Below are 56172 nucleotides of genomic sequence, written 5' to 3' on the forward strand. Positions count from 1 at the left end.
TCTTCTCGCCCCATTCGGCACCGGTGTGGGCGCCGATCTCCAGCTCCATCAGGCGCTCCGCGGCGAAGCCGATCATCTCGCGCAAAACATCGGCGTCGGCGCTCTTCTCCACGAGCGTCCGTAGGCTCATCATCATGTCGGTCATCGGTGGCTCCTCGGTCGGGTTGGTTCTCGCAACTCCGACCATACCGCCGCACCGCCGATGACCACCGTTCTCGTCAGCTACACCACTTCATGGGACACGACCTTCGTCGCCCGGCGGAGCGCGGATCATCCGAACTACCCGAAGGCCAATCCGCGCAGCGACTGCAATGCCAAGAAGGTGCAGGGAGTCGTCGTCACCTATCGCGCCGCGCGCGACTGGATCGGCGAAGATCGTCTCGTCTTCGACATCTTCTTCCCCGGCGGCGCTCAGCGACATGTCGAAGTGGCGGTGAACGTGAAGTGACGCTCGCGCCGGAGCCCGGGAACCGATCGCGCCGGGGCGTCCGCACGGCCGTCCGCTCGACCCGGCCTCGCCCTCATGGCGCCGGGAACAGCGCGTCGGTGCGATCCTACAGCCGGTAGGCGACGAGACCGATCCATTCGCGGGCCGCCACGTCGAAGCGGGTGAGGCCGCCGCTGACCGGTCCGAGCGGGCTCAACCGATCGCTGGGCCCCCGTGTGCGGTAATCGACCGGATGGGCGACCACCCGGAACCCCGCCCGACGGAAGCAGTCGATCGAGCGCGGCATGTGCCAGGCCGAGGTCACCAGCCACCAGGTCTGATCGGGCCGCGGCTTCAGGATCTCGGCGGAGAAGCGGGCGTTCTCTTCCGTATTGCGCGACTTCGTCTCGATCTCCAGCCGATCGGAATCGAGCCCCAGCGCGCCGATCCGCGCCTTCACGATCTCCGCCTCGGAGATCTCGGGCCGGCCGTAATATTCGCCGGTGCCGCTGGTGAACATCAGCCGCGCCTGCGGGAAGCGGCGGGCGAGCTCGAGGAGCGCGGTCACCCGGTCGCCGGCTTCGTTGAGTTCGAGGAGGTTGCCGCGCGCCCGCGCCACCCGTTCGTCGACGGCGCCGCCCAGCACGATGATCCCGTCGGGCGCCGGCGCCACGGCGTCGGGGGCGGGGAACCGCTCCTCGAGCGGCGCCAAGGCGAGAGTGCCGACGGGTCCGAAACCGATCGCTGCGAGGAGAAGCGCCGCGGCGAAGGCGATCCGCGCCGGCCAGCGCCGCCGGCGGCGGCCGAGGCTCGCCGCGGCGGCGGCGACCAGCACGATCGTCAGCGCGTTCGACGGCGCTGCCAGATACCACAGCGGTTTGGACAGGAAATAGAACATCGTCGGCTCGCCCCGCTCCTCGGCGGCGCGCCGCCTCAGTTCACCGCGTGATGACGCGCCATGAAGCGGCCGTCGGCGGCTTCGATGAAGGCTTCTTCGATCTGGGGATGGCGCAGCGGTTCGCCGGTGTCGTCGGCGAGCAGATTCTGCTCGGAGACATAGGCGACGTATTCGCTCTCGGCGTTCTCCGCGTAGAGATGGTAGTAGGGCTGATCCTTGTTCGGACGAATGTCCTCGGGGATCGCCTCCCACCATTCCTCGGTATTGCAGAACACCGGATCGACGTCGAAGACGACGCCGCGAAACGGGTAGACCCGATGGCGCACGACCTGACCGATGCCGAACTTGGCGACCCGACTAATGGACCCTGACGTCAACGCCCGCCCCCATGCGATGCCGGCCCCGAGGGGGATCTGCGCGCCCCGCACCCCTCGGCCCGTCGAAATATCAGACCTGTCCAAGAGTCACGAGGCCTCGGACGGAGTCAAGATCGATGGGCAGGGATTCCGCGTATCGAACCGATTCGCACGGCCGATCCAGGCACCGAACGGCCGCGATCCTTCGCCGCGGCCCCGAAAATCGGGGTCGCGGCCGGTGCGATGCGGTATTCGGAGGCGCAAGGCTCAGAGGGCGTAGGCGGCGGCGAAGGCCGGGTCCTTGGCGGCCACCGCGCGGGCGAGATCGACGATCACCTTGGCCTGTTTCCAGGTGGCGTCGTCCTGCATCTTGCCGTCGATCATCACCGCGCCGGACCCGTCGGGCATCGCCGCCAGGATCTTGGCGGCGAAGGCGACCTCGGCCGGATCGGGCGAGAACACCCGCTTGGCGATGTCGATCTGGGTCGGATGCAGCGACCAGGCGCCGAGGCAGCCCATCAGGAAGGCGTTGCGGAACTGCGCCTCGCAGGCGGCGAGGTCGGAGAAGTCGCCGAACGGGCCGTAGAAGGCCTTGATCCCCGCCGATTGGCAGGCGTCGACCATCTTGGCGACGGTGTAGTGCCAGAGATCCTGCTGGAATCGAGCGCGCGGCGCCGCCCCGGCGTCGTCGGCGAGCACCACGTAGTCGGGATGGCCGCCGCCGACCCGCGTCGTCTTCATGCCGCGCGAGGCGGCGAGATCGGCCGGGCCGAGGCTCATGCCGTGCATCCGCGGGCTCGCCGTGGCGATCGCCTCGACGTTCTTGACGCCTTCGGCGGTCTCCAGGATCGCATGGATCAGGATCGGCTTTCCGACCCCGTGGCGCGCCTCGAGCTGCGCCAGCAACTGGTCGAGGAAATGGATGTCCCAAGGTCCTTCGACCTTGGGCAGCATGATCACGTCGAGTTTTTCGCCGACCGCCGCGACGATCTCGGTCAGATCGTCGAGCACCCACGGCGAATTCAGGCAGTTGATCCGCGTCCACAGGCCCGTGCCCAGCGCGGCGAAGTCGGTCGCCCGCGCCAGTTCGATGAAACCGGCGCGCGCCGCGAGCTTCTGGTCGGCGGGAATGGCGTCCTCGAGATTGCCGAGCACCACGTCGACCTTGCCGGCGAGTTCCGGGATCTTGGCGCGGACCTTGTCGAGATGGGGCGGCACGAAATGGATCATCCGCTCGAGCCGCACCGGCACCTCGCGAAAGGGCGTCGGCGCCCCCACCGCGAGCGGGGCGAAGAAGGCACGGGGAGTCTTGACGGTCATCGGAAGGCCCCTTCGATTTTGCACTGCGAAACGGTTCGACCGCTCTAGAGCGCCCCCGCCCGCCACGCAACCCATCGATAAGTCGCAAGCCGCGGGGCGGGGGCTCCGGCGCGGCGGCCGGAACGTCCCAACGGTCGGCGCAGCGCGGATCCACCGGCGCGCCGGGCACGTCATCGAGGCTGCGGTGCCGCCCCGGGGTCGAAGCTCGGAAACCGGAGACGACGTCGCGGACGACCCTGGCGACGGCCCCCGTCACGTCGAAGTCGGCCGAATCGCGCCGCGCCGATCACCGCATGGTCGACCGATCGCTTCGACACCCCGAGGCTTCGATCGCGCGGGACGTCCGATCTGGCCCGGGTGCGAGTGACGAGGCTGATCCCACGGGCGAGATGATCGCGCACCGGGCCGGGTGTCGACGTCACGCCGGAGCGGCGGGTATCTTTCGGGGCCTATCCGAGCGGTCCGCGCAGCTCGGCCCGCGGGCGAGGCGATGGCGCGCCGGAGAGGCCTCGGCATCCGCCGTCGAGAGGCGCCGCGCTCGCGCCGCCGCCCGATCGTCCCGGACGCGCGACACGGTGACCTTCGGCGGCTTCGACCGCCTGCGTCCGGCGAGCGGAGGCTGCGGCGACGGTGTTCGGCTGCGACCCGGCTCCGGTAGCCCTATCGGCAATCGATCGCCGCCGATCCTCGGGTCGGGCAGGGCGGTCGCGCGAAGGGCGCGCCGCGGTCTCCGCCTCGCGGGAGTATCGGCGTTGACGCCGCGCCGCCGCGCCGCCATTCTGCCGCGCCCCGATCGATCGCCCAGCCCGCGGCCACCGGCCATGCCACTCGGCCCCCGGTGCAGGCAACGTCACTCTGCCGCCGGCCGCCGGCCGCGCTGCTCGGATCGTCGGAGAAGGAATTCGATGCAACAGGTCCTGGCGCTCGCGTTGCCCTTCTTCGGTCTGATCTTCATCGGTTGGGCCTGTGGCAAGTGGCGCCGCCTGCCGGCCGAAGGCCTCGCCTGGCTCAACTTCTTCGTCGTCTGGGTGTCGCTGCCGGCGTTGTTCTTCCAACTCCTGTCACGCACTCCGATCGAACAACTGGCCAATTGGTCCTTCGTCGCCACCACCACTTTCTCGACGGCGGTGGTCTTCGCCCTCGCCCTCGGCGTCGGCCTGGCGCTCAATCGCGGAAACCTGCGCGAGGCGGCGATCACCGCGGTCGCCGGCGCCTATTCCAACATCGGCTACATGGGGCCCGGCCTCACTGCCGCCGCGCTCGGCCCCGAGGCGACGGTCCCGACCGCCCTGGTGTTCTGCTTCGACAACGCCCTCCTGTTCACGCTGGTGCCGCTCCTGATGGCGCTCGCCGATCGCAACCGCCGCGGCTTCCTGCCCACCGCCCGCGACATCGTCGGGCGCATCCTCCTCCACCCCTTCATCCTCGCCACCATCGCGGGGGTCGGCGCCGCCGCCCTGCAGATCCACCCGCCGGTGGTGATCGACCGGATGCTGACGTCGCTGATGCAGGCCGCCGCGCCCTGCGCCCTCTTCGCCATGGGGGTGACCGTCGGCCTGCGCCCGGTCGAGCGCATCACCGCCGAGATTCCTCTGGTCCTGACGATCAAACTGATCGTCCACCCGCTCCTGGTCTTTGCGCTGCTGGTGACGATCGGCGGCTTCCCCCCGATCTGGGTCGAGACCGCCCTGCTGATGGCCTGTCTACCGCCGGCCCTCAACGTCTACGTGCTCGCCCAGCAATATCACGCGCACCTGTCGGAGGCCTCGGCGATCGTCCTGATCGGCACCGTCGTCTCGGTCGCCACCGTCACCGCCTTTCTCTATCTCGTCACCCAGGGCCTGCTGCCGACGGCCTTCTGAGCCGAAGCGACGCCGAACCCGTCGAGGTCGAGTCCGCGCATCAGCCGCGGCGCCGCCACCGTCGGCCCGAGCCCTTCGCGCATCATCTGCCGCCGCAGCCCGCCGATCCGCAGCGCCAGATGCAGCCCGACCGCCCGCACCGCCTGCGCCGGCAGGCCGTCGGAGAGCAAGGTGCGATTGATCAGATCGACCCCGCGCGTGCGGGTCTCCACGTCGAGCCGCCGCGCCCGCTCGTGCGCCCGCATCACCCCGTCGCCGCCGATGTCCTCGCCCTGCCGTCGCGCCGCCACCACCACCTCGGCGAGGTCGGCGATGTCGCGCAGCGACAAATTCAGGCCCTGCGCACCGATCGGCGGGAAGGCATGCGCCGCCTCGCCGACCAGCGCGATGCGGTCGCGACCGCAACGGGCCGCGATCAGGCTCGACAGCGGCCAGATCCGCCGCTCCGAGACCACCCGCATCGCCCCGAGGATCGAATGGGCCCGCCGTTCCGCCTCCCGCGCCAGGGTGTCGTCGTTGAGCGCCGCCAGCGCCGCTACCGTCTCCGGCGTGTCGATCAGCACCGCCGAAGACCGATCGCCGCCCGGCAAGGGCACCAGCACGAAGGGACCGTGGCGGGCATGAAACTCGGTCGACACGCCGTCGTGGGGTTTGCCATGCGCGAAGTTCAGGACCAGCGCCGACTGCGGCAGTGCCCATTCGCGGGTATCGATCCCCGCCGCCCGCCGCATCGGCGATCCGCGCCCATCGGCCGCCACCACCAGCCGGGCGGCGAGCGACCCGCCCCCGTCGAGCCGCAGGTCGATCGCCCCGGCACCCGCCGCGACCGCCCCGACCATCGCTTCGATGCGCCGCAGACCGGCGGCGTTACGGGCGCGCGTGTCCAAGATCGCCGTCAGGTCGGCGTTGGCGATGTTCACCCCGAAGGCGTCGAGCCCGAGTTCGCGCGCCGAGAACAGCACTTCCGGCGCCCGCAACAGGCGTCCGGTGTCGTCGACGATGCGCATCGCCTCGAGGCCGCATCCCGCCGCGGCGATCGCCTCCCAGACCCCGAGCGCCTTCAGGAAGTCGCGCGAACCGCCCAGCAGTGCCGTGGTGCGGACGTCGTCGGGGCGGCTCGTCGGCGCCACCAGCACCGTCGAAAAGCCGAGGCCGGCGAACAGGATCGCCGCCGACAACCCGGCCGGCCCGGCGCCCACCACGGCGACTTCGCAGCGATCGTCGGCGATCGGGTTGGGCGCGCTCATCGTCTCGGTCTCCACTCGTCGGCCGCGGCGGTCGGTCGCGGCTCGGCCCGTCGTGTTCGACGGCTCTTGCGATATTGTTCGCATTATGTTCTCATCAAGGCAAGCGGAATCTGAAGGGTTGAGGCGAGCGGCGGAGGGGGGCATGAGCAGTCGCAGGGATCTCGGCGTCGTGCCGGGGACGCGGTTCCTCGGCGTGATCGATCTGGAGCGTGCCGCGCTGGCGCGCTGGTGCCGCGGCGATCCTTCGGGGTTTCTCGAACTCGCCGACCCCGAGGTCACCTATTTCGATCCCTTTCTCGCCCGGCGGCTCGACGGGCTGGCCGCCTTGACCGCCTATTACGAGGGCTTGCGCGGCCGCATCGCCGCGGCGAGTTGGGAGATGATCGATCCGCGCCTCGACGATCTCGGCGACGCGGCGATCCTGACCTTCCGCTTTCGGTCGCTGACCGCCGCCGGTTTCGAACACTTGTGGAATGCCACGGAAGTATGGGTGGCGGGCGCGAGCGGTCCGCGCCTGCGCCACACCCACTGGTCGATCGCCGCCGCGGTCGATGCCGCGCCGTGATCGGAATTCACCGTCCCGGCCTTGCAAGCCGGGCACGCCTGGGCCATGTCGGAACCATGAGCACGACGACGACCGAGCGGGGGAGCGGTGACGATGCGGCGATGCGGCCGCCGCCGCCGGCTGCGTTCGGCCGTACAGGTTTCGGTCCGCGCGTCGCGGTGCTCGTGGCGATCACCCTCGCGGTCGGCCTCGGTTGGGCGCGCCTGATCGCGATGATCGCCGCGGCGCTGCCGTCCGCGGACATGGCGGCCTTCGGGCCGGGTATGGGTGTTCTGAACTATTTCAATGGCTTCCAGGCGTTTCCTCCCGAGGTTCGGGCGGCGCTCGGGGCGCTGTGCGGGCCGGAGACGGGGGCCTGGACGGGAGCCGACTGGGGGCTCGCGGCGGCGATGTGGGTGGCGATGGTCGCCGCCATGATGCTGCCGACCGCCGTTCCGGTGCTCCTCGCCGCCGCCGATCGCGAGGCGGCCGCACGCGCCGCCGGCCGCCCGGTCGCCTCGACCGTGGCGATCGCCGCCGGCTATCTCGCTGTGTGGGTCGCCTTCGCGCTGGTCGCGACGGTGCTTCAAGGGGCGGCCACTGCCGCGCGACTGCTGACCCCGGCGGGGATGGCGGCGAGTTTCGGGCTGGCCGGAACCACTCTGATCGCCGCCGGTCTCTATCAGTTCACACCGCTCAAACGCGCCTGTCTGGCGCGTTGCCGCCACCCGGCGCCGCTTCTCGCCGAGCTCGCGCCGTCGTCGCTGCGCGCCGCCTTGCACCAGGGCGTCGTCCTCGGTGTCGACTGTCTCGGCTGCTGTTGGGCGCTGATGGCGGCGATGTTCGCGGTCGGCGTGATGAACATCCTGTGGATCGTCGGGCTCGGCGCCGTGATGGTCCTCGAGAAGACCCATCCGTCGCCGCGCATCGTGCCCGCGGTCGGTGTCGTGCTCGTCGTCTGCGGCCTCGCCGCGATCGCCGCCTCGCCGTTCGGTGCGGCCCTGCTCGCCCGATTCTGATGGTCCTCGTTTTCGAAGGTTGCCCATGTCGATTGTCGCCCTTCTCGCCGATCCCGCCGCCTGGCTCAGTCTGGTCACCCTGACGGCGCTCGAGATCGTGCTCGGCATCGACAACGTCGTGTTTCTGTCGGTGGCGACCGGCCATCTGCCGGCGGTGGAAGCGGCGCGAGCGCGCCGGCTCGGCCTGGCGCTGGCGCTCGGCTTCCGCATCGCCTTGCTCTTCGCAATCTCCTGGATCGTCTCGCTGAAGGATCCGGTGGTCTCGCCCTTCGGCCATCCTGTGTCGGTCAAGGACCTGATCCTGATCGGCGGCGGCCTGTTCCTGATCTGGAAGGCGGTCGGCCACATCCATGAAGAGGTCGAAGAACCGGTGCTCGCCACCGCGCGCCGCGCCGCGCCCTCGGCCTTCGCCGCGGTGGTCGGTCAGATCGTCGTCATCGACATCGTCTTCTCGCTCGATTCGATCATCACCGCCGTGGGTCTCGCCCAGGAGGTCGCGGTGATGATCACCGCGGTGATCCTGGCGGTTGGGGTGATGTACGTCGCCGCCGGACCGGTCTCCGGCTTCATCGCCCGTCATCCGACCACCAAGATCCTGGCGCTCGCCTTTCTGTTGCTGATCGGCGTGGCGCTGGTCGCCGACGGCGTCGGCTTCCACCTCGAACGCGGCTACATCTATGCCGCCATGGCCTTCGCGGCGGCCGTCGAAGGTCTGAACATCCTCGCCAAGGCCCGCCGCGAGGCGGACCGGCGACCCGACTGACCCGCCGGCGCTCGTCCGACGGCTCGGGCTGCGGCCCGAACCCTCGGGCGGCCGCCGGCGAAGTGCAGACGTCCGAGTGTCGCCGGTGTCCCCGGCGGCCGATCGAGGAGCGACGAAGATGATCCATGCGGTGCGCGTACACGAGACCGGCGGTCCCGAGCGGTTGATCTACGAGGAAGTGGCGATCGGTGCGCCGGGACCCGGCGAAGCGCGGGTGCGTCACCGGGCGATCGGCGTCAACTTCATCGACGTCTATTTCCGCACCGGCCTCTATCCTTCGCCGACCGGTCTGCCCTTCGTGCCGGGCAACGAGGGCGCCGGCGAAGTGGTGGCGGTCGGGGACGGCGTGACCTCCGTCGCCCCCGGCGATCGCGTCGCCTATGTTGGGCCGATCGGCTCCTATGCCGACGAGCGTCTCGTCCCCGCCGATCGTCTGGTCAAGATCCCCGACGGCATCTCCGACGAGATCGCCGCCGCCGCCATGCTCAAGGGCATGACGGTGCAGTATCTGCTCAACCGGACCTACAAGGTCGGGCCGGGGACCACCGTGCTGTTCCACGCGGCGGCCGGCGGCGTCGGCCAGATCGCCGGGCAATGGGCCAAACATCTCGGGGCCACGGTGATCGGCACCGCCGGCGGCCCGGAGAAGGTGGCGCTGGCCCTGACCCGCGGCTACGACCATGTCATCGACTACCGCGCCGTCGACTTCGTGCCGGCGGTCAAGGAACTCACCGGCGGCCGTGGCGTCGACGTGGTCTACGATTCGATCGGCCGCGACACCTTTCCGAAGTCCCTCGACTGCCTGCGCCCGCTCGGCACCTGGGTGTCCTTCGGCAACGCCTCCGGCCCGGTTCCGGCGTTCGAGTTGACCGAGCTGGCCAAGCGCGGCTCGCTCTTCGCCACCCGCGCCTCGCTGTTCACCCACATCGCCGCCCGCGCCGACCTCGAGGCGATCGCCGCGGATCTGTTCTCGGTGATCGCCGGCGGCGCGGTCGAAATCCCTCTGATGAAGGCTTGGAAACTGTCGGAAGCCGCCGACGCTCATCGAACCCTGGAGGCCCGTCTGACCACCGGCTCGATGATCCTTCTGCCCTGAACGGCCGAGGGTCGCGGCGACGGCGCTGAGGGAGCGGCGCACCGCGCTGCCGCGGAAGCACCGAGGATGGGGACCCTTGGCGAGGCGCCCGCGAAGGTTGCTGTGACGGCGCGGAGATTCCGGCGCACCGTGGCGGGCGCCGGAACCGCGATGGCGGGCGATCGTCACGGGACGTCCGCGAGGGTTTGACTACTGCGCGGAGGCGCCGGGCGCTACGGCATCCGCTCGGTTTGGTGCGCGCCGCCTGAGGGCGTGCACCGGAGGGGCAATGCGCCGGGCTCTGCCGCTGCCCGTTGCGGGGAGCGGCGGCGACGCGACGACGCGTGCGGCGGACCCTGACGCTCCGCACGCGGCGCGAAGGCATTGCGCGCGGTCACGCTCGGGCGGCGACGCCCGGACCGTCCGTCGTGCACGTGTGTGGGTTGCGGGATGCGTTGCGGGATCCGCCACGGCGCGCGGTCGCGGTTGCGCGGCTTCGGCGCCTCGGGCAGCATGCCGGCGAGGGGCCGCCGCCGATGGCGCGCGAAGGGGGAGCGGGCGCATGCACAAGGGACGTCTCGAAGCCTTCAGCGACGGCGTGCTGGCGATCGTCATCACCATCATGGTGCTGGAGCTGAAGGTCCCGCACGGCACCGATCCGGGGGCGCTCCTCGCGCTCGCGCCGGTGTTCCTGTCCTATGTCCTGAGCTTCGTCTATGTCGGGATCTACTGGAACAACCACCATCACATGATGCAGGCGGTGCACCGGGTCGACGGCGCGGTGCTGTGGGCCAATCTGCATCTGTTGTTCTGGCTGTCGCTGTTCCCCTTCGTCTCCGGTTGGCTCGGCGAGAACCATTTCGCCGGTCTGCCGGTGGCGCTCTACGGCGTCGTTCTGCTCGCCGCGGCGGTTGCCTATTACATCCTGGTCGTGACCCTGCGCCGGCTGCACGGCCCCGAGACCGAGTTCGCCCGCGCCGTCGGCGGCACCGCCAAGGAGCGCCTGTCGCTCCTGTTCTATTTCGCGGCGATCCCGCTCGCCTTCGTCGCCGCCTGGGCCTCGCTCGCGCTCTATGTCGGGGTCGCCGTGGTCTGGCTGATCCCCGATCGGCGCTTCGAGAAGGTGCTGCTCGAGGTCGAGGGCATCGACCCGCGGCCGTGAGCGATCCGGCCGGCACGGGGGCCGGCGACGCCGCTCAGCCGACCGCGGTGCCGACCAGATCGTAGGCGTCGGTCGCCTCGATCTTGACGGTGACGATCTCGCCGACCCGGAGCGGCCAGTTGGTGCGGACGTGGACCTTGCCGTCGATCTCCGGGGCGTCCCATTTGGTGCGCCCGCGCGCCGTGCCGACGCCCACTTCGTCGATCAGCACCGGCAGGCGCCGGCCGATCCGCGCCTTCTGGATGCGCGCCGCGATCCCCTGCTGATGGGCCATCAGCCGATGCCAGCGCTCGTCCTTGATCGCTTCCGGCACGGCGCCGGGCAGGTCGTTGGCGACCGCACCGCGCACCGCCTCGTAGCGGAACGCGCCGACCCGGTCGAGCTTGGCCTCGCTCAGCCAATCGAGCAGCACCTGGAAGTCGGCTTCGGTTTCGCCGGGGAAGCCGACGATGAAGCTCGAGCGGATCGCCAGATCCGGCACCGCCCGCCGCCACGCCGCGAAGCGCTCGAGCGTCTTTTCCTGCGACGCCGGCCGGCGCATCGCCCTGAGCACCGGCGCGGCCGCATGCTGCAGCGGAATGTCGAGATAGGGCAAGATCTTGCCCGCCGCCATCAGATCGATCACCTCGTCGACGTGCGGGTAGGGGTAGACGTAGTGGAGCCGCACCCACGCGCCCATCTCGCCGAGTTCGCGGGCGAGATCGACGAATTTGGCGCGGACCTCGCGATCCTTGAACGGCGAGGCGGCATAGCGCAGATCCTGGCCATAGGCCGAGGTGTCCTGGGAGATCACCAGGATCTCCTTGACCCCCGCCTTGACCAGCTTCTCCGCCTCGCGCAGCACCTCGCCGGCCGGCCGCGAGACCAGATCGCCGCGCAGATGCGGGATGATGCAGAAGGTGCAGCGATTGTTGCAGCCTTCCGAGATCTTCAGATAGGCGTAGTGGCGCGGGGTCAGACGGATGCCCTGCGGCGGCACCAGATCGAGGTGGGGATCGTGGGCCGGCGGGATCGCCGCATGGACCGCCGCCACCACGCTCTCGTAGGCCTGCGGCCCGGTGATCGCCAGGAGGTCGGGAAAGCGCTCGGTGATGTCGCCGGGCTCGGCGCCCATGCAGCCGGTCACCACCACGCGGCCGTTCTCGGCCATCGCCTTGCCGATCGCGTCGAGGCTCTCGGCCTTGGCGCTGTCGAGGAAGCCACAGGTGTTGACCACCACCACGTCGGCGCCGGCGTGCCCGCGGGTGAGCTCGTAGCCCTCCGAGCGCAGGTGGGTGACGATGCGTTCGCTGTCGACCAGCGCCTTCGGGCAGCCGAGGCTGACGAAGGAAACCTTGGGGGCGCCGGAGCGCGGGCGGGCGGCGAGGGGAGCGAGGGTTTCGGTCATGGCCGAGACAGATGGGAGAGACCGCGCCGGAAAGCAAGGCCTGCCGCCGATCTCCACCTCACGAACCGTTCGCGATTCCGCCCCGCGTCACCGCCGCGGCGACCAGATCGGCGACGCCGTCGTCCTCGCCGATCGCCGCGACGTGGTGAATCACCGACGGCCGCACCGCCACCGTCGCCGCCACGTCGTCGATGGCATGGGTACCGGCCGAGACGAACAGCCCGACCACGATCTCCGGCGGGCCGGCGCCGATCACCGTGTCGAAGCGCGGCGCCTCCTCGATGAAGCCGAGCTGCGGCGCGCGCCCGAGACGGGCGGCGAGCGCCGCGGCGATGTGCTCGCTCGACGTCCGACTGCCGGCGTCGCCGCTCGCCGAGCCGTGGGCGATCAACACGACGCGCAGGTCGTCGCGCCCGCTCGCCGCCGCGACCGCCGCGATCCGTGCCGCCAGGAGATCGATCAGCCCGGGATCGTGGCCGAACACCGGCAATCGCGTCGCCGCGGCGAGGCCCTGTTCTTCCAACACCCGCGGCAGCCGCACCCGGACGAAGCGGCCTTCGGTCATGAACAGCGGATAGATCACCGGACGCGCCGCAGCACTTCCCAGCCGTTCACGCGCCGCGGCGAAGCTCTCGGGGCGCTTCAGGGTCGCCCAGGCGACGGGCAGGGGCAGGCGGACGGCGAGCCGTGTCGCCAGCCGGCGCAGCGTCGCATCCTGCGGGTCGGCACCGCCGTCGCCGTGCGCGACGATCAGCAGGCCGGTCGCTGCGGGGGCCGGGGGCGCCGTCACAGCGTCCCGGGCTTGCCGCTGCCCGGCGTCGCCGGCGTCGCGCCGCCGCCCGTCGGCGGGGTCAGCAATCGGCCGTTGACCGCGACGCTGGCGCCGTCGATGTCGAAACGCCAGACCGAGGCGCCTTCGCGGCGGTCGGCGAAGCTCTGGGCGATCGTCAGCCCTTGGAGCACCGTCTGGCCCTGCGGCCCGGTCTTCGGGTCGGAGACCAGCCGCTCGACCGCGTCGAGGCCGGTCGCCCGCACCGTGACGTAGCCGGTGACGCCGCCCTTGCCCGCCGCCAGCCGACCGTCGACCTCGACCGCGTAGAGGCTCGAGCGGAGGCGGATGCCGGAGAGATCGATCTCGGCCTTGCCGCCCGGCAGGAACAGCGCGGTGATCTGCGCCGCCGTCGCGTCGTCGACCGGCTTCGCCGCGGCGAAATCGGCGCTGTCGAGGAACACCGACAGCGGGGTCGCCAGATCATAGCCGGTGACCACCGCGCCGATCGCCAGATCGGTGGGAATCAGCCGTCCGATCCAGCCCGGCACGACGATCGAATGGACCTCGAGCCCGTCGACGGTCATCCGCCAGTCGAATCGCCCGTCGCGGGCGAGGCCGCGCACATCGGCGCTCGCGCCGAGCGCCTTGGCGTTGCCGAAGCCGAACGGCGTCTCGATCGACAGGGTCTTGGCCGCCACCGTCTGACGCATCCGTTCGAACAGCGGCAGCAGGGCCTGCAGGCGGGTCTTCAGCGCCCCCTGGCCGACGGTGAAATCGTCATGGTCATGGTGGGCGACGAGATGACGCCACAGCGCCAGGAGTGGCTCGATCCGGAACCCGTCGATCGCCACGTCGGTGCGGACGTCGTCGAGCCCGACGGTGATGGTGATCTCCGGAACACCGGCCCCCGCCGCGCCGGTGATGTGAAACGTCTCGGTGAGCTTGGCGACGGTCTGGTTGGACACCACGTCGGATCCGACGCCGTTCGCTGCCGGACGTCCCTCGGCCCGCAGCGACAGGCCGCTGTCGGTCTTGACCACCTCGACGCGCTGCGGCTCGCCGGGCTTCTGCTGGACCGAGGTGGTGGTGGAGGTGGCGACCTCGGCGGTCGTGGTCGACGTGCCTCGGGTCGGATCGGCGACGGATTCCGAGCGGATGCCCTCGAAGCGCATCTGCATCGTCTGGTCGGCCACCGCCAGCGCGAAGGGGCCGACGGCGTCGTAGGTCGCCCGGATGCTGCCGTCGGCCCCGTGCGTCTGGGTCGAGCGCAGATGTCCGAGGCGCAGGTCGATGCCGAAGCTCTTGAGCGGGGCGGCGAGGGCGTCGCCGTCGACGTCGACGAGGTAGGACTCGCCCTGCGGCGCCACCGTCACGATTGCCGGGGCGCCCGGCGCAGCCCGGCCGAGATAGGCCTCGATCTCCGCCCGAATCGCCGCGGCACCGGCCGCCGTCGCTTCGATCGCATCGGCCGGCATCGCGGCTGCGAGCCCGAGGCCCAGCGCACCGAGGACCGAAACGGCGCGGCGACGCGCGCCGGAGCGGCGGCGGGACAGGCGAGATGCGGTCATGGAACCCTCCGCGGATCGAGCGATCGCGCCGATCCTACGACAGGCCGAGGGTCGGCGCGAGGGCTGCCGCGTCGCAGCGAACCCACAGATTCCAGGGTCCGTCGGCGGTGGGGGAGGGGGGAATGCGACGAAGGGCCCGACGCGCCGCGTCGGACCCTTCGAAGGAAACTGGCTCCGCGAGCAGGACTCGAACCTGCGACCATTCGATTAACAGTCGAACGCTCTACCAACTGAGCTATCGCGGAAGACGCCGTGTTCGGCGTGCGGCGCGGTCTATACCAAGCTCCCCCCCGCTTGCCAAGTCCGTTCGACGCCTCGAGAGTGCCTTTCCCTGTGGACGCCGTCGCGCCGCGGGCGTAGGCGAGGGGCGCGAGAGCGGAAATGCCCGCCGTCGCCCCCCATCCGCCGCGTTGCGAGGACCCCGCCATGGCCGATCTCCCGTCCCTGCCGCGCCGCGACTTCGTGTTCGGCGGCGCCCGCTCCGGCAAGACCGGCGTGGCGCTCGCCCGCGCCGAATCGAGCGGCCTCGCGCCGGTGATGGTCGCCACCGCCCAGGCCTTCGACGACGAGATGGTCGCCCGCATCGCCGCCCATCGCGCCGAACGCGGTGCCGCCTGGGGCCTGATCGAGGAGCCGCTCGACCTCGTCGGCGTGCTCGCCCGCGCCGCCCCCGACCGCATCCTGGTGATCGACTGCCTGACGCTGTGGCTGTCCAACCTGATGCTCGCCGAACGCCCGGTCGAAGCCGAGATCGAAGCCTTCGCCGCCGCGCTCGAAGCCGTCGCCGGGCCGGTGATCGCGGTGTCCAACGAGGTCGGCCTCGGCATCGTGCCGGACAACGCGCTGGCTCGCCGGTTCCGCGATGCCCAAGGCCGCCTCAACCGCAGCGTGGCCGCCGTCGCCGATCGGGTGACCTTGGTGGTGGCCGGCCTGGAATTGCGGATAAAGCCCGGCGGTCAACTCGGCAATTAGTCGAAAACGGCCGAATTCCGCCCCAATTCCTGCGTCATCTGGTCGTAGCCGATTTCCCCGACGGTGCCGACCCGAATGGGGCCGGTCCCGATTTTTCGCAATGCGAAAGCGTGATCCTATGATCGCCGGGCGCCGCATCGATGCCGTCGCTCGGTCACATCGTCGACCGATCGGCGCGTCCGGAAGAGCGAGGTTTCCACGGTGAGCACACTCCCCCCCGTCGGGCCTCTCCTCGGCGAACACGAGACCGCCTTCGAGCGCGCCGCGACTCGGCGCGCCGGCGAGGCCGACTGCCGGACCTGCGGTCTGCGCTCGCGCTGCATCTCCTACGGTTGGCGTTCGCCGGGCGGCCTGTGGTTCGAAAACGCCGTGGTGCTGCGACCGCCGCCGGGCTGCCGCGGCTATGTCGGCCTCGGTCCGGAGATCCGCAGCCGCTTCGTCGATCACTGACACCGGGTCCCGTCGCACCGCTGCAAGGGAAGCGCGCGCCGAGGGCGCGATCGCACAATCGTCGTCTCTACAGGGAGGAGATTCGGGGGAAGGGTGGAGGCCTCGTCCGGATTCGAACCGGAGTACACGGATTTGCAGTCCGCTGCGTGACCACTCCGCCACGAGGCCCCACCGAGCCGGTTCGATATCGGAACACGCCGCCAGGGGCAACCCCTGTTTTCGCCGCGCCCTTGCCGCGGGTGGGGCCGCGGGTCCACCGTGGCGGTGCCGCGAGGCCCACCGACCGGGCGAAACCGGTCGCGGAGCCTCGCCGGGAATGGCTGCCACGCGGTCGCCCCGATGTGCGCGCCCCTGCCGCACCCCATATGACACGAGGGGATCCCGCTCGGGATTCGGCTACGAAAGGATCGAGACCATGCGTGCGGAACAAGTCATGACGGCGGATCCGCTGACCATCGCGCCGGATGCTCCGGTGGCCGAGGCCGTGCGGATCATGCTCGATCGGCGGGTCAGCGGCCTGCCGGTGGTCGATTCCCGGGGGGGCCTGGTCGGTGTCATCACCGAAGGCGACCTCCTGCGCCGCTCCGAGCTCGGCACCGAGAAGCGCCGCGCCCGCTGGTTGGAGTTCCTGTTCGGCCCCGGCAAGTCGGCCGAGGAGTTCGTCCACAGCCACGGCCTCAAGGTCGAGGAGGTGATGACCCGCACCCCGATCACCGTCGCGCCGACCGCCGGCCTCGACGAAGTCGTGGACGTGATGACCGAGCGTCGCATCAAGCGCCTGATGGTCGTCGCCGACGGCCGCCTGCTCGGCGTGGTGTCGCGCGCCGATCTGCTGCGGGCGCTGTCCGGCGCCTTCGCCGCGGCGCCGATCCCGCTCGGCACCGGCAGCGACGCCGACCTCAAGGCGCGCATCGAACAGGTGCTCGCCGAAAAGAGTTGGATGCCGGTGTCGTCGATCAACGTCGAGGTCCAGGCCCGCACCGTCCATCTGTGGGGGTCGATCCTCGACGAGCGCCAGCGCGAGGCGATCCGCGTCTGCGTCGAGAACGTCCCCGGCGTCGCCGGCATCGTCGACCATCTGGTATGGGTCGAGCCCTTTTCCGGCACCGTGATGCGCGGTCCGGGCGAAGCCGTCGACTGACGCCGCGCCCGCGTCGTCGTGCGGCGTCCGATCGACGGCGGCGGGCGAAGGTTCTGGTTGTCTGACCGTCCCGCCGGGGCTAATGAAATTCCGTCGGCCGAGCGGCCGCGCCGTGCGTCTCTGCGCTTGCGAGACGCCGATCGAGGAGTGGGGGAGCCGATGGCCGATTTCGCCGGACAGCGCAAGACGATGGTCGACAATCAGATCCGCACCGTGGACGTCACCGATCCCGCCGTGCTCGACGCTTTCGGAACGGTGCCGCGCGAGATCTTCGTGCCGGCCGCCCTGCGCGACTTCGCCTATGTCGATCGCCCGATCGCGGTCGCCGCCGGCCGTTTCGTGCCCCAGCCCGCTCCCTTCGCCAAACTGGTCCAACTCGCCGCGCCCCGCGCCGAGGAGAGGGTCCTGCTGATCGGCGGCACCACCGGCTGGCCCGCGGCGATCCTTGCCGCGCTGTGCGGCCACCTGACCATGGTCGAATCGGATCCGACGCTGGCCGCCACGGCGACCGCCAATCTGGCCGGCACCGCGGTCTCGATCGTCGTTGGCCCGCTCGCCGCCGGCGCGCCCGCCGCGGGGCCTTTCGATCTGATCCTCGTCGACGGCGCCGTGGATGCGATCCCCGACGCTCTGGTCGACCAGTTGGTGGTCGGCGGCCGCATCGTCGCGGTGGTCGGTGACGGGCTCTCGGCCCAGGCCACCCTGATCGCCAAATCGGCGATCGGCGCCTCCCAGCGCACCGCCTTCAACCTGCCGGCCCTGCCGCTCGCCGAGTTCCGCCGGCCCAAGGTCTTCGCCCTCTGAGCGATCGTCGCCGTGGCCCAGCATCGCGGCGCTCACGGTCTGTTTGACGAGGGGCAGACAACACTCGAAAGGCGCCGCCGTCCTCGTGTCGGCGGCGTTTCCGTACCGGAGTCGGGCGTTCGGCCGCCCGGCGTTCGGCGCGCTGTTCGGCTGACATTCCGGCGTGGATGTGTCGAAGGGACGGCTTCTTCTTGTTGCGGTCTTGCCGCACGTGGCGAAAATCTGATCCCGAGCCCCTCGCCGAAGCCGGGGACGTTTGCCAAATCACGGGAATGATTGTTGGCTGTGCCGAACGGTCACGAGACGCGCGGTCCCGCCCGAAGCGATTCGTGTTCAGAACTCAGGAGAATGCCCCGTGCCGTCCACTCGTCGGTTTCTGTCTGGCCTGCTCGGCTCGGTGTGCCTGATCGCGGCATCGCTGCCCGTCCAGGCCCAGTCCCTGAGCGAAGCCCTGGCCCTCGCCTATGCAAATCATCCGCAGTTGAACGCCGCCCGCGCCAACGTCCGCGCCTCCGACGAGGGCGCCGGCATCGCCGCCGGAGCCGGCCGTCCGCGCATCAGCGCCTCTGGGACCATGGGCCTGCAGCGCACCGAAGGCATCTACAAGTCCGGCTCGACCTTCTACGCCAACGATCCGGCCAGCGTCGGCATCACCCTGGTCCAGCCGATCTACACCGGCGGGCAGGTCACGGCGGGCATCAATCAGGCCGAAGCGTCGATCCGCGCCCAGCGCGAGAGCCTGCGCGCCACCGAACAGCAGGTGCTGCTCGCCGCCGCGACCGGCTTCATGGACGTGATCCGCGACACCGCGCTGGTCGGCCTCCAGGAGAGCAACGTCAAGTTCCTCGCCGAGCAGGTCCGGGCCGCCAAGGACCGCTTCGGCGTCGGCGAAGGCACCCAGACCGACGTCGCCCAGGCCGAAGCCTCCTACCAGCTGGCGATCTCGCAGCTCAACGCCGCCCGCGCCCAGCTCAACGCCTCGCGCGCCGAGTTCCGTCAGGCCGTCGGTAAGGAGCCGGGCAAGCTCACCGGTGCCATGTCGGTCGAATCGCTGCTGCCGAAGTCGATGGAGGCCGCGGTCTCGGTCGCTCAGCTCGAAAATCCGCAGATCCTCGCCGGCACCCACAACGTCGACGTCGCCACCCAGAACGTGAAGTACCTGGAAGGTGCCCTGCTGCCGCAGCTCGGTCTGCAGGGTCAGGCCTCGCGCCAGTGGGACAATCCGTCGTTCAAGCGCTACGACACCGCCTCGGTCGGCCTGAATCTGACGGTGCCGCTCTACCAGGGCGGCGGCGAATACGCCAAGATCCGTCAGGCCAAGGAACAGCTCGGCGCCGCCCGGCTCCAGGTCGACATCGCCCGCGACACCGTGCGCGCCAACGTCGTCGCCGCCTGGGGCATGCTCCAGGCCGCCAACGCCTCGATCACCGCCTACAAGGCCCAGGTCGACGCCTCGCAGCTCGCCTTGAACGGCGTCATCGAGGAACAGCGGGTCGGCCAGCGCACCACCCTCGACGTCCTCAACCAGCAGACCTCGCTGATCAACGCCCGCTCCAACCTGGTCAACGCCGAGCGCTCGCGCATCGTCGGATCGTTCCAACTGGTCAACGCGGTCGGCCGGCTCGACGCCGATCGCCTCAAGCTGAAGGTGTCGTCCTACGATCCGAACCAACACTACGACGCGGTCCGCGACAAGTGGATCGGCCTGCGCACGCCGGACGGACGCTGACGGGGAGGGCGGGTTCGCTTCGGTGTCGACGGGGAGGGCGGCGAGCCGCCCGGTGTCGATGGATGAGGGCGGCGAGCCGCCCTCCGGCAATCTCGCCGGGGATAACTCGATTCGGACCCCGGCGACGCGTTTCGGTCCCCGCGGCTTCCATCTATAGTATCTCGATCGGTGCGGTCCCCCCATCCTGTTGATGCGCGTGCGGCCGACCGAACGTAGTCGGTGGAGGAAGTCCATGGCCAAGGCCCAAGCACAGGAACCCTCGATGGAGGAGATCCTGGCCTCGATCCGCCGGATCATCGCGGACGAGGAGGCCACCCCCAAGACCGCCGCCGCCAAGGCGCCGCCGCCGGCGGAAGCGCCCGAGCCGGCGATCGACCCCGACGAGATCATTTCCGAAGACGACCTCGACAAGCTCTTCGCCTCGGCCGGCAAGGACGAGCCGGAAGAGATCGCCCCGGCGATCGAAGAGGTCGAAGAGGACGAGGCGGACGACGACGTCCTCGAACTGACCGAGGATCTCGCCGAAGACGACTCGCCGCTGGTCGAAGGCTTCTCCGACGATTCCGATCTCGCCTTCGCCGCCCCGGCCCCGCCGCCGCCGCCCAAGGTCGAGCCGCCCGTCGCCGCGCCGGTCGCCGCCCCCGCGTTCGTCGCCCCGCCGCCGGTCGCCGCCGCGCCGCCGCCGCCGGCACCGGTCTACGTCGCGCCGCCGCGCCCCGCCGAGCCCGTAGTCGATGGTCCGCGGCTCCTCTCCGACGTCACCGATCGGGTGGTCTCCTCGGCCTTCAACGATCTGGCGCTCACGGTGTTGAACCGCAACGCCCGCACGCTCGAGGACCTCGTCCAGGACATGCTGCGGCCGATGCTCCAGGGCTGGCTCGACCAGAACCTGCCGCTGATGGTCGAGCGTCTGGTCAAGGCCGAGATCGAACGCGTCACCCGCGGCCGCTGATCGCCGGCCCGCCGCTCTCGAGCCCCATCTGCGCGTCTTCCGCCGATCCGCCGCCCGGCCGCGGCGGTTGACTCCATGCCTGTGCTCGAGGCTTATCGGGCGACCCCCGACGACGGACGTTTCGGGCCCGCGGCCCGTCCGCGCCCCGCCGTCGCTCCCGCCGCACGCAGACAGTTTCCGGATCCGCCATGCTCGAGAAGACCTACGAGGCCGCCGCGGTCGAACCGCGTATTTCCGCCGATTGGGACGAGGCCGGGGCGTTCCGGGCCGGGGCCGGCGCCGCGCCGGGGGCGGCGCCCTATGCGATCGTCATTCCGCCGCCCAACGTCACCGGCTCGCTGCACATGGGCCATGCGCTCAACAACACGCTGCAGGACGTGCTGGTGCGCTTCGAGCGGATGCGCGGCAAGTCGGTGCTGTGGCAGCCCGGCACCGACCACGCCGGCATCGCCACCCAGATGGTGGTCGAGCGCCAGATGATGCAGCGCCAGGAGCCCGGCCGCCGCGACATCGGCCGTGCCGCCTTTCTGGAGAAGGTCTGGGCCTGGAAGGCCGAGTCGGGCGGCACCATCGTCAACCAGTTGAAGCGGCTGGGCGCCTCGTGCGACTGGTCGCGCGAACGCTTCACCATGGACGAGGGTCTCAGCCGCGCCGTGCTCAAGGTCTTCGTCGACCTCCACCGCGCCGGTCTGATCTACCGCGACAAGCGGCTGGTCAACTGGGACCCGCATTTCGAGACCGCGATCTCCGACCTCGAGGTGCTCCAGGTCGAGGTCAAGGGCAGCTACTGGTACTTCAAGTATCCGGTCGAAGGGGTTCCCGGACGCTTCGTCACGGTGGCCACCACGCGCCCCGAGACGATGCTCGGCGACACCGCCGTGGCGGTCCATCCGGACGACGAACGCTATGCCGATCTCATCGGCAAGTTCGCGATCCTGCCGCTGGTCGGCCGGCGCATCCCGATCGTCGCCGACGACTATTCCGACCCCGCGAAGGGCACCGGCGCGGTCAAGATCACCCCGGCCCACGACTTCAACGACTTCGAGGTGGGAAAACGCCATTCGCTGCCGATGATCAACATCCTCGACCGCAAGGCGCAGATCACCCTGGTGGCCAACGAGGCCTTCGCCGCCGACATCGGCCACGGCGCCGAGCTCGCCGGCGCGCCCGAAGCCGCCGAGGGCGAGGAGCCGATCGCGCCCGTCTCCTACGTGCTGCCGCTCGCCGAGCTCGAGACGGCGCTCGACGGGCAGGACCGAGTGTTCGCCCGCAAGCTGGTGGTCGAGCTGATGCAGCGCCGCGGCCTGCTCGCCAAGATCGAGCCCAACACCCATGCGGTGCCGCACGGCGACCGCTCGGGTGTGGTGATCGAGCCCTTCCTGACCGACCAGTGGTACGTCAACGCCTATGAACTCGCCCAGCCGGCGCTCGCCGCGGTGCGCGAGGGGCGGACCAATTTCGTCCCGAAGAACTGGGAGAATACCTATTACCAGTGGATGGAGAACATCCAGCCCTGGTGCGTCTCCCGGCAACTGTGGTGGGGTCACCAGATCCCGGCGTGGTACGGGCCGGACGGCGAGGTCTTCGTCGCCCTGTCGGAGAGCGATGCCCTCGACGCGGCGATCCACCACTACCTGACCCGCGGCGACATCGACGCGGTGCGGGCGGCGGCATTGCGGACCGACGGCGCGGCGGGCTTCCTGACCCGCGACGAGGACGTCCTCGACACCTGGTTCTCCTCCGCCCTGTGGCCGTTCTCGACGCTCGGTTGGCCCGATTCGACCGCCGAACTCACCCGCTACTATCCGACCTCGGTCTTGGTCACCGGCTTCGACATCATCTTCTTCTGGGTCGCCCGGATGATGATGATGGGCCTGCACTTCATGAAGGACGAAGCGGGCGATCCGGTCGTGCCCTTCAAGGACGTCTACATCCATGCCCTCGTCCGTGACGAGAAGGGGCAGAAGATGTCGAAGTCCAAGGGCAACGTCATCGATCCGCTCGAGCTCGTCGACGAGTTCGGCGCCGACGCCCTGCGCTTCACGCTCGCCGCCATGGCCGCTCAGGGGCGCGACATCAAGCTCGCCAAGGCCCGCGTCGCCGGCTATCGCAACTTCGCGACCAAGCTGTGGAACGCCGCCCGCTTCGCCGAGATGAACGACTGCACCCTGGTGCCGGGCTTCGACCCGACGACCGTCACCGGCATGCTCAATCGCTGGATCACCACCGAATTGTCGCGCGCCGTGGTCGGCGTCACCCAGGCGCTCGAGGCCTATCGCTTCGACGCCGCCGCCGCCGCCGCCTACCGCTTCGTGTGGAACTCGTTCTGCGACTGGTACCTCGAACTCGCCAAGCCGATCTTCATGGGCGACGACGAGGCGCTGAAGGCCGAGACGCGGGCGACCTGTGCGGCGACCCTCGACGGCATCCTGACGCTGCTCCACCCCTTCATGCCCTTCATCACCGAAGAGCTGTGGGCCAAGACCGCCGAGACCGCGGGCCTCACCCGCGATCGCCTCTTGGTGCTGACCCCCTGGCCGAGCGCCGGCGCCACCGAGAACGACGCCGCCGCCGAGATCGACTGGCTGGTCGGCCTGATCACCGAGATCCGCTCGGTGCGCTCGGAGATGAACGTGCCCGCCGCCGCCCAGATCCCGCTGGTGCTGGTCGGCGCCAACGCCGTCACCCGCGCCCGCGCCGCGACCCATGAATCGGCGATCCTGCGCCTCGCCCGCCTCTCCGAAATCGGCTTCGCCGACGCAGCACCCGGCGCCTCCGCCCAGATCGTCATCGGCGAGGCCACCGCCTGCCTGCCGCTCGAGGGCGTGGTCGACGTCGCCGCCGAACGCGTCCGCCTGAAGAAGGAGGTCGAACGCCTGATCCAGGAGATCGGCCGTATCGACAAGATGTTCGCCAATCCCCAGTTCATGGCCAAGGCCAAGGAGGAGGTGATCGAGGAGAACCGCGACAAGCGCGAGGAATACGTCGCCCGGCGCGCCAAGGTCGAAGAGGCGCTCGCCCGCCTCGCCTGAGGCGGCGGGCAGGCTTGCGAACCACTACGAAGAGGGTTTTCACGAGGTCGCTGTGCTCTGGCGGCAACACCGAAATTCAATAGATTTCCGCTTTCCTCAGTGTGGGGAAAATGCCGCCGTTCGGTCACAAATGGAACCCAGCGTCTTCCTCGATCGCGCGGGCTGCGCGGTGCCGGTTACGGGAAGGTAGAGACGCGTGCGGGCGGAAAGCGGTGACATCGGCAGGGCAGGGACACGCGGCGGCGAGACCGGAGCGGTCGGTCGCCGAGATGTCCGGGCCGTTTCTCGCATGACCCTCGCCGTGCCGCACCTCGGCCCCAGTGTCGCCGGAAATCTCCGGCAGGATCACGCAATGGAAACGCGGCTTCCGGTCGCTGCCGAGACTTCGCCCACGAGATTGTCCGATCCGATCCCCTCCGACCGCTGCGGCGCGCGGAGCTTCGGGTCATCGCTCGTGTCGATCTCGGCGGGCGCCCCGACGAAGTCTGCGAAGTCCGCCCGTCCGCCGCATCCCCGGGATGCGGTCGGGACCGGCGGCGGCGGAGTGGTCGATCTGATGAGAACGGTCATGGGGACCTTCGGTTTTCTTCGCATGGGTACGCTGACCCTGGCGCTCGGGGCTTCGGTCTCCGGCGCCCTGGCGCTCGATCCCACCGCCAAGACCTCGGCGATGGAACCGCTGATACCGTCCGCCCAGGCGCTGGCGCCGCAGCCGGCGCCCTCGCCGGTGACCGCGCCGATGGCCGATGCGCTGCATCTGCCCCCCGGCGTGTCGTCGCGCCTGCTGTCGCCCGCCCTGCCGGCCCCCGCGCCGGCCGCCGCCAGCGACGCCTTCCGCGCCGGCACTCGGCTCTACTACGAGGGCGACCGCAAGCTCGCCATCGAGCAGCTGCGCCGCGCTGCCGAGAGCGGTCACCCGATCGCCCAGTGGAAGCTCGGCCGCATCTACCAGACCGGCGACGGCGTCCCGGTCAACGACGCCAAGGCCTTCGACTTCTACAATCAGGTCGCCAACAACCACGCCGACGACAGTCCGGGCAGCCCCCAGGCGGCCTTCGTCGCCTCGGCCTTCGTGGCGCTCGGCACCTACTATCTGAAGGGCATCGAGAACACCGCAGTGCGCCCCAACGTCGACAAAGCGCGCGAGATCTACACCTACGCCGCCTCCTATTTCGGCGACGCCGACGCCCAGTTCAATCTCGGCCGGCTCTATCTCGAATCCGACTCCGGCGAGCGCGACCCCAAGCAGGCCGCCCGCTGGCTGCGCGTCGCCGCCCGCAAGGGCCACGGCGGCGCCCAGGCGCTGCTCGGCCAGTTGCTGTTCACCGGCGACGAAGACGTGCCGCGCCGTCCGGCCCAGGGTCTGATGTGGCTGACCATCGCCCGTGCCAATGCCCACGGCACCAGCGACGACTGGATCCGCGACGCCCAGGAGCAGGCCTTCTCGGTGGCCAGCGAGCCGGAGCGGCGCCAGGGCGTCGCCCAGGCCCAGGATTGGATCGCCAAGTCCGGCAATCCGTGATCCCCGAGCCCGCGTGAATCGTCGCCGCCGGCCGAGGCCCGCGGCGAGCCGGGGGCCTCGCCATGAGCGTCTGGTTTTCCGCCACCCTCCGCATCCACGATTCCCGAGGCTATGACGCCTATCTCGCCGGCACCGACGAGGCGCTGGCCGGCACCGGCGGCGTGGTCGAGGCGGTCGACGACGGCGTGACCGTGCTCGAAGGCCGCCCCGCCGACGGGCGCCGCGTTCTGATCCGCTTCCCGGACGAGGCGGCGTTCCGCGCCTGGTACGACGGCCCCCTCTATCGACGCCTGCGCGAACTGCGTTTCGCCGCCGCCGAAGGCGAAGCGGTGCTGATCCACGGCCGCTGAGCGACGCCCGTCCCGCGCGCCCGAAAGCGGTTACCCGATCGGCGGCGACCCAGACTTCGCGCGACACATCGAAAAGCGCTCGTAACCATCGGACATATTGGAGAAAAACTGCGTGATTGAGAAATCACGTGAGCGTCGGCGCGCGCCGACACCTCCCTTCGTGTGAAACACGAGGTTTGAAAAATTGACACATTGAAACAGCGGGTTATGCAAAAATATTCATTTATTACGCGAGATCGAGTCGGATTTTTCGGCGGGCCGCTCCGAACGGCTGCCGCAGCGCCACCGCTCGATCCGCAAACTCGCATTTCATGGTTAACGAAAGGTTGACGGCCGAGTCGAAATACGTAGGTCGTAGGCCACGACGCGTCCCGCTCCCCGCGGCACGATCTCACCCGCAGACGAGGCCGCGAAAACCCGCGATCCGCTCGAGCGCCGCCCGATCTTTGGTTTCACCCGCGGGCGCGGGCCGCGACGTCGAGTTCGACCCACACCGGCACATGGTCCGACGGCTTCTCCCAGCCGCGCACATGGCGGTCGACGCCGACGGCGCGCAGCCGGTCGGTGGCCTGGGGCGAGGCCAGCACATGGTCGATGCGGATGCCTTCGTCGCGCGGCCAGCAGCCGGCCTGATAGTCCCAGAAGGTGAAGGTCTGGGCGTCGCTGCCGGCGCGCAGGCAGTCGGTGTAGCCGAGCCCGGTCAGGCGTCGCCACGCCGCGCGGCTCTCCGGCTGGAACAGCGCGTCGCCGACCCAGGCGGCCGGGGTGCGGGCGTCGATCGGTTCGGGGATGACGTTGTAGTCGCCCATCATCAGATAGGGTTCTTCCCAGGCCAACCGTGCCCGCGCTCGCGCCTCGAGCCGGGCCATCCAGCCGAGTTTGTAGGGAAATTTCTCGGTGCCGAGCGGGTTGCCGTTAGGCAGATAGAGCCCGGCGAAGCGCACCACGCCGCAGGGCACCGAGATCGCCGCCTCGATGAACCGCGCCTGGAGGTCGTCGTCGTCGCCGGGCAAGCCGCGTTCGACGTCCTCCAGATGGTGGCGCGACAGGATCGCCACGCCGTTGAAGCCCTTCTGGCCGTGGGTCGCGACCTCGTAGCCGAGCCGCTCGATCGCCTCCCGTGGAAAGCCCTCGTCGACGCTCTTGATCTCCTGCAGGCAGACCACGTCGGGCCGCGATTCTTCGAGCCAGGCGGTCAGCACGTCGATCCGCGCCTTGATGCCGTTGATGTTCCAGGTGGCGAATTTCATCGGAGTCTCGTTCTCGGGCGGAAGGTGGCGCGAGGATAGACCGCCGAGGGGGCAGGCGAAAGCCGCCCGCGCGGGGCGCGGGCGGCTTTGGGCAGAACCGACGAGGGATCAGCGCGGGATGTTGCGCTCGATCACGAAACGCTCGGCCGAGGTCTCGCCGGTCGCCGGGCTGGCGATCGCCGCAGACTGGCGGCCTTCGATCACCGCGCCACGATCGACGCGCAGGGTCTGCTCGACCGGCAACACGGCCGAACCGGTCGCGTCGCCGGCGCCGGCATAGGCGGAACCGAGCGAGGCGGCGAAGATGAGGGCGCTGACGGCGAAAATGGAGGTCTTCATGATGTTGTCTCCTGTACGTGGGACCGGTGCGGCTGGGAGTCGACGACAGCGCCGCGTTCCGATGGATGGGAGATGGGGCTGCGTGCCCCCGGCCTCCAGAGCCGAATGCGTGCACATCACGTTCGGAAAAAATGAACAGTAACGCCATTTTGAACGTATTTGTCGTCCGTGTGTTGACGTGTGATGAAATGCGAGGGAACCAAATCCCTTCGCCCCCTCGAGACTTGCTCTGCGGCGGCGAGCAGGTAGAGTGATCGGGTCTTCTCCGCGCCGTCGCGGAGGCGATTGCGGAGGGCCCGTCGACCATGCAGGCTCCGATCCCATCGTCCGACCCTGCGACGGCCCGAGCCGGCGCCGCCCCGCCGTCCGCGCGGCCCCGCCGGCCCGCCGCCGGCCGCCGCCTCGGCGGTCTCTGCCTCGCCGCCCTGTGTCTGTCGGGATCCGCCGCGCTCGCCGATCGCCGCGTGGTGGTCGGCCATGACGGCCGCATCCCCGAGGCCGCCGCCGCGCTGCGCCTCTCGACCTCGCCCGACCTGCTCGCCGAGCGCCATGCCGCCACCGGCGTCGTCGAATGCGGTGGCGTGCGCGGCATCGGCCAGCTGACCGGCCGCGCCGACGTCGTCACCTCCGCCGCTCACGTGTTCTTCGACGAATCCGGCCGCTCGCGCGCCGAACGCGGCCGTTGCGTGTTCATCCTCACCGGCGCCGCCGGGCGCACCGAAGTCGCGCTCACGCCCGATCCCCGCCTGTGCGGCTCGACCTCGCCCTATGGCGAGGACGCGCGGCGCGATTGGGCGGTCGCCCATCTGGCGCGGCCGATCCCCGGCGTGGTGCCCTATGCGGTGGGAGCCTCGGTCAAGGTCGGCGAGCCGATCACCGTCGTCGCCCTGGAGAGCGGGCGGCGCACCTTCGACTTCTGCCGGGTGCGGGAATTGCGCGCCGCGGCGGGTGGCGGCCGCGAAATCCTCACCGACTGCGTCGGGTTCGATGGTCTGTCGGGGGCCGCCTATCTGGTCGGTGGCGCCCATCCGCGGGTGATCGGCGTCCACGTCGGCTTCCGCTCGCGCGCTCCCGACGTCGCCGCCCCCTTCGCGGCCGATCACCACACCTTCGGCACGGCGCTCGACGGCGCCTTCGGCCGCGCCGTCGCCACCTCGACGCGCTGAGCCCGCGCCGCAACCTTCGCCCGGCGCCCCGCCGAGGCGGGCGCCGGGCGTCGTCTCACACCGCGAAGCTGGTGCCGCAGCCGCAGGTCGCGGTGGCGTTGGGGTTCTTGATCTTGAAGGCCTGACCCATCAGATCGTCGACGAAGTCGAGCTCCGAGCCGCGCACGTAGTCGGCGGAGATCGCATCGACCACCACGGTGACGCCGCCGCGCTCGATCACGAAGTCGTCGGGGTTGCGTTCGGTGGTCAGCGCGAAGCCGTAGGAAAAGCCCGAGCAGCCGCCCCCGGCGACGGAGATCCGCATCACCGTGCCCGCCGGTTCGTCGGCGGTGACCACGGCGATGCGCGCGGCGGCGGCGGCGGTGACGGCGATCGGCGGAGAGACGTCGGTATCGGTCATCGGCGGATCCTCGTGAAGCGGGGCGCGCAAGGTGTGGAGACTACGTCGACCGTCACGCGCTTGCCACGGTTTCGTCGTGAGGATCAAATGCGTCGGGCGCCGCGGGAATCAAGACCGTCGCGGGGGCAAACCGCCGAAATCGAGGGCAGGGCAGGGTGAGCGACCTCTCGCGACGGATCGGATTGGGCGGTGAACCGCGGGCGCTGTGGGCGGTCGACCCGGCGACGTCGCGCGGCCGTCTGGTCGCCGAAAGCCCGAGTCCGACCCGCACGCCCTTCCAGCGCGACCGCGACCGCATCGTCCATTCCACCGCCTTCCGCCGTCTCGCCCACAAGACCCAGGTCTTTCTCCACACCGAAGGCGACCATTTCCGCTCGCGCCTGACCCATACCCTCGAGGTCGCCCAGATCGCCCGCGCGCTCGCCCGTGCCTTCCGCCTCGACGAGGACCTCGCTGAGGCCCTGGCGCTCGGCCACGACCTCGGCCACACCCCCTTCGGCCACGCCGGCGAGCGGGCCATGGGCCGCGCCATGGCCGAATTCGGCGGCTTCGACCACAACGCCCAGACCCTGCGCATCGTCACCCGCCTGGAGCGCCGCTACGCCGCCTTCGACGGACTCAACCTCGCCTGGGAGACGCTGGAGGGCCTGGTCAAGCACAACGGCCCGTTGACCGACGCCACCGGCCGGCCGCTGCCGCCCGCCCATGGCGACGGGCCGCCCGACGGCCTGTTGCCCTATGCGATCCGCGACTACGCGGCGCGGCAGGATCTGTGGCTGTGGAGTTGGCCGAGCCTCGAGGCGCAGTGCGCGGCGATCGCCGACGACATCGCCTATGACGCCCACGACATCGACGACGGCCTGCGCGCCGGCCTGCTCGACCTCGAGTCGCTCGAAGCGGTGCCGCTGGTCGGCGGCCTGATCCTCGAGGTGCGCCGGCTCCATCCCGGCCTCGACCGCAGCCGGCTGATCCAGGAGACCATCCGCCGCCTGATCACCCGGATGATCGAGGACGTGGTCGCCGAGAGTTTCGCCCGGCTCGAGACCAGCCTGCCGGAATCCGCCGACGAGGTCCGCTACGTCGGCCATGCGCTGATCGTCTTCTCGCCCGAGATCGCCGCCGCCGATCGCGAGATCAAGCGCCACCTGTTCCGCCACGTCTATCGCTGCGACGGAGTGATGACCCAGATGCGCGCCGCCGAGCGGGTGGTGGAAGCGCTGTTCGCCGCCTACATGGAGACGCCGAGCGATCTGCCGGAGGAATGGCGGCGCGACCTCGACGTCGCCGATCGGCCGCGGCTGGCGCGGCGCGTCTGCGACTACATCGCCGGCATGACCGATCGTTTCGCGCTGATCGAACATCGCCGCCGGTTTGACGATACCCCGGAATTGGTTTAGCTCGGCCGGCGGGCACGCCCCGGAGACTCCGTCTCCGCGCGGGCACCCGACGCTCGGCCGCGACGGCGGGCGTTTCCCGGCGAGAAAGAACGGCATCGGACTCATGGACATCTTCGCGGATTTCGGCGACCGCGTGCGCGCCACCATCGCCCGGCTCGGCTGGACGGCGGCGGACGGCGCCCCGCTCGATCTCTCCCGGGTGGTGGTCGAACCGCCGCGCGACGCCGCCCACGGCGATCTCGCGGTCAACGCCGCCATGGTGTTGGCCAAGCCGATGGGCAAGAACCCGCGGGCCCTGGCGATCGAACTGATGGGCGAACTCGCCGCCGACCCGGACATCGCCGAGACCGAGGTCGCCGGCCCCGGCTTCCTCAATCTGCGTCTGACCCCGGCCTATTGGGGCGCCTTCCTGGCGCGCGTCGTCGCCGCCGGCCGCAGCTACGGCCGCGGCACCGTCCCGCGCGGCGCGGTCAACGTCGAGTATGTCTCGGCCAACCCGACCGGCCCGATGCACGTCGGCCATTGCCGCGGCGCCGTGGTCGGCGATGCGCTGGCCAATCTCCTGGCCTTCGCCGGTCACGCGGTCACCAAGGAATATTACATCAACGACGCCGGCGCCCAGGTCGACGTCCTCGCCCGCTCCGCCCACCTGCGCTACCTCGAAGCCCTCGGCGAGACCATCACCATCCCCGAAGGCCTCTATCCCGGCGACTATCTGAAGCCGATCGGCGCCGTGCTCGCCGCCCGATACGGCGACGCCTTCCGCGACCGCCCCGAATCCGAATGGCTCGACACGGTGCGCACCGCCACCATCGATGCGATGATGGTGATGATCCGCGCGGATCTCGCCGCGCTCAACGTCGTCCACGACGTGTTCTTCTCGGAAAAGAGCCTGCAGACCGGCCCGGCCGGCGACCGCGTCGCCGAGGCCATCGCCACCCTGCGCGACGCCGGGCTGATGTACGAGGGCCGCCTCGAGCCGCCCAAGGGTCAGCTGCCGGAAGACTGGGAAGACCGCGAACAGACGCTGTTCCGCTCGACCGCCTATGGCGACGACGTCGATCGGCCGCTGATGAAGTCCGACGGCTCCTACACCTATTTCGCCTCCGACATCGCCTATCACCTCGACAAGTACCGCCGCGGCTTCCGCGACCAGATCGACATCTGGGGCGCCGACCACGGCGGCTACGTCAAGCGCATGAAGGCCGCGGTCGGGGCGATCTCCGGCGGCGAGGCCTCGCTCGACGTCGAGCTGTGCCAGTTGGTCAAGCTCTACCGGGCCGGCGAGCCAGTGAAGATGTCGAAGCGCTCCGGCGACTTCGTCACCTTGCGCGACGTCGTCGACGAGGTCGGCGTCGACGCGGTGCGCTTCATGATGCTGTTCCGCAAGTCCGACGCACCGCTCGACTTCGACTTCCAGAAGGTCACCGAACAGTCCAAGGACAACCCGGTCTTCTACGTGCAATATGCCCATGCCCGCACCGCCTCTGTGTTCGTGCAGGCGCGCGAGGGTCTGCCGGGGCTCGATCTCTCCGACGAAGGTCTGGTGACGGCCCCCCTCGAACGACTCGTCGATTCCGGCGAAATTGGTCTGATGAAGCGTATCGCCCAATGGCCGCGGGTCGTCGAGGCCGCCGCGGAAGCTCACGAACCCCATCGCATCGCCTTCTTCCTTCATGATCTGGCGAGCGATCTCCACGGTCATTGGAACCGCGGCAAGGATCTGCCACAATTACGCTTTGTTAACGTTGACGATCCATTGTCGTCACATGCCCGACTGGCGATGGTCCGAGCCGTCGCCGTCGTGCTCGCGTCCGGGCTCGCAGTTCTCGGGGTCAATGCCCCCGACGAGATGCGGTGAGGACGACGGGCGGGCCAGGAATGCGCCGTGGGGCCGAGCCCGACCGCGTCGATACGAGGTAGTCCCGTCCCATGTCCGAACCGATGCGTCAGCCCCCCGTCGACCCCTCCGCCATCCAGGGAGGGGCGCTGCGCGATGCCGGCCTGCGCCCCGGCCGGCCGATGAGCGAGGATCCGCTCGAGGAACTGGCTCGCATCCTCGGCGAATCGAGCGCCCATCCGGTCCGCCCGGAGAGCGTGGTCGAAGTCGGTCGGCGCGCCACGCCGACCTTGCCGATGCCGTTGCAACTTTCCGCGCTCGAAGCCGAGTTGTTCGACGAGCTGCGGTCTTCGGTCACCCCCGAGGCTCGCGTCCGCGGCACCTTCGCGCCGGAGGTGAGGCCGATCATGCCGCAGCACCCTGCCGACGACCACGACATCGCCGCCCTGCGCATCACCCCCGAACGCGGCGACACCGCGCCGCCCGCGGTGCCCCAGCCGATCGCCGGCGCCGAGCCGCCGCACGAGACCCCGTGGAACGACTATTACGCCTATGACGAAGGCGTCGCCGCCGGCTCCTACGATCCGGCTCTGGTCTCCGCGCCGCAGCCCCGCGAGGGCGCGAGCCGCGATCCCGCCGCGATGCCGCTCGACGACGGCCCGCGCCCGACCTTCGACGAATTCGGCCGTGCCGAGATCGCCCGCGCCGCCGACGAGGCACGCCCCTACACCACCACCGAACCGGTGATCACCCCCCATCCGCGCCGCGAGCAGCGCGCCGTCCGCAAGCTCGCCAAGCGCAGCAGCGGCCTCGGCACCCGCCTGTTCGTGGCGACCCTCGGCCTCGCCGTGCTGGGCGGCGGCGCCTGGGCCGGCTGGAAGTATTTCGGCCCCGGCGCCGGTTCGGCGCCGACGCTGATTCGCGCCGACGGCAAGCCGATGAAGGTCGTTCCCGAGCCCGGCAAGGCCATCGCGGCCGGCGACGCTCGCCCGACGCTCACCCCCGACAGCGGCGCCGGCGCCTCCAAGATCGTGTCGATGCAGGAAGATCCGGTCGACCAGGTGTCCGGCCGGACGCCGGAAGGGAAGGAAGTGCGGGTCATCAACCCCGGCGCGCCGCGCGCCGGCAGCGACCAGCCCCATACCGTCAAGACCGTGGTGGTGCGTCCCGACGGCTCGATCGTCTCCGACGCCGGCACGGTGCGGCCGCCGACCCCGGTCCGAACCTTGCCGATCGGCGCCGACGGCGCGACTCCGCCGCCGGTCTCGGCGGTGCCGCCGTCGCCCCCGGCCGCGGCCGAACCGCCGCTGCAGTTGCAGCTGCCGCCCGAGGCGAGTGCCGCACCGCGCCCGATCGCCGTGCCGCTGCCGACCGACGCCCCCACCTCCACCCGTGTCGCGACCCCGCCCAAGGCCGCCGTGGCTCCGGCGCCCGTCACCCCGCCGCCGGCCGCAGCGCCCAAGCCCGCGACCGCTCCGGCGCCGACCGTGCTCGCCGTGCCCAAGCCGACGGTACCGGCTCCGACGCCGACCGCCGCTCCGGCCGCCCGTGCCCCGGCCGGCGCTCCCTTGGCGCTCGGCCCGGTCGGCCCCCGTCTCGCCAACGCGCCGGCGGCACCCGCTCCGGTCGCCGCCGCCCCGGTTCCGCTCGCGCCCGCCGTCGCCTCGGCGCCGCCGGCCGCCGCCGGCTCGGGCGAGTGGATGGTCCAGATCTCGGCGTCCAAGTCCGATGCCGACGCGCGGCGCTCCTTCGCCGACGCCCAGCGCCGTTGGTCGGCCCTGTCCGGCCGTTCGGTCGACGTCCAGCAGGCCAATCTCGGCGACAAGGGCGTGTTCTATCGGACCCGCGTCTCGGCGGGAACGCGCGACCAGGCGACCGCGTTGTGTGAACAGCTGCGCGCCCAGGGCGGGCAGTGCATGGTCGTCAAACGCTGAACGACCGCCGACCGATCTCGTCACGACCCGCCCCGCCGCTTCCCGCCGGGCGGGTCGTCGTTTGTCTCCCCCCTCTGGGAAAGGCCCCGCCATGACCTCGTCCGCCCTGATCTGCGGTTGCCGCGGCCCCGTGCTCGGCGCCGAGGAAATCGCCTTCTTCCGCGATGCTCGCCCCTGGGGCTTCATCCTGTTCGCCCGCAACTGCGTCGATCCCGACCAGATCCGCGCCCTGACCCGGGCGCTCCGAGAGAGTGTCGACCGCCCCGACGCGCCGATCCTGATCGATCAGGAGGGCGGCCGCGTCCAGCGCCTGAGGCCCCCCCAATGGCCGGCCTATCCCGACGGCCGCACCTATGGCGAGGTCTTCGTCCGCGATCCCGCCGAGGGCCGCCGCGCCGCCCGCCTCGGCGGCCGCCTGATCGCCGCCGATCTCGCGAGCCTCGGCATCGACGTCGACTGCCTGCCGGTGCTCGACGTGCCGGTCGACGGCGCCCACGACGTGATCGGCCGCCGCGCCTATGCCACCACCCCCGACATCGTCTCCGAACTCGGCCGCGAAGCCGCCCATGGCCTGCTCGCCGGCGGCGTCTTGCCAGTGATCAAGCACATCCCCGGCCACGGCCGCGCCGGCGTCGACAGCCACCACGACCTGCCGGTGGTCGACACCGACCTGACCACGCTGGAAGCCATCGACTTCGCGCCGTTCCGCGACCTCGCCGAGATGCCGCTGGCGATGACCGCCCACGTGGTCTATCGGGCGATCGACCCCGACCACCCGGCGACCACCTCTCGAACCGTCATCGACGCGGTGATCCGCGGCTTCATCGGCTACGACGGCTGCCTGATGTCGGACGATCTGTCGATGCGGGCGCTGGCCGGCAGTCTCGCCGAGCGCACCGTCGCCGCCCTCGACGCCGGCTGCGACCTCGTCCTCCACTGCAACGGCGATCTCGACGAGATGCGGGCGGTGGCCGGCGCCGCTCGTCCGCTCACCGACCGCGCCGCCGAACGCGCCGCCCGCGCGCTCGCCGCCCGCCGGACGCCGGACGCGATCGACCCCGCCGCGCTCGCCGCGGACTTCGCCCGATTGACGGCACCGCCCTCGGTCTGACACACCCGTCCGAGGACCCGCCACCCGCGGGACCGACGGGGGAGCGAGCGTGAGCGCCGACGACGCCACCGATCGGACCGAACCCACGCGCCCCGGCGACCGCGCGGCGTCGGCGGACGATTGGGCGCGTCCCCCGCGCATCGCCCCCGAGCAGCGGACGCTCGACGTCGGCGACACCCTGGTGATCGACGTCGACGGCTTCGAAGGTCCGTTGGACCTCCTGCTGGCGCTCGCCCGCACCCAGAAGGTCGACCTCGCCCGCATCTCGATCCTGCAACTGGTCGATCAATATCTCGCCTTCGTCGAGCGGGTGCGGCAGCGCCGGCTCGAACTCGCCGCCGATCTCCTGGTGATGGCCGCCTGGCTCGCCTATCTCAAATCGCGGCTGCTGCTGCCGTCGCCGGCCGCCGACGACGAGCCGAGCGGCGAGGAACTGGCCGCGGCGCTGGCCTTCCGCCTGCGCCGGCTCGGGGCGATGCGCGAGGTGGCGGCCAAGCTGGTCGCCCGCACCCGCCTCGGCCGCGATGTCTTTCCCCGCGGCGCCGCCGAATCCGCGGTGCTCTCGTCCCATGCCGAATGGCGCGCCGACCTCGGCGACCTGCTCGGCGCCTATGCCGGGCTGCGCCAGAAACAGATCGTCACCTCGGTCCGCGTGGTCGCCCGCTCGGTGTGGACGCTCTCCGACGCCCGCGACATCCTGGAGCGGATCGTCGGCGAGACCGCCGGCTGGGTGCCGATCCACGCGCTCGTCGCCGATTGGGCGCCGCCCGACCAGCGCGCCACGGCGATCGCCTCGACCTTCTCGGCGAGCCTCGAGCTGGTCCACGAGGGCCGCATCGAACTGACCCAGTCGGAGGCCTTCGCGCCTCTGTGGGCCCGCGCCCGCACCGACGGCCGCCCCGACCCCGATCCCGAAACCCCGTCCGAACCGCAAGGAACGCCGCCGCCGTGATCCCCCCCGTGACCGATGGCCGCGCCGAGGCCGCGGCGGCCGACGACCTCTTCACCGCGGAAGCCGCGACCGAGGCCCGCCGCCTCGTCGAAGCGCTGATCTTCGCCTCGACCGAACCGGTCGCCGAGGCCGATTTGGCGCTGCACGTGCCGGCGAGCATCGATCTCGCCGCCCTGCTCGCCCGCCTCGTCGCCGACTATCGCGGCCGCGGCGTCGAACTCGTCCGCGTCGCCGGTCGCTGGCAGTTCCGCACCGCCGCCGATCTCGCCCCCCATCTCACCCGTTCGATGGTCGAGCCGCGCAAGCTCGGCCGGCCGGCGCTCGAGACCCTGGCGATCATCGCCTATCACCAGCCGGTGACCCGCGCCGAGATCGAGCAGATCCGCGGCGTGGCGGTGGCGCGCGGCACCCTCGACGTGCTGCTCGAGACCGGTTGGATCCGCATGCGCGGCCGCCGCCGCACCCCCGGGCGTCCGGTGACCTGGGGCACCACCGATGGCTTCCTGGTCCATTTCGGCCTCGACGCGATCCAAGATCTGCCCGGTCTCGAGGAATTGAAGGGCGCCGGCCTGCTCGACGGCCAGATCCCGGCGGGCTTCCAGGTGCCGGTCCCGACCGATGCGCCGCAACTCGGCCCCGACGAGGATCCGCTCGATCCCGCCGATCTCCTCGACCTCGAGGATCCCGATGCCGACGCGGGATCGCTCGCCGAGGACGACGGCGCGCCCTGAGCCCCGCATCGACCGCGCGGCCGGGCATTTCGCCCCTCGCTGGGGCCGGTTGCGGGGGGGGACCCTTTTTGCCATAGTGCGGCCCGCCGTGGACAGGGGGGCCGTCGGTTCCGATCGCCCCCGCAGGAGAGACGAAATGGGTTCCTTGAGTATCTGGCATTGGCTGATCGTCCTCGCGGTCGCCCTGTTGTTCTTCGGCGGCAAGGGCAAGATCTCCGACCTGATGGGCGACCTCGCCAAGGGCATCAAGAGCTTCAAGAAGGGTCTCGCCGACGAGGAGACGCCGCCGCCGGTGGCTCCGGTCCCGCCGAAGACCCTCGAAGGCCGACCCGGCGAGCCGGTGGCCCACCAGGACGACAAGTCGAAGACCGTCGGCTGAGACGGTTCGCCGGAGCGGTCCGCCGGATCGCTCCCCTCGACGGACGGCAGGACACGCCGGCGATTCGCCGCCCGCGTGGCTCCGCCGCCGGTTCCCCCGAGCTTCACGGCCGAGGCCGGGCTCACGTGGCGGTAGGACATGCTCGACATCGGTTGGAGTGAGATCCTGATCATCGCGGTCGTGGCGTTGATCGTCGTCGGCCCCAAGGAACTGCCGCAACTGCTGCGCGTCGCCGGCCAATGGGCCGCTCGCGCCCGGCGGATGGCCGGCGAGTTCCAGTCGCAGATGAACGAAGCGATCCGCGAGGCCGAACTCGACGACGTCCGCAAGAGCGTCCAGGATCTGCGCGCCCTGTCGCCCAAGGCCCTGCTCGCCGAGCAGATCGGCTCGGTCACCGAGAGCCTCGCCAAGGTCGAGCGCGAGACCAACGCCGAACTCGCCCGCCTCGACGCCGGCATCGCCCCGACCCCGCCCGCCGAACCCGAGATCGCCGGTCCCGAAGTCCCCGGCACGGTCGTCGTCGACCCGCCGGCGATCGAAGCCGGCTCGCTTGCCCCCGCGCCGATCCCGGCGGCCGAGACGCCGCAGTTCGGCGACGCCGCGCCGCTCGCGCCTCACGACACGCCCGCGGCGACCGCCGTCCCGGTCGAGAAGGACCCGACCCGGCCATGAGCGAACCCGACGACGAGATCGAGGCCTCCCGCGCCCCGTTGATGGAACATCTCCTGGAACTGCGGAGCCGCCTGATTCGGGCGCTGGCGGCACTGGTGGTGGCCTTCCTGTTCTGCTTCTACTTCGCCAAGGGCCTCTACAACGTCCTGGTGTGGCCCTACGATCTCGTCATCCGCAACATGACCGGCAAGCCGGCGACGATGATCTTCACCGCGCCGCAGGAATTCTTCATCACCCAGATCAAGGTGGCCTTCTACGGCGCGATCTGCATCGCCTTCCCGATGATCGCCGTGCAGATCTACAAGTTCGTGGCGCCCGGCCTCTATCGCCACGAGAAGAAGGCCTTCCTGCCCTATCTGGTGGCCACCCCGGTGTTCTTCGCGCTCGGGGCGACGCTGGTCTATTTCATGCTGCCGATGGTGCTCGGCTTCTTCGCCGGGATGCAGCAGTCGGGCAACGACGGCGGCATCAAGATCGAGCTCCTGCCCAAGGTCTCGGAATATCTGTCGCTGGTGATGTCGCTGACCTTCGCCTTCGGTCTGGTGTTCCAGATGCCGGTGGTGCTGACCCTGCTCGGACGGATCGGCATCGTCACCTCCGCGGGCCTCCGGGCCAAGCGCCGCTGGGCGATTCTGATCGCCTTCATCGTCGCCGCGGTGCTGACCCCGCCCGATCCGCTGTCCCAGATCTCCCTTGCCCTGCCCACCATCCTTCTCTACGAAATCACCATCTTCGCGGTGCGGATGGTCGAGCGGAAGGACGAGCCCGAGGCGGAAACGCCGGCGACGCCACCCGAGACCTGACCGGGCCAGCCGGCTCGTCGACGCGGGCCGCCGCCATCATGTCCGAGGACGTCTCCCATGCACGACATCAAGTGGATCCGCGACAACGGCGCCGCCTTCGACAAAGGTCTCGCCGACCGCAACAAGCCGGCGATGGCCGAGGCGCTGATCGTCCTCGACGAGGCCCGCCGCGCCCAACTCACCCGCCTCCAGGAACTCCAGGCCCAGGCCAACGCCTCGGCCAAGGCGATCGGCGCGGCGATGGGCCGCAAGGACACAGCCGAAGCCGAGCGCCTCAAGGCCTCGGTCGCGGCGATCAAGGCCGAGATCCAGAAGGGCGAGGCGGACGCCCGCGACCTCGAGACCGAGCTGACCGAGGTGCTGGCCGGCATTCCCAACCTGCCCGCCGCCGACGTGCCGGTCGGCCGCGACGAGAGCGACAACGTCGAGGTCCGCCGCTGGGGCACGCCGCGCGAGTTCGACTTCGCGCCCAAGCAGCATTTCGAGCTCGGCGAAGCCCTCGGCCAGATGGACTTCGAGACCGCCACCAAGATCTCCGGCGCCCGTTTCGTGCTCCTGAAGGGCCAATTGGCGCGGCTCGAGCGGGCGCTCGCCCAGTTCATGCTCGATCTCCACACCGACACCCACGGCTACACCGAAGTCAGCCCGCCGTTCCTGGTGAAGAGCGAGACCGCCTACGGCACCGGCAATCTGCCGAAGTTCGCCGAGGATCTGTTCCGCACCGAAACCGGCCTGTGGCTGATCCCGACGGCCGAAGTTCCGGTCACCAACATCGTCCGCGACGAGATCCTGACCGAGGCCGAGCTGCCGCATCGCTACACCGCCTGGACGCCGTGTTTCCGCTCGGAAGCCGGGTCGGCCGGTCGCGACACCCGCGGCATGATCCGGCTGCACCAGTTCGCCAAGGTCGAGCTGGTGTCGATCACCACGCCGGAGGCGTCGGAAGCCGAGCACGAGCGGATGACCGCCGCGGCGGAAGAGGTGCTGAAGCGCCTCGGCCTGCCGTTCCGCACCATCGCGTTGTGCACCGGCGACATGGGTTTCGCCTCGAAGAAGACCTACGACCTCGAGGTCTGGCTGCCCGGCCAGAACGCCTATCGCGAGATCTCGTCCTGCTCCAACTGCGGCGACTTCCAGGGTCGCCGGATGAACGCCCGCTACCGCCCCGCGGAGGGCAAGGGCACGCGCTTCGTCCACACCCTCAACGGCTCCGGCGTGGCGGTCGGCCGCTGTCTGGTGGCGGTGCTGGAGAACTGGCAGAACGCCGACGGCTCGATCACCGTCCCCGACGCGCTGCGCCCCTACATGGGCGGCCTCGAGCGGATCGGCTGACGGGGCGAGGCGCGGCCCTTTCCCTTCTCCCCTCGTGGGAGAAGGTGCCGCGAAGCGGCGGATGAGGGGGCGCCGCGCAGCGGCGGGCGACCGGCGTGGCCCCTCGGGCATCGGGACGGGCGGGGAGGCCCGGCCCCTCATCCGGCCTCCGGCCACCTTCTCCCACGAGGGGAGAAGGAACGCCCCGTGCCCCGACGCCTCGCGCGCCCTTGCCCCGGTGCCCGGCGACGTCCGCCCCCGCGCGGCCCGACCCACCTCGTCCCGCTCGACGCCGCTTGTCCGCGCCGCGCCCTCGGCCTACCCTGATGCCGACCCCTGAGTTCGATCCCACCGAGGTGCCGTGATGAGCGAGCGAGATTCGAGCGATTCGTCCGGCCCGACGCCGCCCCACGCCCACGGCAATGGTGCGCCGGTCTATCCCCCGGGCTACGATCCGATCACCCACACCTTCAAGCTGCCGGCCACCGCCGGCGTCGCGGCGCCGGCCGCGACGGATCCGGCGGTCTGTCCCGTCGACCATGCCGCGCTCGCCCAGAGTGGCGTGTCGCTGCGCCCGGCCGCCGGCGAACGGCGCACCATGGTGGTGACCGGCGCCAGCCGCGGCATCGGCCATTCGATCGTGCGCAAGTTCGCTGCCGAAGGCTGGCGCATCATCACCATCTCGCGCCATCCTTTCGAAGGCGCCCGCTGCCCCTGGGAGGCCGGCCCGGAAGACCACGTCCAAGTCGATCTGGTCGATCGCCAGCAGCTCGGCCTCGCCATCCACGACATCAAGCTCCGGATCGGCGACGGCCCACTGCATGCGCTGGTCAACAATGCCGGCATCTCGCCCAAGGGGCCGGAAGGCCAGCGCCTCAATTCGCTGACCACGCCGTTGGAGACCTGGATGCAGGTGTTCCACGTCAATCTGCTGGCGCCGATCCTGCTCGCCCGCGGCCTGTTCGACGAGCTGAAGCGCGGCCAGGGCTCGGTGGTCAACATCACCTCGGTGGTCGGCCACCGCGTCCACCCCTTCGCCGGCACCGCCTATGCCACGTCGAAGGCGGCGCTGACCGCGCTCACCCGCGAGATGGCCGCCGACTTCGCGCCCCACGGCATCCGCGTCAACGCCATCGCCCCCGGCGAGATCTTCACCGACATCCTGTCGCCCGGAACCGAGGAGAAGTTCCTGCCGCTGATCCCCATGCATCGCCTGGGGCGCCCCGAAGAGGTCGCCGAGCTCGTGCATTTCCTGTGTTCGGCGGCGTCCTCCTACATCACCGGCGAAGAGATCAACATCAACGGTGGGCAGTTGCTCTGAGATTTTCGTCCGTTTGGTAAAAATGCTTGGGGTCTTGCGCGAAAACGCGGATTTTGAGACCGCCGACCTATGATTTCGACCAAAGTTGCAATCCGATTGGGCACGTCACCTGAAATTCTGGCGCCAAAATCGGCGTGACATTTTATTGGGCGCGGCTCAGCATCGAGGCTGCTCTACACGGTTCCGCCGGTTCCGGATCACCGGAGCGACGGCGAACCGCCGAGGAGATAGGACCATGGGTGCTGCGAGCACGACCGCGATCCAGACCAGCCGAAGCGAACGTCTCACCGATCCGGTGGAACGGATGTCGCCCCTTCCGCCCGCCAAGGCCAATGCGGAAATGGCGCTGTTCGGCATCTACGAGATCTCCAAGATCCTGACCCGGCCGTCTCGGCTCGAGACGACCCTGTCGAACGTCGTCAACGTGCTGACCTCCTTCCTGCAGATGCGCCGCGGCATGATCGTCGTCCTCGATTCCGCCGACGAGGTCGAGATCGTCGCTGCCGCCGGCTGGGCCGAACAGAAACACGGCGCCGCCCGCGCCATCGATTCGCTGCCGCGGCCGGTGATCGACCGCATCGTCGCCACCACCACGCCGCTGGTGGTCCAGGACGTCGCCCACGAACCCCTGTTCGCCGGCGCCAAGGATCTCGACAGCGACCGCGCCGAAGCCCGCGTCTCCTTCGTCGGCGTGCCGATCAAGGTCGACCTCAAAGTCGTCGGCACCCTGTCGATCGACCGCGTCTGGGACGGCCGCACCCAGTTCCGCATCGACGACGACCTGCGCTTCCTGTCGATGGTCGCCAATCTGGTCGGCCAGACCGTCCGCCTCCATCGCATCCTCGCCGCCGATCGCCAGCGCCTGCTCGACGAACGTGGCATGCTGGAGAAGGCGCTCGGGGCGGAACTCGCCGAACGTCACGCCGGCGTCCCCAAGGTGGAGGGCATTGTCGGCGAGAGCGACGCGGTGCGCCGGGTGCTGGCGACCATCGCCGTGGTCGCAAAATCCAACTCCACCGTGCTGCTGCGCGGCGAGAGCGGCACCGGCAAGGAGCTCTTCGCCCGCGCCATCCACGACCTCAGCCCGCGCAAGGCCAAGGCCTTCATCAAGCTGAACTGCGCCGCGCTGCCCGAGAGCGTGCTCGAGAGCGAGCTGTTCGGCCACGAGAAGGGCGCCTTCACCGGCGCCGTCGGCCAGCGCGCCGGCCGCTTCGAACTGGCCCACGGCGGCACTCTGCTGCTCGACGAGATCGGCGAGATCTCGCCGTCGTTCCAGGCCAAGCTGCTGCGCATCCTCCAGGAGGGCGAGTTCGAGCGGGTCGGCGGCAGCCGCACCCTCAAGGTCGACGTCCGTCTGGTCTGCGCCACCAACAAGAACCTCGAGGAGGCGGTTGCCAAGGGCGAGTTCCGCGCCGATCTCTACTACCGCATCAACGTCGTGCCGGTGTTCCTGCCGCCGTTGCGCGAACGCCCGGGCGACATCCCCCATCTGGCGCGCGCCTTCGTCGGTCGCTTCAACGCCGAGAACGGCCGCAAACTGACGCTCGCGCCCTCCGGTCTCGACGTGCTGTCGCACTGCTATTTCCCCGGCAACGTCCGCGAACTCGAGAACTGCGTCCGCCGCACCGCCACCCTGACCCACGGCGAGACCATCACCGCCGCCGACTTCGCCTGCCACAGCGGCGACTGCCTGTCGTCGCTCCTGTGGAAGAGCGCGCCGAAGAAGCCCGGCGCCCCCGATCCGATCACCGTGCTCGCCTCGGGCTTCCCGGTGGTGGCGCCGACGCCGCTGCCCGCCGCCGCCCCGCCGCCGCCCGCCGCTTTCGATTCGAGCGGCGAATCCGGTCCCGCCGGCCTGTGCGAACACGCCGACGCCAATTGCCCGGCGCTCGGCGGTCGCCCGTCGGAGCGCGAGCGGTTGATCGACGCGATGGAGCGTTCCGGCTGGGTCCAGGCCAAGGCCGCCCGCATCATGGGGCTGACCCCGCGCCAGATCGGCTATGCCCTGAAGAAGCACGGCATCGAGCTGAAGCGCTTCTGAACCGGGCGCAGACGGCGAAGGCGCCGATCCGCCTTCGCCGTCACGCCGCGAGCGGCATCACCACCCGGTCGCGGCCCTTGGCCTTGGCGACGTAGAGGGCACGATCGGCGTCGCGCAGTTGGTCCTGGAAGACGCCGGGCGCGTCGCCGGTGAAGGCGATGCCGGCGCTGACCGTGCCCTGCACCACGGCGCTGCCGATGTCGATCGTCTGGGCGGCGAAGGTGGCGCGGACCCGCTCTGCCGCGGCGCGGGCGGCCGCCGCGCCGGTCTCCCGCAGAACGGCGGTGAATTCCTCGCCGCCGAGTCGCGCGATGGTGGCGGTCGAGCCGAGACAGGCCCGCAGCGTCTCGGCGAAGCGACACAACACCACGTCGCCGATGTCGTGGCCGAACCGATCGTTGATCGTCTTGAACCGGTCGAGGTCGAAGGCGATCACCGCGGTGTGCGGCGCCAGGGGCCGGCGGTCGTGGAGCTCGTAGAGGGCGCGCCGGTTGAGCAGGCCGGTGAGGGCATCGGTCAAGGCGTCGATGCGATGATGGAGCGCCCGTCGCCACTGATTGAGCGACAGCGACACCGCGCCGATCGCGGTGAAGGCGCCGATCCACACGACCATGCCGAGGTCTTCGGCCCAATTGCGCGGGGCGACACCGATCACCATCCGGCCGTCGTGGGCGAGCACCACGGCGCACAGCGCGAAGGCGAGGCCGCTGGCCCCATAGAGCAGCGTCAGGCCGATGATCGGGACCCGCGCCATGGTCCGGCCCTTCCAATAGGCCCGCGCCGTGGCGATCAGGAACAGCGCGGCGACCGTGTTCTCGAAGATCAGGGCGAGACCGTCCCACCCGGCCGCCATCGGCCCGACCGACACCACCCAGCCGACGACGACCGCCCGCGAAATCCGACCGAACGGCAACCGGCCGTCGCGGAACTGCACGGCCGCCCCCCAGACCAGCGCCATGGCCGGGACCAGCACCGCCAAGGACACGATCAACATCGTCGGGTGCGGGACCGCCACATAGGAGCCGTAGAGCATGGTGAAGGCGACCAGCAGGATCAGCCCGGCGGTCCAGGTCAGGAGGAAGCGGTCGATGGGTGCCGACAGCCAGACCACGAACATGGCGACGGCCAGGCTCGCGCCCGAAAAGCCGATCGACTGGAGGAGCGTCCCGTAGTCGAGCGACATGACCCCCCCATCCTCCGGCTCGAGACCAAGAGCTTTGCTTGAAACGCCACCTTACGTCGTTGGTCGTAAATGAAGACCTAAAATTCCAAGGCAGTGCGAACAACACCGCGCGTCGGAAAATTCGAACATGCGCGTCAGGTAGTAGAGTAACGAAGGAAACGGTTTCCAATGTCGCGATACCGCATGAGAAGAAATTGCGTTCGTATTGGTATCTTTCGAGATTTCGGCCGGTGAGCATTTCGAGTTCGGCCAGGGGATCGGAGGGGGTGATGGTGATATCAAGTAAAAACGCGTATATCATTTCACTTACGCGACACGGTGCAGACCATGGGACCCCGCCTCGTCGTTTTCGCAGCGCGCCACCCCACCCTGCCGACGTCGGCTCTGTCGCACACCCGACACCAATGTCGGCAAGGTCGCGAATCCCCTCGGTCGGCGTGACGGTTTCGTTGAAAAGGCTCGTCTTTCGGCGCTGGCACGGCCCTTGCGAACTTCCCCTCGCGCCATGCCGAGGGGAGTGGTCCGATGAACCAGCCGATGATTTCTCTGGAAAGCCTGTTTCAGCCGATCGATGTCGACGCGCTGGAAAAAGCCGCCACGTCCGGGGGCTGCGCGTCGTCGTCCTGCGGGTCGTCGGCCAAGCCCGCCGACATGGCCGCCGACGTCTGGGACCGTATCAAGGACCATCCGTGCTACTCGGAAGAGGCCCACCACTATTTCGCGCGGATGCACGTCGCCGTCGCGCCGGCCTGCAACATCCAATGCAACTACTGCAATCGCAAGTATGATTGCGCCAACGAGAGCCGTCCCGGCGTCGTCTCCGAGAAGCTCACCCCCGATCAGGCGATGCGCAAGGTCGTGACGGTGGCCAACGAGGTGCCGCAGCTGTCGGTGCTCGGCATCGCCGGCCCGGGCGACGCCTGTTACGACTGGACCAAATCCAAGTCGACCTTCGACGCGATCTCGCAGCAGATTCCCGACATCAAGCTGTGCATCTCGACCAACGGTCTGGCGCTGCCCGACCGCGTCGATGATCTCGCCCGGATGAATGTCGACCATGTCACGATCACCATCAACATGGTCGATCCCGAGATCGGCGCCCAGATCTATCCCTGGATCTACTACAACAAGCGCCGCTACGAGGGCATCGAGGCCGCCCGCATTCTGCACGAGCGCCAGATGCTCGGCCTGGAGATGCTGACCGCCCGTGGCATCCTCACCAAGATCAACTCGGTGATGATCCCCGGGATCAACGACCAGCATCTCCTCGAGGTCAACAAGTGGGTCAAGGAGCGCGGCGCCTTCCTGCACAACGTCATGCCGCTGATCTCCGATCCCGCCCACGGCACCCACTTCGGCCTGACCGGCCAGCGCGGGCCCACGCCGATGGAGCTCAAGGAGTTGCAGGACGCGCTCGAGGGCGGCGCCAAGCTGATGCGCCACTGCCGCCAGTGCCGCGCCGACGCGGTCGGCCTGCTCGGCGAGGACCGCGGCCAGGAATTCACCCTCGATCAGCTGCCGGAGACGATCACCTACGATCCCTCCAAGCGCGAGGCCTATCGCGAGATCGTCGCCCGTGAGCGCGGCGACCACGTCGCGGCCAAGGAAGCCGCGGTCGCCACCGTCAAGGAGACCGCCGCCGACGCCAAGCTGCTGGTTGCGGTCGCGACCCAGGGCGGCGGCCGCGTCAACCAGCACTTCGGCCATGCCAAGGAGTTCCAGGTCTACGAGGCGGGGCCGAAGGGCATCACCTTCGTCGGTCACCGCAAGGTCGAGGCCCAGTACTGCGAAGGCGGCTGGGGCGAGGATGCCACGCTCGACACGGTGATCGCCGCGCTCGAGGGCGTCCAGGTGGTGCTCTGCGCCAAGATCGGCGAGTGCCCCAAGGACCTGCTGACCGCCGCGGGCATCCGCGCCACCGACGATTGGGGCTTCGAATACATCGAGACCGCGATCGGCGAACTCTACCTGCGCGAATTCGGCGTGGAGACGACCGCCGCCGTCGCCTGACGGGGCCCGTCCCACGACGATGGTACGGCGGGGCCCGCGCGCTCCGCCGACCTCCGACGGCCCACCGTCGGACTCCCGACCCTCGAGACCCATCAGGAGACAGGCCATGGCCTTCAAGATCGTCGCTTCCCAGTGCACCACCTGCGGCGCCTGCGAATTCGAATGCCCCTCGGCGGCCATCCGTTTCAAGGGCGAGGTCTACATCATCGACCCCGCCAAGTGCACCGAGTGCGAAGGCGCCTTCGAGACCCAGCAGTGCGCCGCGGTCTGCCCGGTGCCCAAGACCTGCATCAAGGCGGCGGCCTGACGCCGCCGATCGACGGTTCGCCGGCGAAGGGGACGCCGACCATGGACGGTCCGATCCGAAAGTCCGCGCAGCCGATGCTGCAACCGGTCGAAGAGGACGAGGCGGTCGATTGGCTCGGCCGCCCGGTGTCCTGCACCGACTGCCCGCACGAGGAGAACCGGCGTGCCGGTCTCTGCGAGTTCGGGCGCAGCTGCGTGTTCGACCGGCGGGGCCGGCGCATCGACCGCTTCTTCGCGGCCGATCCCGCCCAGGCCGACCGCTACCTCGATCATCCCTATTTCGAGGTGCGGACGCTGGCCGCCAAATATGCCTCGCCGTTCCGCCTCACCGCGCTGATCGGCGACGCAGAGCCCGACGTCCGCGCCATGGTGGCGCTGCGTCTGCCGACCCCGCGCATCCGCGGCTTCGTCGGTGATCCCGACCGCCGTGTCCGCATGACCGTGGCGCGGCGGCTGGAGGGCGAGGATCTGGTGCCGCTGCTGGTCGATCCCGACTATGCGGTGCGTCTGGCGGCGGCGCGACGGGCGCCGCCCGCGCTGCTCGCCCGGGTGATGCACGACGCCGACGCCGACATCCGCCGCGAGGCGGCGCGCCGGGTCGACGAACATCTGCTGCCGGCGATGGCCGGCGACGAGGATCCGACCGTCCGGCTGATCGTCGCCGAGCGGATCCGCCCCGAACGATTGAAGATCCTGGCGTCGGACGTCGACGTGCGGGTGCGTTTCACGGTCGCCGAACGCAGCCCGGTCGACGACCTCGGGCGCTTCGTCGACGACGCCGAAGAGGTGGTCCGCGAGGTGGCGCGCCTGCGCCTCCAGGCGCAAGGAGGGTCCGATGGGTCTGGGACGTGAAGAAGAGGTCGAGATCCGCAAGCCGCCGGTGTTCAAGCCCGGCGAGCGGGTGCGCGCCAAGCGTCTGGTCAAGAACGACGGCACCTATCCCCGCAAGGAGATCGGCGAGCCCTTGGTGCTGAAGGGCGACACCGGCTACGTCCGCGACATCGGCACCTTCCTGCAGATGTTCTACGTCTATGCGGTCGAGTGGCCGGAGCGCGGCACCATCGTCGGCATGCGCGCCAAGGAGATGATCAGCCTCGACCGCCTCGAGGCCGAGCCCGCGCCGACGGCGATCGACGCCGCGGCGGCGGAATGACCCCCCGGCGGCCGGCCGTCGGTCGCCGCGATCCAGTAGGGCGGCCGGCCCACCGGTCGCCGCGATCCCGTCCGATCGGCCCACGGTCGGCGCGAGTCCCAGAGGTGCCCACCATGAAGATCATGATCCGCAACACCCCCAAGGGCCTCTCGGCCTATCTCCCCAAGAAGGATCTCGAGGAGCCGATCGTCGAGATGGAGAAGGAGGCGATGTGGGGCGGCACCATCAAGATCAAGAACGGCTGGGTCTTCGACCTGCCCGAGATGCCCGCCGACACCAAGCTGCCGATCACCGTCAACGCGCGAAAGCTCGGCGACGAGGAGTGAGGGGAGGGCGGCCCTTCCTTCTCCCCTCGCGGGAGAAGGTGGCCGAAGGCCGGATGAGGGGTTGGGCCTTTCGTCCGCACGATCCCGAGAGGAACGCCCGCGCCCCCTCATCCGCCCCTGCGGGGCACCTTCTCCCACGAGGGGAGAAGGGAAGGGGGCTCCCCACGGTCTGCTCGACCGGCACCGCTCTCGCACACCCATCGCGCTGCGGCGCCACCCGTGAAAGGGACGATCGATGACCACCCTGGCGACCCGTACCGAACCGCTCGTGCTCTCCGGCGCCGCCGCCGAAGCCCGTCTCCTGGAAGCCCGCGCCGGCCTCCTCGCCGATCGGCTGGTGCCCTATCTCGGCCCCGACCTGCTGGCGATCGCCGGCACCGCGCCGGTGCCGCTGCTGCCCGAGACGGTCGCCGCGGCGCTCCACGCCAAGGCGCCGGCGCCGGCCCGCATCCGCACCAACATGTGGTCGGTCGGTCAGTTCATCGAACAGCGCCGCCATCGCAAGACGCTGATCGCCTACATGGCCGAGATTTTCGCGGCCAGCCCCGAGGCGACGCCGCTCCATGCCTGGCTCGCCGGCCTGCCGCTGTCGCTGGTGGTCGACACCTGGTACGACGGCGCCGCCCGCGCCGCCTTCGCCGCCACCGAACGCGGCGACTGGATCGAGGTCCAGGGCGTCACCCGCTCCGGTGAGAACCGCGACATCTGGACCAAGGTCTACGATCCCGCCGGCGCGGAAGTGCTGCCCGAGGCCGCCGACGGCGCGAAGACCGTGCTCTACAAGCCGCACGGCGCGGTCACCCCGGCCAAGAACTTCCTGATCGCCGACAGCGACTACGTCGAGGTGCTGACCGAGATCGACATCCAATCGCCGATCCCCGAGGTGGTCAAGCGCCTGCGCACCGACCGCAGTTTCCTGTTCCTCGGCTGTCGCTTCCACGACCAGATGCTCCGGACCTACGCCCGCCAGATCGCCAAGCGCTCGGCCGGCGCGCATCTCGGGGTCGTCGACCTCGCCACCGCCAAGAAGAACGAATTGAAGTTCTTCGCCGAAATGGACGCGACCGTGCTCGATCTGCCGCTCGCCCGCGCCGTCGAGATCCTGGTCGGCTGAGGTCGACGGCGGCGAGATCGTGACCCTCGCCGCCGATTCCAATCAGGCGCGCTTGGCGGCCCGCTCGATCCAAGACGCGAAGGCCGCGAGATAGGCGGCCATGAAGTCGCGCGTGCCGGGCGAGACGAAGCCGCCCTCGGCGTCGAACAGCTGTCCGGCGTTGCTCAGATAGGCTTCCGGCTGCTGCATCGCCGGCACGTCGAGGAACACCAGCATCTGACGCAGATGGTGGTTGGCGCCGAAGCCGCCGAGCAGGCCTTGCGACAGCGAGATTATCGCCCCCGGCTTGCCGCTCCACACCGCCTTGCCATAAGGCCGCGAGCCGACGTCGATGGCGTTCTTCAGCGAGGCCGGCACCGAGCGATTGTATTCCGGCGTGACGAACAGCAGGCCGGCCGCCGGCGCGATCTCGCGACGCAGCCGCGCCCACGGGGCCGGACCGCCCTCGACGTCGAGATCGGGGTCGTAGAGCGGCAGATCGCCGATCTCGACGAGGCGCAGCGCCAGACGCGGATCGGCGAGGCCGATCAGGGCGTTGGCCAGCGTCCGCGAAATCGAGCCCTTGCGCAGGCTGCCGACGAGAACGGCGACGTCGTAGGGAGTGGTCATCGAAAAGTCCTTCGGGAGAGAACGGGTCATGGGGAAAGGGCGGGCAGGGCGGCCATCGGCCGGGAGCCTGCCCGCCCGCCGAACCTATCGCACCGCAATAAATTCCTCCCTTCAAAGTTTCGTGGTGTCGCAGCGTCCCGCGAGCCGTTGCCGATCGCCCCGCGGGAGTCCAAACTCCGCGACCGCGCCGCCGGGCGCCGTTCGGGGAGGAATCCGACGTGACGCTGCGCATCGATCGCGAGACCCGCCTGTGCCTGTCGATCTCGGCCCGGCCGTCGAACTTCGGCACCCGCTTCCACAACTACCTCTACGAGGAGCTGGGCCTGAACTACGTCTACAAGGCCTTCGCGATCACCGACCTCGCCGGAGCGGTCGCCGGCATCCGGGCCTTCGGCATCCGCGGCGCCGGCGTGTCGATGCCGTTCAAGGAAGCGGTGATCGCCTTCGCCGACGAGCTTCGCCCCTCGGCCGCGGCGATCGGCGCGGTCAACACCCTGGTCAACGACGGTGGCCGCCTGACCGCCCACAACACCGACTACATCGCCGTCGCCCGCCTGGTGGTCGACCACGGCGTGCCGCCCGCCACCCCGGTGGTGCTGCGCGGCTCCGGCGGTATGGCCAAGGCGGTCGCCGCCGCGCTGTGCGACGCCGGATTCCGCTCGGGGACGGTGGTCGCCCGCAACGAAGACGCCGGCCGGGCGCTCGCCGCGCGCTGCGGCTGGGAGTGGTCGCCGACGTTGGCGCCGAAGCCCGGCGAGGCGATGCTGGTCAACGTCACCCCGATCGGCATGGCCGGCGGCCCGGATGCCGACGAACTGGCCTTCCCGGCGGAGGCGATCGGCACGGCGACGGTGGTCTTCGACGTGGTCGCACTGCCCTCCGAGACGCCGATGATCCGCGTCGCCCGCTCGCTCGGCCGGCCGGTGATCACCGGTGCCGAAGTGATCGCGCTGCAGGCGGTCGAGCAGTTCGAGCTCTACACCGGCCGCCGTCCGGCCGCCGACCAGATCGCCCGCGCCGCCGCCTTCGCCCGCGCCTGAGCGCCCCGCATGGCCGCCCCGGCGTCGACGGGGGAGGCGGCGAGGGCGCCGCGCTTGCGTCTAGACTGGCGCGATCGTTGCCCCGAGGAGCCCCGCCCGATGAAGACCGTCCATTCGCCGCTCCATGCCGGTCATGCCGGCCAGCTCGAACTGACCGCCGGCCGCCTGCTGCCCGGTTTCGAAGTGCCCGAGCGGGCCGAGATCATCAAGGCGCGGATCGAGGCGGTCGGGCTCGGGCCGATCCTGGCGCCGACCGCCCAGACCCTCGACGTCGCGACCCGGGTCCATCGCCCCGATTACGTCGATTTCCTCGCCCGGGCCTGGGATCTGTGGATCGCCGCCGGCTACGAGGGGCCGGCGCTGCCCTTCGTCTGGCCGACCCGCGGCCTGCGCGACGACCTGCGGCCGGACAAGATCACCGCCCTGCTCGGCTACTATTCCTTCGACGGCGGCTCGGCCTTCGTCGCCGGCACCTGGGGGGCCATCGAGAGCTCCTATGCCGCGGCCCTCACCGCCGCCGATCTGGTGGCCTCGGGCGAGCGCGGCGCCTACGCGCTGTGCCGTCCGCCCGGCCACCATGCCGGGGTCCGGGCCGCCGGCGGCTACTGCTATCTCAACAACGCCGCCTGCGCCGCCACGCGTCTCAGGGACGCCGGGGCCGCCCGGGTGGCGATCCTCGACGTCGATTTTCATCACGGCAACGGCACCCAGGAGATCTTCTGGACCCGCGGCGACGTCGCCGTGGTCAATCTCCACGGCGATCCGGCGACCGAATATCCCTATTTCCTCGGCGCTGCCGACGAGCGCGGGGTGGGCCCCGGCGAGGGCTTCAACCTCAATCTGCCGATGGCGGCGGGTGCCGACTGGGCGATCTGGGGCGAGGCGCTGACGACCGGCCTGTCGGCGATCCGCGCCTGGGGGGTGGATGCGCTGGTGGTGTCGCTCGGCGTCGACACCTGGGAGGGCGATCCGATCAGCCACTTCCGCCTGAAGACCTCCGACTATCCGCGCATCGGCGCGGCGATCGCCGCGCTCGGCCTGCCGACGGTGTTCGTCCAGGAGGGCGGCTACGCGGTGGCGGCGATCGGCGACAACGCCGTCGGGGTGCTCGAGGGCTTCGAGGGGCGGTGAGGGGGCTCTCGGTGGGTCGGCGGACGCGGAGTTCGCCGTCGGCGCTGCAGACCCCTCTCCCTGTCCCTCCCCCACAAGGGGGGAGGGGACGATGGGGCGCGCGTCTTCGGACCGGCACCGCCTTACGAGATTCGAAGACCCTGTCCGCAGGGTTCCCTCCCCCCTTGTGGGGGAGGGACAGGGAGGGGGGTAAACGGCGGTCGCCGCCATCGCGACGCCGGCCCCTCCCGCGGTTCCGTCACGCCTCGACCGGCGTCGTCGTGTCGGCACCCCTTGCGCCGATCCACTTCAGGAGCTCCTCGACGTGCTCGGTCTCCTCGGCCACGAATTCCTTGGCCAGGGCCACGATCTCCGGGTCGGTGGTGGTCGCCAGCACCTGGGCGTAGAAGGCGAGGCCGGCGCGTTCGGCTTCGAGCGCGATCGCCAGCGCCTCGTCGCGCGCCAGGAAGGGATCGGCCCCCCAGATCGCCGCCCGCTCGGGGCTCTCGCCGGCCGGCCAGTGGAAGTCGACGTTGGCGATCGTCGGGATCGTCCGGAACCCCGCCCGCGCCTTGGCGTCGCCCATGTGCAGGGCGGAATACTGCGACAGGCGGCGGAAGAGTTTGGACACGTCGGTGTTGCCGTAGGTCGCCATGCTGTCGGCCAGCTCGCCGAACCGCAGCATCGCCTCTTCTTCGAGTTTGATCGCGTAGGCCAGGAATTCCTCGACGCTGTTCATCGCTCGTCTCCTCTGGCGAAGGGCGACGATCGCGGCCTCCGCGATCGCCGGGGTCGGATCGGCCGGCAGATGCCCACCGATCCGACGGCGCTCACTCCGAACCGCCGGGCTCGTCACCGGCGAACTTCACCAGGATGTCCTGGTCGCGCACGATGGTCTGGCAGGCCAGCCGATACTTGGGCATGACGTCGTTGGTCACGGCGTTGTCGATCTCGGCGGTGGTGATCTTGCCGAGCGACTTCAGCATGCTCTTTTCCTTCTCGGTCAGCGCCGAGCCCATGGTCTTGCCGGTCAGCGTCACCACCTCGATCAGGCACGAGCCGCACTCGCCGTCGCGGCATTCGAACGGGATCGGAATCTTGTTCTTCTCGGCGAGCGACAGGATGGTGCCGCGGTCGCCGGCCACGGCATAGACCGTGACGTCCTTGGGCAGGGTGTGTTTCGACGAGAATGTGACGTTGGCCATCGGGGTGCTCCGCTCGACCGGGTTGGGTGGGACGTCGTCCCCGCCGATCGCCGCCGGCGGACCCTCGAGGGCACGCGTCGACGACGGGCCCGGCGGGCCGCGTCACGATGCCTCAGCAAGCCCCGCGCCAAGTGGCGAAACCGGCGGAAGACAGCCGTTTTCGGCCCTTTCCACTCCGTCGGCGACGGAGTTGCACCGTCCGGCGCCGAGGCGCGCGACGGCCGTGTGGGGAAAATGTCGGGGTCGCGACAGGTCCTGTTGCGCTCCGCCCGCGGGCCTCGTCGCGACGCTGGACGCGGTCTTTGTCGCGGTTCCGCTCGGCCGACCCCCGAAAACCACCGCTGCCCTCCCACCATCGTCGGGGTTCGACACGTCCTGTCGGGAAATGTCGGGGAGGCGACAGCTCGTCGTCGCGCCGCCCGAAGTCCGGTTCAAAAAATATTCGTGAATGAAAACAATGAGAAGCGCCGTCGGAACGAGCATCGCCGGCACTTGGCACGAAGCTTGAAAACAGTCTCGGTGCGAGGCGGCGGAAGCTGCCGGACGGACGGACGGCATCGACGCACGGTGCCTCGAAGAATTTTTTCGAAGGGGTTCGAACCATGGCGAAGCTTCGGCAGATCGCGTTCTACGGGAAGGGCGGCATCGGCAAGTCGACCACCTCCCAGAATACCCTCGCCGCCCTTGTCGATCTGGGTCAGAAGATCCTGATCGTCGGCTGCGACCCGAAGGCGGACTCCACCCGCCTGATCCTGAACACCAAGATGCAGGACACCGTCCTGTCGCTCGCCGCGGAAGCCGGATCGGTGGAGGACCTCGAGCTCGAGGACGTCCTGAAGATCGGCTACAAGGGCATCAAGTGCACCGAGTCCGGTGGACCGGAGCCGGGCGTCGGCTGCGCCGGCCGCGGCGTCATCACCGCCATCAACTTCCTGGAAGAGAACGGCGCCTACGACGACGTGGACTACGTGTCCTACGACGTGCTCGGCGACGTGGTCTGCGGCGGCTTCGCCATGCCGATCCGCGAGAACAAGGCCCAGGAGATCTACATCGTCATGTCCGGCGAGATGATGGCGCTCTACGCCGCCAACAACATCGCCAAGGGCATTCTCAAGTACGCCCACTCCGGCGGCGTGCGCCTGGGCGGACTGATCTGCAACGAGCGTCAGACCGACAAGGAGCTCGAACTCGCCGAGGCTCTCGCGGCGCGCCTGAACTCCAAGCTGATCCACTTCGTCCCGCGCGACAACATCGTCCAGCACGCCGAGCTGCGTCGCCAGACGGTCATCGAATACGCGCCGGATTGCCAGCAGGCTCAGGAATATCGCGAGCTCGCCCGCAAGATCCATGAGAACTCCGGCAAGGGCACCATCCCGACCCCGATCACCATGGAGGAGCTCGAAGAGATGCTGATGGAATTCGGCATCATGAAGACCGAGGAGCAGGCGCTCGCCGAGCTCCAGGCCAAGGAAGCCGCCAAGGCCGCCACTGCCGCGCAGTGACGCGCCTGGGTCTGCGGCGCGGTTCTCCGCCCGCAGACCCGGCATCCGGTCGCGGGGCGGGCCATGCCCGCCGCCCATTCCGAACCGCCCCGGCGAGGGGCGCCTGGCTCCGGATCCCGCGAGGGATCGATCAGAGGGGGGTTCCATGAGCCTCGATTATGAGAACGACGGCGAGTTCCACGAGAAGCTGATCGAGGAAGTGCTCGCCCAGTATCCCGACAAGTTTGCCAAGCGCCGCAAGAAGCACCTGTCGGTCGCTTCCGACGCCGGCACCGAGGAGATCGAGGGCGAAGCCCATGCGGTCACCGAATGCGACGTCAAGTCCAACATCAAGTCGATCCCCGGCGTGATGACCATCCGCGGCTGCGCCTACGCCGGCTCCAAGGGCGTGGTGTGGGGTCCGATCAAGGACATGGTCCACATTTCCCACGGACCGGTCGGCTGCGGCCAGTATTCCTGGTCCCAGCGCCGCAACTACTACATCGGCAAGACCGGCATCGACACCTTCGTGACGATGCAGTTCACCTCCGACTTCCAGGAGCGTGACATCGTGTTCGGCGGCGACAAGAAGCTCGAGCGCATCATCGACGAGATCGAGGTGCTGTTCCCGCTCGCCAACGGCATCACCATCCAGTCGGAATGCCCGATCGGCCTGATCGGCGACGACATCGAAGCGGTGTCGAAGAAGAAGGCCAAGGAGCACGACACCACCATCGTTCCGGTGCGGTGCGAAGGCTTCCGCGGTGTGTCGCAGTCCCTCGGCCATCACATCGCCAACGATGCGATCCGGGACTGGGTGTTCGACAAGAAGGAACGCGAAGTCGTCACCACGCCCTACGACGTCAACGTGATCGGCGATTACAACATCGGCGGCGACGCCTGGGCCTCGCGCATCCTGCTCGAGGAGATGGGTCTGCGCGTGGTCGGCAACTGGTCGGGCGATGCGACGCTGGCCGAGGTCGAGAACGCGGTCCACGCCAAGCTCAACCTGATCCACTGCTACCGGTCGATGAACTACATCTGCCGGCACATGGAAGAGAAGTACGGTATTCCGTGGATGGAATACAACTTCTTCGGTCCGAGCCAGATCGCCGCGTCTTTGCGCAAGATCGCCAAGCACTACGGCCCCGAGATCGAGGCCAAGGCGGAAGCCGTCATCGCCAAGTACCAGCCGCTGGTCGATGCGGTGATCGCCAAGTTCCGCCCGCGCCTCGAGGGCAAGTCGGTGATGCTCTACGTCGGTGGCCTGCGCCCCCGTCACGTGATCAACGCCTACGAAGATCTCGGCATGGTCATCGCCGGTACGGGCTACGAGTTCGGCCACAACGACGACTATCAGCGCACCGGTCACTATGTGAAGAAGGGCACGCTGATCTACGACGACGTCACCGGCTACGAGCTCGAGAAGTTCATCGAGAAGATCCGTCCGGACCTCGTCGGTTCGGGCATCAAGGAGAAGTACCCGGTGCAGAAGATGGGCATCCCGTTCCGTCAGATGCATTCCTGGGACTACTCCGGCCCCTACCACGGCTACGACGGCTTCGCCATCTTCGCCCGCGACATGGATCTGGCGATCAACAATCCGGTCTGGGATCTGTTCGACGCCCCGTGGATC

At 69.8% G+C, this 56172-nt stretch carries 54 protein-coding genes, 2 tRNA genes and 1 pseudogene (1 of these 57 only partly in view); 39 read left to right on the plus strand and 18 right to left on the minus strand.

All coding sequences use genetic code 11. From position 1 onward, the window contains the following. Positions 1-145 (minus strand): annotated as a pseudogene (locus EYW49_RS10125) (IS256 family transposase); the annotation flags it as partial. A gap of 57 nt (positions 146-202) precedes the next feature. Between EYW49_RS10125 and EYW49_RS10130 the strand changes: the two are divergent. Then, positions 203-448 carry a hypothetical protein gene (locus EYW49_RS10130; RefSeq protein ID WP_131309167.1) on the plus strand — a complete coding sequence of 82 codons (246 nt, stop codon included), beginning with the start codon at positions 203-205 and terminating at the stop codon, positions 446-448. Between the two features lie 106 nt (positions 449-554). Here the strand turns inward: EYW49_RS10130 and EYW49_RS10135 are convergent, their stop codons facing one another. The 3 genes from EYW49_RS10135 to EYW49_RS10145 form a co-directional block, all read right to left on the minus strand. After that, entirely contained in the window at positions 555-1325 is a 771-nt protein-coding gene (locus tag EYW49_RS10135; protein WP_131309171.1) for a YdcF family protein, read from the minus strand. Between the two features lie 35 nt (positions 1326-1360). After that, entirely contained in the window at positions 1361-1702 is a 342-nt protein-coding gene (gene hspQ, locus EYW49_RS10140) for a heat shock protein HspQ (RefSeq protein WP_206365444.1), read from the minus strand. Positions 1703-1948: 246 nt separating this feature from the next. Further along, complete coding sequence (locus EYW49_RS10145; RefSeq protein ID WP_131309174.1) at positions 1949-3001, minus strand: HpcH/HpaI aldolase/citrate lyase family protein; 1053 nt, start codon at positions 2999-3001, stop codon at positions 1949-1951. 905 nt (positions 3002-3906) lie between these two features. Between EYW49_RS10145 and EYW49_RS10150 the strand changes: the two genes are divergently transcribed. Then, positions 3907-4863, plus strand: a complete 957-nt coding sequence (locus EYW49_RS10150) for an AEC family transporter (protein WP_131309177.1) — start codon at positions 3907-3909, stop codon at positions 4861-4863. Here EYW49_RS10150 and EYW49_RS10155 read toward each other — a convergent pair. Then, on the minus strand, positions 4824-6110 hold the full coding sequence (locus EYW49_RS10155) for a UbiH/UbiF family hydroxylase (protein ID WP_131309180.1): 1287 nt from the start codon (positions 6108-6110) through the stop codon (positions 4824-4826). The genes EYW49_RS10150 and EYW49_RS10155 overlap by 40 nt on opposite strands. A gap of 142 nt (positions 6111-6252) precedes the next feature. Here EYW49_RS10155 and EYW49_RS10160 point away from each other — a divergent pair, with 142 nt between their 5' ends. From EYW49_RS10160 to EYW49_RS10180, 5 genes are all read left to right on the plus strand, one after another. Beyond that, complete coding sequence (locus tag EYW49_RS10160; protein WP_131309183.1) at positions 6253-6675, plus strand: nuclear transport factor 2 family protein; 423 nt, start codon at positions 6253-6255, stop codon at positions 6673-6675. A gap of 56 nt (positions 6676-6731) precedes the next feature. Beyond that, positions 6732-7673, plus strand: coding sequence for a DUF2182 domain-containing protein (locus tag EYW49_RS10165; protein ID WP_165498202.1), 942 nt, complete (start codon positions 6732-6734; stop codon positions 7671-7673). A 25-nt stretch (positions 7674-7698) separates the two neighbouring features. Further along, positions 7699-8436: a TerC family protein gene (locus EYW49_RS10170; RefSeq protein WP_323052988.1), complete on the plus strand. Its 738-nt coding sequence runs from the start codon at positions 7699-7701 to the stop codon at positions 8434-8436. 118 nt (positions 8437-8554) lie between these two features. Further along, entirely contained in the window at positions 8555-9532 is a 978-nt protein-coding gene (locus EYW49_RS10175) for a quinone oxidoreductase family protein (protein ID WP_131309188.1), read from the plus strand. A 541-nt stretch (positions 9533-10073) separates the two neighbouring features. After that, positions 10074-10673, plus strand: coding sequence for a TMEM175 family protein (locus EYW49_RS10180; protein WP_131309191.1), 600 nt, complete (start codon positions 10074-10076; stop codon positions 10671-10673). Between the two features lie 34 nt (positions 10674-10707). Here the strand turns inward: EYW49_RS10180 and rimO are convergent, their stop codons facing one another. The 4 genes from rimO to EYW49_RS10200 form a co-directional block, all read right to left on the minus strand. Further along, positions 10708-12060: a 30S ribosomal protein S12 methylthiotransferase RimO gene (gene rimO / locus EYW49_RS10185; RefSeq protein ID WP_131309194.1), complete on the minus strand. Its 1353-nt coding sequence runs from the start codon at positions 12058-12060 to the stop codon at positions 10708-10710. A 58-nt stretch (positions 12061-12118) separates the two neighbouring features. After that, complete coding sequence (locus EYW49_RS10190; RefSeq protein ID WP_131309197.1) at positions 12119-12850, minus strand: sirohydrochlorin chelatase; 732 nt, start codon at positions 12848-12850, stop codon at positions 12119-12121. Then, positions 12847-14400: a hypothetical protein gene (locus tag EYW49_RS10195; RefSeq protein WP_131309200.1), complete on the minus strand. Its 1554-nt coding sequence runs from the start codon at positions 14398-14400 to the stop codon at positions 12847-12849. The genes EYW49_RS10190 and EYW49_RS10195 overlap by 4 nt, the downstream gene beginning before the upstream one ends. A gap of 169 nt (positions 14401-14569) precedes the next feature. Beyond that, a tRNA-Asn gene (locus EYW49_RS10200) sits at positions 14570-14645 on the minus strand. A gap of 181 nt (positions 14646-14826) precedes the next feature. Here EYW49_RS10200 and cobU point away from each other — a divergent pair. Then, positions 14827-15372: a bifunctional adenosylcobinamide kinase/adenosylcobinamide-phosphate guanylyltransferase gene (cobU, locus tag EYW49_RS10205; protein WP_131309204.1), complete on the plus strand. Its 546-nt coding sequence runs from the start codon at positions 14827-14829 to the stop codon at positions 15370-15372. A gap of 201 nt (positions 15373-15573) precedes the next feature. Next, positions 15574-15822 (plus strand): hypothetical protein, encoded by a 249-nt coding sequence (locus EYW49_RS10210; protein ID WP_131309207.1) that lies wholly within the window; start codon positions 15574-15576, stop codon positions 15820-15822. A 94-nt stretch (positions 15823-15916) separates the two neighbouring features. Here EYW49_RS10210 and EYW49_RS10215 read toward each other — a convergent pair. Then, positions 15917-15990 (minus strand) — tRNA-Cys (locus tag EYW49_RS10215). Positions 15991-16255: 265 nt separating this feature from the next. Here EYW49_RS10215 and EYW49_RS10220 point away from each other — a divergent pair. The 5 genes from EYW49_RS10220 to EYW49_RS10240 all read left to right on the plus strand — a co-directional run bounded on the left by EYW49_RS10220 (position 16256) and on the right by EYW49_RS10240 (position 23480). Further along, entirely contained in the window at positions 16256-16963 is a 708-nt protein-coding gene (locus EYW49_RS10220; RefSeq protein WP_228259559.1) for a CBS domain-containing protein, read from the plus strand. 159 nt (positions 16964-17122) lie between these two features. After that, positions 17123-17767: a protein-L-isoaspartate O-methyltransferase family protein gene (locus EYW49_RS10225; RefSeq protein ID WP_131309213.1), complete on the plus strand. Its 645-nt coding sequence runs from the start codon at positions 17123-17125 to the stop codon at positions 17765-17767. A 355-nt stretch (positions 17768-18122) separates the two neighbouring features. Then, a complete protein-coding gene (locus EYW49_RS10230; protein ID WP_131309216.1) occupies positions 18123-19496 on the plus strand; it encodes a TolC family outer membrane protein in 1374 nt (457 codons plus the stop codon). Positions 19497-19728: 232 nt separating this feature from the next. Then, the gene (locus EYW49_RS10235; protein WP_131309219.1) at positions 19729-20448 is read left to right on the plus strand and encodes a PopZ family protein; all 720 of its coding nucleotides are present in this window, start codon (positions 19729-19731) and stop codon (positions 20446-20448) included. Between the two features lie 188 nt (positions 20449-20636). After that, on the plus strand, positions 20637-23480 hold the full coding sequence (locus EYW49_RS10240; protein ID WP_131309222.1) for a valine--tRNA ligase: 2844 nt from the start codon (positions 20637-20639) through the stop codon (positions 23478-23480). Positions 23481-23825: 345 nt separating this feature from the next. Here EYW49_RS10240 and EYW49_RS10245 read toward each other — a convergent pair whose 3' ends face one another. Then, positions 23826-24050 (minus strand): hypothetical protein, encoded by a 225-nt coding sequence (locus tag EYW49_RS10245; RefSeq protein ID WP_131309225.1) that lies wholly within the window; start codon positions 24048-24050, stop codon positions 23826-23828. Between EYW49_RS10245 and EYW49_RS10250 the strand changes: the two genes are divergently transcribed. Continuing rightward, complete coding sequence (locus tag EYW49_RS10250) at positions 24049-25002, plus strand: tetratricopeptide repeat protein (protein WP_131309228.1); 954 nt, start codon at positions 24049-24051, stop codon at positions 25000-25002. The two genes, EYW49_RS10245 and EYW49_RS10250, sit on opposite strands and share 2 nt — an antisense overlap. A gap of 62 nt (positions 25003-25064) precedes the next feature. Continuing rightward, a complete protein-coding gene (locus tag EYW49_RS10255) occupies positions 25065-25352 on the plus strand; it encodes a DUF1330 domain-containing protein (protein ID WP_131309231.1) in 288 nt (95 codons plus the stop codon). A 452-nt stretch (positions 25353-25804) separates the two neighbouring features. On the opposite strand, the gene xth is transcribed toward EYW49_RS10255, so the two are convergent. Continuing rightward, the gene (gene xth / locus EYW49_RS10260) at positions 25805-26602 is read right to left on the minus strand and encodes an exodeoxyribonuclease III (RefSeq protein ID WP_131309234.1); all 798 of its coding nucleotides are present in this window, start codon (positions 26600-26602) and stop codon (positions 25805-25807) included. A 108-nt stretch (positions 26603-26710) separates the two neighbouring features. After that, complete coding sequence (locus EYW49_RS10265; RefSeq protein WP_131309237.1) at positions 26711-26941, minus strand: hypothetical protein; 231 nt, start codon at positions 26939-26941, stop codon at positions 26711-26713. 305 nt (positions 26942-27246) lie between these two features. Here EYW49_RS10265 and EYW49_RS10270 point away from each other — a divergent pair, with 305 nt between their 5' ends. Next, entirely contained in the window at positions 27247-28107 is an 861-nt protein-coding gene (locus EYW49_RS10270) for a hypothetical protein (protein ID WP_131309240.1), read from the plus strand. A gap of 55 nt (positions 28108-28162) precedes the next feature. Here EYW49_RS10270 and erpA read toward each other — a convergent pair whose 3' ends face one another. Then, positions 28163-28507: an iron-sulfur cluster insertion protein ErpA gene (gene erpA / locus EYW49_RS10275; RefSeq protein ID WP_131309243.1), complete on the minus strand. Its 345-nt coding sequence runs from the start codon at positions 28505-28507 to the stop codon at positions 28163-28165. Between the two features lie 155 nt (positions 28508-28662). Here erpA and EYW49_RS10280 point away from each other — a divergent pair, with 155 nt between their 5' ends. From EYW49_RS10280 to nifA, 12 genes are all read left to right on the plus strand, one after another. Next, positions 28663-29904, plus strand: coding sequence for a deoxyguanosinetriphosphate triphosphohydrolase (locus tag EYW49_RS10280; RefSeq protein ID WP_228259560.1), 1242 nt, complete (start codon positions 28663-28665; stop codon positions 29902-29904). A 103-nt stretch (positions 29905-30007) separates the two neighbouring features. Further along, the gene (argS, locus tag EYW49_RS10285; protein ID WP_131309246.1) at positions 30008-31765 is read left to right on the plus strand and encodes an arginine--tRNA ligase; all 1758 of its coding nucleotides are present in this window, start codon (positions 30008-30010) and stop codon (positions 31763-31765) included. A gap of 71 nt (positions 31766-31836) precedes the next feature. Beyond that, the gene (locus tag EYW49_RS10290) at positions 31837-33678 is read left to right on the plus strand and encodes an SPOR domain-containing protein (RefSeq protein ID WP_131309249.1); all 1842 of its coding nucleotides are present in this window, start codon (positions 31837-31839) and stop codon (positions 33676-33678) included. Between the two features lie 91 nt (positions 33679-33769). Continuing rightward, positions 33770-34789: a beta-N-acetylhexosaminidase gene (gene nagZ / locus EYW49_RS10295; protein ID WP_131309252.1), complete on the plus strand. Its 1020-nt coding sequence runs from the start codon at positions 33770-33772 to the stop codon at positions 34787-34789. A 139-nt stretch (positions 34790-34928) separates the two neighbouring features. Continuing rightward, positions 34929-35741, plus strand: coding sequence for a segregation and condensation protein A (locus tag EYW49_RS10300; protein ID WP_131309410.1), 813 nt, complete (start codon positions 34929-34931; stop codon positions 35739-35741). A gap of 8 nt (positions 35742-35749) precedes the next feature. Beyond that, on the plus strand, positions 35750-36472 hold the full coding sequence (scpB, locus tag EYW49_RS10305) for an SMC-Scp complex subunit ScpB (RefSeq protein WP_265937394.1): 723 nt from the start codon (positions 35750-35752) through the stop codon (positions 36470-36472). A 136-nt stretch (positions 36473-36608) separates the two neighbouring features. Beyond that, positions 36609-36851 (plus strand): twin-arginine translocase TatA/TatE family subunit, encoded by a 243-nt coding sequence (locus EYW49_RS10310; protein ID WP_131309255.1) that lies wholly within the window; start codon positions 36609-36611, stop codon positions 36849-36851. Between the two features lie 138 nt (positions 36852-36989). Continuing rightward, the gene (tatB, locus tag EYW49_RS10315; RefSeq protein WP_131309258.1) at positions 36990-37523 is read left to right on the plus strand and encodes a Sec-independent protein translocase protein TatB; all 534 of its coding nucleotides are present in this window, start codon (positions 36990-36992) and stop codon (positions 37521-37523) included. After that, positions 37520-38326: a twin-arginine translocase subunit TatC gene (gene tatC / locus EYW49_RS10320; protein WP_131309261.1), complete on the plus strand. Its 807-nt coding sequence runs from the start codon at positions 37520-37522 to the stop codon at positions 38324-38326. The genes tatB and tatC overlap by 4 nt, the downstream gene beginning before the upstream one ends. A gap of 57 nt (positions 38327-38383) precedes the next feature. Then, positions 38384-39658, plus strand: coding sequence for a serine--tRNA ligase (serS, locus tag EYW49_RS10325; RefSeq protein ID WP_131309264.1), 1275 nt, complete (start codon positions 38384-38386; stop codon positions 39656-39658). 343 nt (positions 39659-40001) lie between these two features. Continuing rightward, entirely contained in the window at positions 40002-40958 is a 957-nt protein-coding gene (locus EYW49_RS10330) for an SDR family NAD(P)-dependent oxidoreductase (protein WP_131309268.1), read from the plus strand. A 235-nt stretch (positions 40959-41193) separates the two neighbouring features. Further along, positions 41194-42999, plus strand: coding sequence for a nif-specific transcriptional activator NifA (gene nifA / locus EYW49_RS10335; protein ID WP_206365445.1), 1806 nt, complete (start codon positions 41194-41196; stop codon positions 42997-42999). Between the two features lie 40 nt (positions 43000-43039). Here the strand turns inward: nifA and EYW49_RS10340 are convergent, their stop codons facing one another. Next, positions 43040-44182 (minus strand): GGDEF domain-containing protein, encoded by a 1143-nt coding sequence (locus tag EYW49_RS10340; RefSeq protein WP_131309271.1) that lies wholly within the window; start codon positions 44180-44182, stop codon positions 43040-43042. Between the two features lie 525 nt (positions 44183-44707). Here EYW49_RS10340 and nifB point away from each other — a divergent pair. The 6 genes from nifB (at position 44708) to EYW49_RS10370 (ending at position 49091) form a co-directional block, all read left to right on the plus strand. Beyond that, a complete protein-coding gene (gene nifB / locus EYW49_RS10345) occupies positions 44708-46192 on the plus strand; it encodes a nitrogenase cofactor biosynthesis protein NifB (protein ID WP_131309274.1) in 1485 nt (494 codons plus the stop codon). Between the two features lie 106 nt (positions 46193-46298). Next, positions 46299-46499: a 4Fe-4S dicluster domain-containing protein gene (locus EYW49_RS10350; protein ID WP_131309277.1), complete on the plus strand. Its 201-nt coding sequence runs from the start codon at positions 46299-46301 to the stop codon at positions 46497-46499. 41 nt (positions 46500-46540) lie between these two features. Further along, a complete protein-coding gene (locus EYW49_RS10355; RefSeq protein WP_228259561.1) occupies positions 46541-47350 on the plus strand; it encodes a 4Fe4S-binding leucine-rich repeat protein in 810 nt (269 codons plus the stop codon). Next, on the plus strand, positions 47334-47651 hold the full coding sequence (locus tag EYW49_RS10360; RefSeq protein WP_131309280.1) for a nitrogen fixation protein NifZ: 318 nt from the start codon (positions 47334-47336) through the stop codon (positions 47649-47651). The genes EYW49_RS10355 and EYW49_RS10360 overlap by 17 nt, the downstream gene beginning before the upstream one ends. Before the next feature lie 113 nt (positions 47652-47764). Continuing rightward, positions 47765-47977, plus strand: coding sequence for a putative nitrogen fixation protein NifT (gene nifT / locus EYW49_RS10365; protein ID WP_131309283.1), 213 nt, complete (start codon positions 47765-47767; stop codon positions 47975-47977). A gap of 235 nt (positions 47978-48212) precedes the next feature. Continuing rightward, positions 48213-49091, plus strand: a complete 879-nt coding sequence (locus tag EYW49_RS10370; protein WP_131309286.1) for an SIR2 family protein — start codon at positions 48213-48215, stop codon at positions 49089-49091. 42 nt (positions 49092-49133) lie between these two features. On the opposite strand, the gene EYW49_RS10375 is transcribed toward EYW49_RS10370, so the two are convergent. Further along, entirely contained in the window at positions 49134-49700 is a 567-nt protein-coding gene (locus EYW49_RS10375) for an NADPH-dependent FMN reductase (RefSeq protein WP_131309289.1), read from the minus strand. Positions 49701-49918: 218 nt separating this feature from the next. Here EYW49_RS10375 and EYW49_RS10380 point away from each other — a divergent pair, with 218 nt between their 5' ends. Next, the gene (locus EYW49_RS10380) at positions 49919-50740 is read left to right on the plus strand and encodes a shikimate 5-dehydrogenase (RefSeq protein ID WP_131309292.1); all 822 of its coding nucleotides are present in this window, start codon (positions 49919-49921) and stop codon (positions 50738-50740) included. Between the two features lie 99 nt (positions 50741-50839). Then, positions 50840-51871, plus strand: coding sequence for a histone deacetylase family protein (locus EYW49_RS10385; RefSeq protein WP_131309296.1), 1032 nt, complete (start codon positions 50840-50842; stop codon positions 51869-51871). A 238-nt stretch (positions 51872-52109) separates the two neighbouring features. Here EYW49_RS10385 and EYW49_RS10390 read toward each other — a convergent pair whose 3' ends face one another. Beyond that, complete coding sequence (locus EYW49_RS10390) at positions 52110-52589, minus strand: ferritin-like domain-containing protein (RefSeq protein ID WP_131309299.1); 480 nt, start codon at positions 52587-52589, stop codon at positions 52110-52112. Positions 52590-52680: 91 nt separating this feature from the next. After that, on the minus strand, positions 52681-53055 hold the full coding sequence (locus EYW49_RS10395; protein WP_131309301.1) for a 2Fe-2S iron-sulfur cluster-binding protein: 375 nt from the start codon (positions 53053-53055) through the stop codon (positions 52681-52683). 602 nt (positions 53056-53657) lie between these two features. On the opposite strand from EYW49_RS10395, the gene nifH reads away from it, so the two are divergent. Both nifH and nifD read left to right on the plus strand, forming a co-directional pair. Then, entirely contained in the window at positions 53658-54557 is a 900-nt protein-coding gene (gene nifH / locus EYW49_RS10400; protein ID WP_131309303.1) for a nitrogenase iron protein, read from the plus strand. 145 nt (positions 54558-54702) lie between these two features. Then, positions 54703-56172, plus strand: partial view of a nitrogenase molybdenum-iron protein alpha chain gene (gene nifD, locus EYW49_RS10405; protein WP_131309313.1) — the 5' portion only. Its footprint extends 33 nt past the window's final position; only the first 1470 of its 1503 coding nucleotides appear in the window; its start codon is at positions 54703-54705; its stop codon lies beyond the right edge, outside the window.

This window comes from Siculibacillus lacustris (assembly GCF_004328075.1).
Lineage (GTDB): Bacteria > Pseudomonadota > Alphaproteobacteria > Rhizobiales > Ancalomicrobiaceae > Siculibacillus > Siculibacillus lacustris.

Coding starts and splice junctions, on each gene's coding strand:
- nagZ (WP_131309252.1), top strand. CDS start 33,770: ATGACCTCGTCCGCCCTGATCTGCGGTTGCCGCGGCCCCGTGCTCGGC.
- EYW49_RS10175 (WP_131309188.1), top strand. CDS start 8,555: ATGATCCATGCGGTGCGCGTACACGAGACCGGCGGTCCCGAGCGGTTG.
- EYW49_RS10235 (WP_131309219.1), top strand. CDS start 19,729: ATGGCCAAGGCCCAAGCACAGGAACCCTCGATGGAGGAGATCCTGGCC.
- EYW49_RS10155 (WP_131309180.1), bottom strand. CDS start 6,110: ATGAGCGCGCCCAACCCGATCGCCGACGATCGCTGCGAAGTCGCCGTG.
- EYW49_RS10195 (WP_131309200.1), bottom strand. CDS start 14,400: ATGACCGCATCTCGCCTGTCCCGCCGCCGCTCCGGCGCGCGTCGCCGC.
- EYW49_RS10250 (WP_131309228.1), top strand. CDS start 24,049: ATGGGGACCTTCGGTTTTCTTCGCATGGGTACGCTGACCCTGGCGCTC.
- EYW49_RS10370 (WP_131309286.1), top strand. CDS start 48,213: ATGACCACCCTGGCGACCCGTACCGAACCGCTCGTGCTCTCCGGCGCC.
- EYW49_RS10395 (WP_131309301.1), bottom strand. CDS start 53,055: ATGGCCAACGTCACATTCTCGTCGAAACACACCCTGCCCAAGGACGTC.
- EYW49_RS10390 (WP_131309299.1), bottom strand. CDS start 52,589: ATGAACAGCGTCGAGGAATTCCTGGCCTACGCGATCAAACTCGAAGAA.
- EYW49_RS10240 (WP_131309222.1), top strand. CDS start 20,637: ATGCTCGAGAAGACCTACGAGGCCGCCGCGGTCGAACCGCGTATTTCC.
- rimO (WP_131309194.1), bottom strand. CDS start 12,060: ATGACCGAAACCCTCGCTCCCCTCGCCGCCCGCCCGCGCTCCGGCGCC.
- EYW49_RS10350 (WP_131309277.1), top strand. CDS start 46,299: ATGGCCTTCAAGATCGTCGCTTCCCAGTGCACCACCTGCGGCGCCTGC.
- EYW49_RS10355 (WP_228259561.1), top strand. CDS start 46,541: ATGGACGGTCCGATCCGAAAGTCCGCGCAGCCGATGCTGCAACCGGTC.
- erpA (WP_131309243.1), bottom strand. CDS start 28,507: ATGACCGATACCGACGTCTCTCCGCCGATCGCCGTCACCGCCGCCGCC.
- EYW49_RS10255 (WP_131309231.1), top strand. CDS start 25,065: ATGAGCGTCTGGTTTTCCGCCACCCTCCGCATCCACGATTCCCGAGGC.
- EYW49_RS10310 (WP_131309255.1), top strand. CDS start 36,609: ATGGGTTCCTTGAGTATCTGGCATTGGCTGATCGTCCTCGCGGTCGCC.
- EYW49_RS10340 (WP_131309271.1), bottom strand. CDS start 44,182: ATGTCGCTCGACTACGGGACGCTCCTCCAGTCGATCGGCTTTTCGGGC.
- tatB (WP_131309258.1), top strand. CDS start 36,990: ATGCTCGACATCGGTTGGAGTGAGATCCTGATCATCGCGGTCGTGGCG.
- EYW49_RS10265 (WP_131309237.1), bottom strand. CDS start 26,941: ATGAAGACCTCCATTTTCGCCGTCAGCGCCCTCATCTTCGCCGCCTCG.
- EYW49_RS10220 (WP_228259559.1), top strand. CDS start 16,256: ATGACGGCGGATCCGCTGACCATCGCGCCGGATGCTCCGGTGGCCGAG.
- EYW49_RS10135 (WP_131309171.1), bottom strand. CDS start 1,325: ATGTTCTATTTCCTGTCCAAACCGCTGTGGTATCTGGCAGCGCCGTCG.
- EYW49_RS10245 (WP_131309225.1), bottom strand. CDS start 24,050: ATGACCGTTCTCATCAGATCGACCACTCCGCCGCCGCCGGTCCCGACC.
- EYW49_RS10160 (WP_131309183.1), top strand. CDS start 6,253: ATGAGCAGTCGCAGGGATCTCGGCGTCGTGCCGGGGACGCGGTTCCTC.
- EYW49_RS10180 (WP_131309191.1), top strand. CDS start 10,074: ATGCACAAGGGACGTCTCGAAGCCTTCAGCGACGGCGTGCTGGCGATC.
- EYW49_RS10330 (WP_131309268.1), top strand. CDS start 40,002: ATGAGCGAGCGAGATTCGAGCGATTCGTCCGGCCCGACGCCGCCCCAC.
- EYW49_RS10385 (WP_131309296.1), top strand. CDS start 50,840: ATGAAGACCGTCCATTCGCCGCTCCATGCCGGTCATGCCGGCCAGCTC.
- EYW49_RS10170 (WP_323052988.1), top strand. CDS start 7,699: ATGTCGATTGTCGCCCTTCTCGCCGATCCCGCCGCCTGGCTCAGTCTG.
- serS (WP_131309264.1), top strand. CDS start 38,384: ATGCACGACATCAAGTGGATCCGCGACAACGGCGCCGCCTTCGACAAA.
- EYW49_RS10150 (WP_131309177.1), top strand. CDS start 3,907: ATGCAACAGGTCCTGGCGCTCGCGTTGCCCTTCTTCGGTCTGATCTTC.
- EYW49_RS10165 (WP_165498202.1), top strand. CDS start 6,732: ATGAGCACGACGACGACCGAGCGGGGGAGCGGTGACGATGCGGCGATG.
- cobU (WP_131309204.1), top strand. CDS start 14,827: ATGGCCGATCTCCCGTCCCTGCCGCGCCGCGACTTCGTGTTCGGCGGC.
- EYW49_RS10145 (WP_131309174.1), bottom strand. CDS start 3,001: ATGACCGTCAAGACTCCCCGTGCCTTCTTCGCCCCGCTCGCGGTGGGG.
- xth (WP_131309234.1), bottom strand. CDS start 26,602: ATGAAATTCGCCACCTGGAACATCAACGGCATCAAGGCGCGGATCGAC.
- nifH (WP_131309303.1), top strand. CDS start 53,658: ATGGCGAAGCTTCGGCAGATCGCGTTCTACGGGAAGGGCGGCATCGGC.
- EYW49_RS10360 (WP_131309280.1), top strand. CDS start 47,334: ATGGGTCTGGGACGTGAAGAAGAGGTCGAGATCCGCAAGCCGCCGGTG.
- EYW49_RS10225 (WP_131309213.1), top strand. CDS start 17,123: ATGGCCGATTTCGCCGGACAGCGCAAGACGATGGTCGACAATCAGATC.
- tatC (WP_131309261.1), top strand. CDS start 37,520: ATGAGCGAACCCGACGACGAGATCGAGGCCTCCCGCGCCCCGTTGATG.
- argS (WP_131309246.1), top strand. CDS start 30,008: ATGGACATCTTCGCGGATTTCGGCGACCGCGTGCGCGCCACCATCGCC.
- EYW49_RS10270 (WP_131309240.1), top strand. CDS start 27,247: ATGCAGGCTCCGATCCCATCGTCCGACCCTGCGACGGCCCGAGCCGGC.
- EYW49_RS10290 (WP_131309249.1), top strand. CDS start 31,837: ATGTCCGAACCGATGCGTCAGCCCCCCGTCGACCCCTCCGCCATCCAG.
- nifB (WP_131309274.1), top strand. CDS start 44,708: ATGAACCAGCCGATGATTTCTCTGGAAAGCCTGTTTCAGCCGATCGAT.
- nifT (WP_131309283.1), top strand. CDS start 47,765: ATGAAGATCATGATCCGCAACACCCCCAAGGGCCTCTCGGCCTATCTC.
- EYW49_RS10375 (WP_131309289.1), bottom strand. CDS start 49,700: ATGACCACTCCCTACGACGTCGCCGTTCTCGTCGGCAGCCTGCGCAAG.
- EYW49_RS10130 (WP_131309167.1), top strand. CDS start 203: ATGACCACCGTTCTCGTCAGCTACACCACTTCATGGGACACGACCTTC.
- nifA (WP_206365445.1), top strand. CDS start 41,194: ATGGGTGCTGCGAGCACGACCGCGATCCAGACCAGCCGAAGCGAACGT.